The following is a 57,671-nucleotide window of genomic DNA, read 5'->3' on the forward strand; positions in this document are numbered from 1 at the left end:
ATAACTCAAGTACACGACCAAAAAGAGATAAATGAAAAATGAAGAAATAAAAACTGTAAATGAGGTTAATCAGCTCTATGTTCCTGGGGGGCATGGACCGTGTAAAGAAGATCAAGCCTCTTGATCTTTTTCAACCTATTATAAATCAAAGTCCATACACAATCGTTCTCTCTGTTGACTTCACACATTCCGTCAATAGCTCCTCCACAGGGTCCATTTAGAAGTCCTTTCGGGCACCGTGATTTAGGGCAGATTCCTCCAAATTCACCGATTGTGCATTTTCCACACATTATGCACTGCTCTGAGAGCAGCTTGCCCTCGCTCGAGCCTCCCAAAGAAAGCGTATCATTTGAGCCAAGTACGGGCACATCCGTTACATTGGCAACCGTTGAGACTCCGCTACCGCAGCCCATAACCAGAATGCAGCGAGCTTCATTTATTTTTTCATTTTTCTGGACCAGGGAGTCAAAAGATCGGATGCTACAAGCTGCAGTGGGGAGAGCCCACCCTACTACATGCTTTCCGCTTTTCTCGAGCTGTCTGATCATCTCAAGCACTTCGGGTTCTCCACCAGTTTTAAGTTTTGCAGCACAAACATTGCATCCAATAATGAAAATATCATCTTCATCCTTTAACAGGGTCAGGATTTCCTCAAGGGGTTTCGCTGAAGTTATAATCATGACTACCTCAAATATCGATATTCCAGATCGCTACGCTTTGCAATACATTCGCGGATCATTTCGGCAATAAGTGGAAGGGAGCGCGCTTGGCCTTCAAGTTTCCTAGCAAGACGCCCAAGTTGAAGTAGAGTTCCCATCACAAGCACATCAGTCATTTCAGTTTCATGGGAAACCGCATTCCTTGTCAGGGCTGCATCCCCTCCCCGAGCAAGTATTTCCTGTTTTATTATCAAAGCCTCTGTGGTTGTAAGATTACGAATTTTCAGCATAAGGTGGATGCTTTTACCCTGCATTACCTTTGAGCCTGTAGTGGTAACCCCAAGCTCCCGCATTGCAATAGCTGCATCCTGTGGTGTCTTTACCTCAACCACAGAGACCTCATACCTACCTTCTTTTACTATACTTGGTCTACTCCTGATAGCTCCTGAAAGCTTTACAACATCAGCGGTCTCAGGTACATCATGCGTACGGACTATATGGGCACCTTTGTAAACTGCAATAGCTGCTGCAGCCAGACTGCCATAGAGCCTTTCAGTTGCAGGTTTTCCAAGTACATCTCCTATGAAAGATTTTCTAGAGACAGCTGCTAACAAAGGTTTTTCAAAAATTTTAAGGCGTTCAAAATCGTCAAGAGTCTCAAAGTCATAGATGGAAAGTTTTTCTTCGATCCACCTGCCGGATGCAGGGTCAAGTATGAGCTTTTCCGGATTTATGCCACCTGCCTCAGCAGCCTGTATGATGGAGTCAAGGGATTCGATAATGGCATCCATCCCAAGGGGATCACCTGGGATTTTATTTGAGGCCATGACAACAGCAGGGCATCCATAATCTGCCACTACTTCAATCATCCTGGGGTCTGCAGTAAAACCGGAGACGTCATTTATAATTTCAGCTCCTCTTTTGAGAGCTTCTTCCGCAATTTCAGGAAACATCGTGTCTACAGAAATTATCGCATCCACATTGCCCTCCAGCGCTTCAAGCACTGGCAGAATACGTTCAAGTTCCTGTTTCCTGCTAATGGGCTCAGCATGTATCCAGGTAGAACGGGCTCCGAGATCCAAGAAGGTTGCTCCTTCTTCAACCATTTTCAGAGCTATTTCGAGTGCTGAATCCGGTTTTATGACCGAATTTCCATAAAAAGACTCAGGGCTAAAGTTAATAATACCCATTACATGTGCAGGATATTGATCTCCTATCTTTATACCGCAGATTTCAGTATCAACAACCATTTTTGACAACCAGACTATGTAAGTTTTAATTTAAATAATGCCAGTCGGAGCTTGAGGGACATTGGTAAACAGGTATTGATGGAAACAAGCTTCAAAGGGCTTCCTCATCATCGGAAATTTCAACGATATGCCTTTAGATGGCGAAAACATACTATATTATCGCTTCTTATCGCATTTCGTAAAAATCTGTTTATTTTACCGCAGAGGCTTCCATACAGGGGAGTTTTACTTGATATATTTGATATATTATCAGGATTAGATAAATAATCACTGTAATCATATATTAATTAATATATATAAAGACCTGGTTTATCAGGTATATTTGATTAAGGCATATTTAAGATGCATTAAATCAAGTATTAAGCCAAGATATAAGCTTCATTTTGCCGACCAAACATTATATAATAATAAAATTTATAGATTTAAATTAATAATCAACTCAAATATTATTGACAGTAAACCTTATTGTAATAATATAAGCTTCAATAATACATAAAAATATTGATGTGTAGGATTAATATCGTACAATTAGGAAAGCAATGTTGTACGCTAATTAATAGATTGTCTATAAAAACAACTATTAGAATTATAAACTTGCAATATAGAAAGACTAAGGTTGATTTTCCGGATCTGGCACAATTGGGAAAAACAACTTTTCTTGCTTTAGTATAAAATAAGTAAAAAATAAAAAGTGTAGACCTTAAACTGAAAGTCCAATGCCTTAACTCAGTAATTCATAATCGGAGCTTTAGATCAAGAATTCAATGCCTTGACTTGATTTTCAGTACTATAACATTCGAATTCCAAGGTTACTATAATCATACAGATATCATACTGATTTTTTCAGAGAGATACTGATTTTATTAAATCTGGCTGTCTTAAAAATTGAACCATTGAAGGTTTTGGTAACTTTCACATTTCCAGGAAAATAAAAATGGCATCAAAAATAAAACTCAAAAATGAAAATTAAAAGGCCTGTTAAAAGACCTCAGTAACGAAGTTTAAAAATTTGTTTCTGCGCATCTAAGTACATGCTTTATAAGCATGGCAACTGTCAGAGGTCCCACGCCGCCAGGAACAGGGGTGATTAGGGATGCCTTCTTGATCACATTTTCGAAGTCTACGTCTCCGTATACGCCATCTTTTTCCTGGGTAATGCCTACGTCAAAAATTACTGCACCTTCCTTTACCATATCGGCTTTGATAAGGTGTTTGACTCCAGTCGCTACCACCAGGATGTCTGCCTCAAGAGTGTATCTCTTAAGGTCATCTGTGAACACGTGACAGATCGAAACGGTTGCATTGCGGTTAAGGAACATTGCTGCCATTGGTTTTCCAACAACGTTGCTGTGCCCGACAATAACCACATTTTTGCCCTTAATAGGCACATCATACTCTTCAAGCGCCCGGATAATCCCATGTGGAGTACAGGGAACAAGTCCTTCATCCCCTATCATTAGCTTTCCCATATTGTAGGGGTGAAAGCCATCCGCATCTTTCTCAGGGGCTATGGCTTCCATTGCTTCCTGAGGGAAAAGATGATTCGGGAGCGGGAGCTGAAGCAGAATTCCATGCACATTCTTATCTTTGTTAAGGGTATCGATCAGGGAGAGAAGTTCCTCCTGAGTGGTTTCTGTCGGAAGAAAGTGGTCTTCTGCCCGAATGCCTACACGTTCGCAGGCTTTGTGTTTAAGACGGACGTACATTTTGGAAGCAGGGTCGTCGCCAACAAGGATGGTAGCAAGTCCCGGTGTAACTCCCCGGCCACTTTCCAGAGCCTCAACTCCAGCCTCTACTTCATCTTCAATCTGCTTTGCAAGAACTTTCCCATCTATAATTCGTGATTCGTACCCTTCATATGACATTGATAAAACATCCACTTCTTTGATTAACAATAAACTGGGAATCTTGAACAAAGTTCCCTGACCTTGCCACTTGTTTCCGACAGGAGCCTATCGTTTTCTGAGTTCGTAATTGCAATCTCTATATAGTCGGCAATTAATTCCATTTCCGTTTCCTTCATACCTCTCGTGGTACAGGCAGGGGTTCCGAGCCTTACACCGCTTGTGATAAAGGGACTGCGGGTCTCGAAGGGCACGGTATTTTTATTTGCAATAATCCCGGCTTTGCTCATAGCAGCTTCTGCATCCTTGCCTGTTATGTTCATATTATTGAGGTTGACAAGCATAAGATGATTGTCCGTGCCGCCAGAGACGATATCAAAGCCCTTTTCTTTCAGGCATTTACAGAGAGTTTTTGCATTCCTTACAGTCTGAATCTGATCCTGTTTGAACTTCTCACTCATGGCCTCTTTAAAAGCGACTGCCTTTCCAGCTATGATGTGCATGAGAGGTCCGCCCTGAAGGCCGGGGAAAACCGCTTTGTTAATTCCTGTCGCAAGTTCTTCTGTTTTGGAAATAATCATTCCGCCCCTTGGGCCCCGGAGGGTTTTGTGGGTTGTGCTGGTAACGAAATCCGCGTAAGGCACAGGACTAGGGTGCACACCTGCAACTACAAGCCCTGCAATGTGAGCAATATCCGCAAGCAAATAGGCTCCGACCTCGTCAGCAATTTCTCGGAACTGCTTGAAATCGATTTCACGAGGATAAGCTGAAGCCCCGCAAACAATCATTTGCGGCTTGCATTCCTTTGCTTTTCCCATAAGTTCGGAATAGTCCAGCGTCTCAGTCTTTTTACTTACCCCGTAAGGCACAATATTAAAGAGCTTTCCGGAAAAACTCACAGGGCTGCCGTGAGAAAGATGCCCGCCGTGCGAGAGATCCATGGACATGATGGTATCTCCGGGATGCAAAACCGAGAAATAGACAGCCATATTCGCTCCAGAACCCGAGTGAGGCTGGACGTTTACGTAATTTGCGTTAAAGATTTTCTTTGCCCTGGCAATCGCAAGATCCTCGGCAACATCCACGAAATCGCAGCCACCATAGTATCGCTTGCCTGAATATCCTTCGGCATATTTATTGGTCAGAATCGATCCCTGAGCTTCCATAACGGCTTTGCTCGCATAATTCTCAGATGCGATGAGGTTTAATTTATATTCCTGGCGCTCGGCTTCTTTCTTGATAGCCTCGGCCAATTCCGGATCAATTTTTTCAATATAAGACATTACTGTCACCTGTAACCTGTTCATTTAAAATTGTTCAAAATCAAAAATTTTTATGGCTTGGGTTGATTAATGATAACATGCGAATATATCCAGGAGCTAGCTGACAGACTGGAAAGTTACTCAAGAGGTTGGCGTTCAGCGATAGAACCGCCGGATAAGCGTGAGTGTAATTAAACAGGCTTTAACCTTCCTGATTGGGGATTTTTCATTCTGAAGTTTCAAAACTTCCGGCAAAGAGCTCCTGAATCTCTTGAAGATAGGAAATTTGGAAATTTAAAAAGCCCTTATGGCTTAGAGATTTCGTGGAATACCTATAAGGTTGGAATATTTATAACTATCAGGGATTAATGAAGTTATTAATTGGTAAAATCTATTCCGGTTTCATGTGATCTAAGCATTTGCTCAAATCCCGGTTACTACATTTCTATCCTCAATTTTAAGTTTACCCTCGGTAAAAAGCCTGACTGCTTCAGGGTAGATAATGTGTTCCTGCTCCAGAATTCTGGCAGTAAGGGCTTCTTCCGTATCCCCACTAAGCACAGGCACACATTTCTGGAGGATTATTGGCCCTGAATCTAACCCTTCATCAACAAAATGCACTGTGCAGCCTGCAACTTTTACCCCGTATTCGAAAGCCTGCTTCTGTGCGTGAAGTCCTTTGAAGGCCGGAAGAAGAGAAGGATGAATGTTCATAATTCTATTCCTGTAGACCTTAATTATTTCATTTCCTAAAATCCGGAAGTAGCCTGCAAGCAAAAGAAGATCAGTATCATATTGGCTCAGAACGTTCAGGATTGCCCGATCATATTCATCCCGGCCATACTCACTCGGATCAAGAAATACCGCATTTATTCCATGATTCCTTGCACGTTCGAGCGCATACGCGTCTGCCTTATTGGAAATAACCACATTAATTGCCGCATTCTTTATGTAACCCTTTTCAATGCTGTCCATAATCGCCTGGAGATTCGAACCCCTTCCAGAAACCAGCACTGCAATCTTTACAGTCATCAAAGCTTTTAGATTGAAACAGTGCTATATTAGGGTTTTGGAACAACCGTTGCGCCGGTTGATCACGCCGATAGGGTTCGGGGATAAGGTTATAAAATTCAAATGCTGAACCTTTTCGGGAAGCCTTTTTTGAAAAAGGTCTTGGAACAATCGTTGCGCCGGTTTATCATGCCGTTGCTCGGGGTTTTCGCTCAAGCCTTTTGAAAAAAGGCTTGTTTTTCAAAAGGCTTGTTTTTCAAAAGGCTTGTTTTTCAAAAGGTTTGTTTAACTCGGGCGGCGGAAACTCAGCTTTTAATTCTCATCGTGGGTTTCTCTACGTTCCTCTATGAAATTAAGAAGCTCCTGGGAATCAGAAATCTTGTCAAGTTCTTTTTTCTCTATAAGAACTGTGTTTTCTACGGATTTTATTTTTGAGCGCCCGTTGATAATAAATACGGATTGTGTCTCCGTGACGCAGGAAATACTGCTCATCAAATGAGCTCTTTTGACCACGGTCGTATTGAACTCACTCACTCCTGTGAGGATAACTGAGGATTTGTCCCGTGAAATGGCCTTGAAAGGAGCCTGTGCAGTAGGAAGGACATCATAGCCAAGCATAGAAATGGTATTCAGGATCAAATCTTCCGGCAAAAGCGTGCAGGGCTTTTCCTGAGCTTCAGTTCTGGATTCTGCCTTTTTCCTGGGCTTCCTGCTCCCACAGGATTTCAGGATATTTATAGGCCTTGCAAGTTCAACCCCAAAGATATCCTCCAGCTGGAGCACGACGTCTATCGATGCATCCATGCCTTCTTCTTCGTACTTGCTGATAGTTCTCCTTGAAACCCCTACCATGGCAGCAAGAGTCCCAAGAGACATTGACTGATTCATCCTGGCTTTTTTAAGGATATCTCCTTCTATGGAGACATATAGACCGCCCGGAGCTGCTGAAACCAGAGGAGGAACATTCTCAATAAAGTAGTCATAGAGAGTCTGCACATTCAGGGCGAGGATATCATAGCGCATATACACAACGCTATCTTCTAGCATCTGGTCTCTAGTCTTTGCCCCCACTACAATAGCAGAACCTCCAAGGTATTCGGCCAGGTACTTCATCTCCCTGGCAGTTTCTTCATTTAGGCCGTCAATATTAAATAAAACCTTGCAAAGTAATAGTGTTTCATCCTTCCGCGCGGCAACATCAAAGCTCCTCGGGCGAATATTGCAGCGATCAGAGAGTGCAAAACCTGCATGTGCTAATACATCAATAATTTGATGTATGAGAACTTCTTTTGTCATTCCAGTATCAATCTCTGTTTGAACATCTATATATATTTTTCTTTACTTTTGACAATACCTACAGTGGGAAAAAACGTCGGAGAGTAACGAAAACAGTAATTATCCGAAACGTATATGGGAAACAAAAAGGCAAAAACTGGAACAGAAAAAAATGATTATCGGAATTGATGATACTGACTCAAACGAAGGAATGTGCACAACATATCTGGGAGCTCTGCTGCTGGACGAACTTCAGGCCTACGGAACTGTGGAAACTCTTCCGCTTCTTATACGCCTGAACCCGACTATCCCTTACAAAACGAGAGGAAACGCTGCAGTAGCACTGAAACTCAATACTGACTGCCCGGAAAAGGTAATTGCCCACGTTGTGTCCAGAATAGAAGAACTTGCACGCATGGAATGCGAAAAAACTAATCCGGGAACAGTTTTTGTCCTGGAAAAAGATTACGATAGGCTCAAGCCTATCCTCAGGAGATTTCTGGAGAAAGCTGTAAGGGATGTTATCGAGATTGAGGAGGCAAAAAGCCTGGTCTCAGAATCCGGAATTCCTTCAAAGGGCTTCAAAAACGGAAGAGGGCTAATAGGCGCCCTTGCAGCCTGCGGAGCTATGCTGAACCTCGAAGAATGGGACCACACTTTCGAGTACTTGGCATATAGGCAAAATGAAAAATGGGGAACCCCCCGAGAAATTGAAAAGGAAAGTTTCTTTGAAGCCGACAGGAAGACCTATCCTGAAACCTGGGACACTGTGGATCTTAAAAACAGACTTGTTGTCTGTGTACCTCATTCTGGCGATCCAGTGCTTTTCGGAATCAGAGGAGAAAATCCGGCCATAGTTACTGAGGCTGCCTCCCTTATCAGGGCTGAACCCGTCGAGCGTTTTGCCGTATACAGAACAAACCAGGGTACTGATATGCACCTGCTTTCCGTAGAAAAGCTCACTGAAATTCAGGACATGCACTCTTACAGGCTCAAAGGCACGGTTTCGTCAGTTCCGAAAACAATTCACGGCGGACACGTTATTTTTACTATCCGGGATGAGAAAGAAAACGAAATTGACTGCGCAGCCTTTGAACCCACAAAAAACTTCCGGTTACTTATAAGGAAGCTAAGGCCAGGAGACAGGGTTGCAATGTCCGGAAGTGTCAGTTCTGGAACACTCAACATCGAAAAAATAGAGATAAAAAATCTCGCCTCTCTTTATAGAGAAGAAAACCCAATATGTCTGACCTGCGGAAAACACATGAAATCGTCAGGTCAGTCCCAAGGGTTCCGCTGCAAAAAATGCGGGACTCAGGCCACCTCAAAAATCATGTGTGAAGTAAAAAGGGACCTTACAGCAGGATTATACGAAGTCCCACCCTGCGCCCGCCGACACCTTGCAAAGCCCCTTGTCAGGGAACACAGATCCGATATAGATATTAATCCTGCCCGCTAAAAAATATGCGGGCAAAAAAGCTCGCTCAGGAAGTTCGAGTCACAGAAATCAGGCCTTTTAAAAAAAAGGTATCGTCCTCCCGAGGTAACTCAGGAAACTTAATTGGAGGGCACAGGAGGAGTATTTCTTTTATGCTCGCTTCTCTCTATACGTTTCATGACCGAGTTCAACTGCTCTGCGGAAATCTCGAGTGCATTCAGAATGGTTTCAGGAGTTTCATTCATCTCAAGCTTTTTGAGCACCTCATCCACTTTTATGTAGGAAATCCCTAGATCGGCTTCGTCGGTCTGGCCTGCCCAGAGCCCAGCTGAAGGTTTTTTCGTGATAAGAGGGTCAGGGATTCCCAGCCTGCGAGAGAGCTCCCAGACCTCGGTTTTATAAAGTCCGCCTATGGGTTCGAGATCAACGCCTCCATCTCCGTATTTCGTGAAATAACCAAGAAGAATCTCGGTTTTATTTCCAGTTCCCATGACCATACGGTTCATGTGGTTTGCATGGAAGTAAAGGAGGGACATTCTGGTTCTTGCTTTCAGGTTGCCCTTACATAGTCGGTCTGCAGATTCACTATCAGGGACTACAGCCATGAAGGCTGAAATAATTCCGGAAATATCAACAGTTTTAAACTCGATTCCCAGCCAGTCTGCAAGGATTTTTGCATCTCTGCTGTCTTCAGCAGGGGTAAGGCCGAATTCAGGCATGTGGATTCCTAGCACTTTATCTTTTCCCAGAGCTTTTACGGTAAGCGTTGCGGCAAGGGCTGAGTCTATTCCGCCACTGATGCCTATAACAGCTCCGTCTACACCTGCTTTACGGGTTTCATTCCGGATAAAATCAATAATCTTGTTCTGCGCGATTTCAAGGTTCATGCTGTCAATTCCTGGGTGTTCGTCAGGAGTATAGTTAAAAATGACATTAAAATCCTGAGAATTCAAGATCCTGATGGTTCAAGATCCTGATGGTAGTACGCTCTAAAGAAGCCAGATTTAAACGGCTATTCAAGTTTAAATGATTAATTTAAAATTAAATGACTACTTTGAGTGTTAAACAATTTTATACACAGAAGTTCCAGGCATATAAAACCTCAGAAAAAAAAGAGATAGGGTAAACTTATTTAATAAATGGAATACATAGGGAGCATTATATCCCGGGTATACTATAAATAACTGATTATCAAATGTACCTCTAACAGACAAATACAAATTATTATCCGGACAGGGTACAGACTAAAGGGGGTTTTTGCGGATAGGAGGACTAAACCGAAAACTCAAGGTATAGTATGTTCCATTATAAACCCTCCGGGATAAAAAATCTCTCAGATCAAAGGCATTGAAATAAAAAGACATCCAATATAGGAAACAGGTAGTTCCATAATGTACAGCCGGAAAAAGATTAAAATTCCGGTATCAGTTTCATTTTACGCGATTATTAAATAAAAGTTACAATCAAAAAGACAACTATTTTCGGGATGATCTATGGAAGAAATACAGTTGAAGGTTGAAAAGGCATATCCTATCGACCTTGGAAGAGGAATTATCCGACTTGATCCTACAACTTTGCTGAAACTTCAGCTCTCGCCAGGCGACATCGTGGAAATAAGGGGTAAGAAAAAGACCACGGCAAAGGTTTGGAGGGCGGACAGGCAGGACTGGGACCAGGGGCTCGTGAGAATTGACAACTTCATCCGGCAAAATGCAGGCGTTTCCATAGGAGAAAAGGTAACGATCAAAAAGGTTGAAGCCCCTGAAGCAAAAAAGCTTATCCTGGCGCTTCCGGAAAGCATGACACAGGGGGGACCTGAACTTCAGTTTGGGGAACACGCAAATGAAATCATAAAGCGGCACATTCTCAAAAGGCCGGTTTTCAGGGGGGACATCATTCCGATAATAAATTCGATGTCTCAGCCAATGACAGAATCCCTTACTACAAGCCAGGTAATTCCCCTGGTTGCTGTTGAGACTGATCCTTCAAACACAATTGTCCTTATTACGGAAGCAACGCTTATCGAACTTCGCAAAAAGCCGGTACAGGGATACGAAAAAGCAACCCGGGGCGTAACCACCTATGAAGACATAGGAGGCCTCGGGGATGAGATTATGCGTGTCCGGGAAATGATAGAGCTGCCAATGAAGCATCCCGAACTTTTCGGTCACCTGAATATTGAGCCTCCTAAAGGAGTCATTCTCTATGGTCCACCCGGAACCGGAAAAACCCTAATTGCAAAAGCCGTAGCCAATGAATCCGGAGCAAGTTTCCATTACATTGCCGGCCCTGAGATCGTAGGTAAATTCTATGGAGAAAGTGAAGAAAGGCTCAGGAAGATCTTCGAAGAAGCAACTCAGGACGCGCCATCGGTCATTTTCATTGACGAAATAGATTCCATTGCTCCAAAAAGGGAAAACGTAACTGGGGAAGTGGAAAGGCGTGTGGTCGCCCAGCTCTTGACCCTGCTCGATGGGATGGTAGAGAGAGGACAGGTTGTGGTTATAGGAGCCACAAACCGTGTTGATGCAATCGACCCCGCACTCCGGAGACCAGGCCGCTTTGACAGAGAAATCCATATCGGCGTGCCTGATACTAAGGATAGGTACGAGATCCTGCAGATTCATACAAGAGGCATGCCTATAGAAAGAAATGGAGAAAACGAGGAGAGCGGAAAAGTCGAAACCGAACTTGATGAAGCTGCCCTTGAGAGGGAAAGGAAAGAAAAGACAGATAAATACTTGATGTATCTAGCTGAAAGGACGCAGGGTTTTGTAGGTGCTGATCTGCTGGCTCTTGTGCAGGAAGCTGCCATGCGCTGCCTTAGGGAAAATCTGCCTGACCTTGACCTGGAAAATGAAGCAATTCCGCCTGAAAGGCTGGAAAAAATCGTAGTAACCAAGAAAAACTTTGAAGACGCCCTGATGGAGGCTGAGCCCTCGGCTCTTAGAGAAATTTATGTGGAAATGCCCACAGTTGGCTGGGATGATGTTGGAGGGCTCGAGGAAGCAAAGCAGTCCATTATTGAGGCTGTGGAATGGCCCATTAAAAATCCGGAAAAGTTCGCTCGGATGGGCATAAAGGCTCCAAGAGGAATCCTGCTTTACGGCCCGCCAGGAACTGGAAAGACTCTGATAGCCCAGGCCGTTTCCAAGGAGTCAAATGCGAACTTCATTAGTGTCAAAGGGCCTGAGATGTTCTCGAAGTGGCTTGGAGAATCGGAAAAAGCTATCCGCGAAACCTTCAGAAAAGCCCGTCAGGTCGCACCCTGTGTGATTTTCTTTGACGAGATCGACTCGGTTGCTTCTATGCCAGGGATGGAGTCCACGGACAGCCGCACTTCAGAGAGAGTGCTTAACCAGCTCCTGACCGAGATGGATGGGCTTGAGTCCCTTAGAGATGTGGTGGTCATTGCCGCAACCAATCGACCTAACCTGCTGGACCCAGCAATCCTGCGCCCGGGCCGTTTTGACAGGTTGGTCTACATAGGCTCTCCTGACCGGAAAGGCAGGCTCAAAATCTTCAGGATCCATACAAAGGATACGCCCCTTGCTGAAGATGTGGACCTTGAAAACCTTGCCGATGTAACTGAGGGTTACGTTGGTGCCGATATCGAGTCTGTGTGCAGGGAAGCCGTAATGATTGCTCTAAGGGAGAACTTCGATACAGAATATGTAGAAATGAGACACTTCAGGGAAGCTCTGAAGAAGGTAAAACCCACAATTACGGAGAATATCGCTCAGTTCTACGAAAAGATCGAGGCACAGTTCAAAGGAGGTCAAAGACTCACAGAAACAGCTGGCTATATCGGTTACAGGTAAAGATTACAGGCAATTACATGCAAGGGTTACTGGTAAAAATAACAGGTAAGAATTTAAGCCAGTAACTCTTTAGGTGAGTAGTTTTAAAAGGAAAAAGTTTTAAAGAACCTGGTTTCAAATGAAATAAAATATTCAAAGTTAAAAGCCAGCTTTACCCAAACCGATAATACACTGCGAACGGAGATATGATAAAAATGTCGAAGGAATTTGCAAGGAACCTCTTTAATAAGCAGGTAATGGCTACCGACGGAACAGAGATCGGAACGTTGAGCAACGTTGTAGTCGAGATTAAAGGGGGAAATATTATTGACATGGTGGTCGCCCCGAATGTCAATTTAGATACTTCCAGGTACAGGAGAGCGGATAACTTTATCCTCATTCCTTTCGATTCCGTAAGTGCCATTAAAGACTATATAATAATAGACAAAATGAAAGCAAAGCTAAACTAAATAGCCCGAGTCGGTTTCTCGGTTCCGTTTCGCCCGAATCCCTTCTTGGGAGGACGGCCCCTCTTTAAGAGTTGAGTTGTGGCTCCCGAGTTCCGTTTCGGGAGGACGGGGCCTTTTTCGCTCACTTCATTCGCTCAAGAGGGCTGGATTAGGGGCAAAATTGCTTTTTTAACTCTCTCAAGCGGACAATTTTAAGTTTTATTTTTCCTCTTGAACCGCTCATGGCGAGAACCAAATAGTCTTTTCTAATTTAACTAAAACGAAGGATGCCCAAGGTAATTTTTGGGGTTGAAGAAGATTATCTGGTAAAGCATTTTGCTTCACTTGTTAAAAAAGATGGAAGCTGAGGGTGGAAATTACTTTAATCTGGAAGGCTCAGACATGAAATTTTTTCGGAATTTATGAAAAACAAAAGGAACCATATCAGCAGTAAAGAGCAAATACTGAGCATATTGACGGCTTTTTTTACGAAGGGGTAAACAGCAGCCAGATGGCTTTCTGAACCTGTTATTCGGGCAGGTTTCGGAGAAACATACTCATGAATTTGATGAGTACATGGTTTGTGTTAGTGGCCAGGGACGACCCAATTTGATAAAATACCCGATAGTATCCAACTCTGCCGGTATGTAACAGTTCTGGTTCATATGAGTTCTTTTTTATTTCCGTTACTATCTGGAAACGGATCTGTAAGCTTTTTGATCGCAGATTTAGATGTTCTTTTCGTTCGGCAGGATCTTAACAAAAAGAGAAAGATGATAAAAGAGCTTATTGATCAATTTGATCAAGGAGGGGTTATAAGAAAGAGAAAAAAAGAGTATAATGGAGATTGGCATTCAATTTCGCTCCAGCAGTTTAAATTCTTCTCTTTTTCTTAATTCATCTGCTTACCATTTCCCAATATGTTACATCAAGCCGTCTTTGCCGTAAATTAGCAAAGATACCTGCGAGAGTTACGTATTATCAACAATACAATTAAAACAAATCCGGCTGTAAGCACAATGGCTATAACACGATGCTGAGAAAAATGGTTAAAGAGGGATGTGAGTGCAAGTCCAATAAGAGTAACTGCAATTACATAGTAATTTTTTTGCCTTGAGATATCGAGATATAATCTCAAATTATTATTTACCAATTCATCAGATTCTCTATATACTACCGTATTACCCCTTCTTACTAGCTTTCTGTGATGAAATATTGCCAGCACATTAATTATTGAGATCAAAAAAGCCATAAATAAACACAAAAAAGAAAAAAAGACATGATAAGAACGGAGAGCTTCACTGATGTTAGGGGTCAATCTGCCTAAAAAAAAAGTAAGAGCCGTAATAATGAAACCAAATGTTGTAATTATCAGGGTTATCAGTGAATAATATCTATCCAGAATTTTGGATTGTTCATAGAATAAATCTTTTTCGACATTTCTTTGCATAGTTTGGACTTCATCCTCTACCTTTTTATCCCCTAAAGTTTCATCCTCTAACATATCGTTACCCCACTCTCAATTTTTGGATCTCCTTTAGCTTGATTCGGTTAATGCATCCTGAAAAGAGAATCCTGAAAGAGCGTTTATCAAACAATTTGCCCTTCAATACTGTTTATTTTTGTTTGGTAAATCCTTTTGAAATGATATTTTGATTATTTATATATTTATACAAATAAAAGAATAGTTCCCTGTAAGATTTAAATTTATATCGAAGAATTATTGAAGTAGCTATTGATAGGTAGATTAGATGCACACTGAAAGTAATAATATTCAGGATTACCTCAAGAAAAGCGACGTCATAGACTACGATCATAAGCTAATCGTTGATAAATGCCTTGAATTAAAAGAAGGCACCAATGATGAAATCAGCTTAATTAAGAAAATTTACGAGTTTGTTAGGGACGATGTTCATCATTCAGGGGATATAGGTACACAGGAGGTTACCTGCAAGGCATCAGAGGTTCTGGAAGCCGGGCACGGGATCTGCTGTGCCAAAGCTCATCTGTTTGCAGCCATTCTGAGATATTTCGGGGTGCCAGCTGGATTCTGTTATCAAAAACTTTCCTCAAGTCGTGATGTTAACATAAAATTCTTGCATGGTCTAAATGCAGTATATTTAAAAGATCTGGATAAATGGATACGGTTAGATGCAAGAGGTAACAAGCCAGGCCGTGACGCTCAGTTTTCCATATACGAAGAAAAGCTTTCCAAGCCCGTTAGTAAAGAGCTTGGGGAAGAAGACCATCCCGGAATCTTCACAGAGCCCAATCCGACTGTTATTGAATTATTAAAGAAAAGTAATAACATGAAAGAATTATGGATTCAGTGGGATCTAGGGCTGAAAGAGTTGTTTAAAATATAAAAATTGATATAGAGGGCTTCAGAGGGGATCCTCAGAGAGCTTCAGGGGAAGTAGAAATAGCGACGCTTTTTAAATCCAGCCTTTCGATTCGAGAAATTCAAGAGCTTCTACGGTCCCGTCCCCAAATGAAGCTTCTGTCACATAATCCGCAGCTTCCTTTATAATTTCGTCCCCGTTTCCGACGGCAATCCCAAAACCTGAGACTTCAAACATCTCCACGTCGTTTTCTGAATCTCCTATGGCTACGAAATCTTCGGATTTCAACCCCATTATGCTTGCAAGTTTCATGAGGCCGACCCCTTTATTGATTTTCGTGCTCTTGATATGGATGGCATATTTAGTATCAACCATTTCGACGTCCAGATTCTGGGTTTTGAGAAGAGTTCTGGCTTTTTCGAGATCAAAATCTCTCCGGAGGGCAATCTCGGTTTTTCGGTATAAAGGATCAAGTTTGGTTAGCTTGAAATATTCAGAAAGAAAAGAATAGGCCTTCTCGCATTCCTCAAGGCTTTCCTCAAAAGTGCCCTGCAAATCGAAGCGAATAGTAATAGCCCCTCCGTTTTCTGCAATTACTGCACCATCGAGGCCAATAAGCCTTGAGGCTGTCCTTGCATAACACAGAGTATTTCCTGTGGCAAGCACGACCGGGACTTTAAGAGAACGGATTTTTTTCATGGCCCCCAGATGAAGTTCCCTTTTCTCGCAGGTGATTGTACCGTCAATATCGGCAACAATGGCTTTGAATCTCATAAAAAAGATTGGGTAAGGATAGATAAAATGTTTCCTTACCCGGCTTGATTCTTACTTTCACTGGTCTGTGAGTCCGGCTGTAGTAACTGCGATAACCGCTTCTCCTTCGGGCAGGTTAGGAGAATCCACAAGACGTATAATCCTTTTATCTCCTTTGGATTTCCGCAGGTAAAGCCTGAAGGTTGCTGTGTGTCCGACTACGTGTCCTCCGACAGGCCTTGTGGGATCACCGAAAAAGGCATCGGGTTTTGCCATGACCTGATTTGTTACAACCACGCAGGCATTAAATAAGTCCCCGAAGCGGAGAAGGCCGTGCATGTGCTTATTAAGTTTCTGCTGCCGGTCGGCAAGGGTTCCCCTTCCTACATATTCAGCCCTGAAATGAGCCATAAGAGAGTCAACAATCAGCAAGCGAACGGGTTTTCCCATATCCCGGAGCTCGTTTGCCAGATCTGTTGCAGAATCCACAAGAAGGATCTGGTGATTGGAATTGTATGCTCTTGCGACATGGATATTCTGGAGGAACTCTTCTGGGTCAAGCTCCATGCCGTATTTCTCGGAAAGCCCTTTTACCATCTGGGCAATTCTTTCAGGTCTGAAAGTATTTTCAGTGTCTATGATAATAACCGAACCGTTAAGCCCTCCGTGCTCCCTGTCCATCTGGACATTAACTGCAAGCTGGTGGGCCAGCTGGGTTTTCCCGGAACCGAACTCTCCGTACAGTTCGGTAATTGCCTGGGTTTCTATGCCCCCGCCCATCATTTCATCAAATTCCGTACAACCGGTCGTCAGCTTGCCTACCATTTTCCGCCTTTCAAGCACGACGTCTCCGGTCTCAAAACCTCCAATATCAGCAGCTTGTCTTGCAGCATTGATGATTTTTGCAGCCGTAGATTCTCCGATTTCAGCTGTAGTTGCAAGTTCAGAAGGAGAGGCTACAGCCACCGCTTCAACAGTATTAAATCCGGCTTCTTTGAGTTTTTCTGCTGTTGCAGGGCCAACTCCGGGCAGCTCTTCGAGTGCTATTTCGCTCATTACAATTCTCCTAAGATGCACATGTTTGTATAAGGTGCATAACAGTTGCTCCACAATAGTTTTGCATGTATAAATAACTAGAGTAAGCGGGGTGAAAGTGTTTTAAAGCGCCTCTAAATCACGGTTATATTGTTGGGGAACCTGACAAATAGAGGAAAAATAAGAGAGCTTTTTCTGGCACTCACATTTAAAAGCCCAGAAAAAATAAGGAAGAGAGAAAAGAGAGGGAAAAGAGAAGAATAAGAGGAAAAAGAGAGAAAATAAGTGAAAATATCTAAAAAACCGGAAAAAACCAAAAATTCTTTTTACTTAGTAGATTATCACCCATCATGCCAAAGGTCGCAGTCGGCGGTACGTTTCAATATTTTCATGACGGCCACGCCAAACTGATTAAAAAAGCATTTGAGATAGCAAAGGATGGAAAAGTCCACATAGGGCTTACCTCGGACGAGATGCTAAGTAAAAGCCACAGCGTTGATAATTATGAAAAAAGGAGAAACTGGCTGCTGCAATACATAAGAGAAATGGGAATTCCAGATGACAAATATGAGATTACAAAGCTGAATGACCCCTACGGCCCTGCTCTCGAAGAGAATTTCGATTATATAATTGTCTCTCCTGAGACGTATCCAGTCGCCCTTAAAATGAATAGAATCAGGGAAGAAAAAGGAAAGAAGCCCCTTGAAATCGTATACGTTGAATATGTAATGGCTGAAGACGGAATCCCAATTTCCTCGACAAGGATTGCAAAAGGTGAAATTGACAGGCACGGCAGACTGAAAGAGAACATTAAGCATTGAGCACTTCACAGTCTAACTAGAAATAAACAGTTTAACTAACACTAAGAGTTAGACTCAATTACATTTATATTAAAATAGATATAAATTAGGATAGAAACATAAAGTGATAGTATGCCCAGAGAGTTTACACAGAAGGATATTGAGATTTTTAACAAGCTTGCTCCTGAAGCCGGAGGAAGATTGACCTCCAGGGAGGCAGGTCACCAGTTTCCTTTTATCCTGCGTCCGGTTTCACACAAATTTGCCGAATCACCTGAAGACTTCAGGAAAAGGCTAGAGAGGCTGAACCCTGAGGAACTTGATTACCTTGTAGGGCTTGCCCTGGAAGGAAAGGAGGATGTCCAATCTCTGGTAGAGGAAGACCTTGAAGAGCTGGTTGCAGTAATTGACGAAAAGCTGTCTCCTGAGAAGGCAAAGCAGCTAAAGGATTTCGTGGGAATTTTCTGAAAGGATACTTAAAAATGCCCTCAAAACACCTGCTTTTCGGAACCGGAGGAATCCCGAGAAGTACAAAAGGAACAAGCAGTGTTTCAGGAATCAAACGGATAAGAGAACTTGGTCTTGACTGTATGGAGCTTGAGTTTGTCCAGGGAGTGCGCATGAGTGAAAAAGGGGCGAAAAACGTCCTGGAAACTGCAAAGAAAGAAGAAGTAGCCCTAAGTGTCCATGCCCCGTATTATATCAACCTAAATTCTTATGAAGAAGATAAATTAAAAGCGAGCATAGAAAGAATTTACCAGGCCGCAAGAATAGGCAGCCTCTGCGGAGCCGAATCAGTCGTACTTCATGCAGGATTTTATCAGAAAAGCAGCAAAAAACATACTTTTGAGAATGTGTCAAAAGCTCTTTCAGAGCTTGCTGGGCAACTCCGAAACGAAGGAATCCCTGCAATCCTGCGCCCTGAAACTATGGGCAAACGTACGCAGTTTGGAACGCTTGAAGAAGTGCTTGCGCTAAGCGCGGAAATCGAAAGAGTCCTGCCCTGCCTTGATTTTTGCCATCTGCATGCAAGAGAAGGGAAGGAAAATTCTTATTCTGAGTTTACAGAAATTCTCTCCATGGTCGAGGAAAGCCTTGGAAAGGAAGGTCTTTTGAATATGCACATGCATATCGCAGGAGTAGAATACGGCATGAATGGGGAAAAGCGGCATCTTAACCTGAAAGAATCAGATCTCAATTACCCCGAACTTATGAAAGCCTTAAAAGAATTTAAAATCAGAGGAAGAGTGATACTTGAAAGCCCTGTCCTAGAAGAAGACGCACTCATGTTAAGGGAAATTTACGGTTCTGTAGAAGTCCTCTGAAATAAAGAATTTTCATTAATTTGAACTGAATAGCTTAACCTGTTTTTACTTCCTTGTTTTCAGCCTATTGTAGCTGATTTAGATAGGTTTTCTACAGAGCCAAATTTACTATGAGATATAACAAGAATTCAGTTACGCAATCCGTTTAGGACATACTTACTCTCATAACATAGCTTTGAGAGAAATCAATTTCCAAAGGCTTACCTCCCTTTTCTTTTTTCTAGTTACTATACACAGCTATAAAAAAGTAAAGTTTTTACAGTTCTCTTAAAATAGAGATTTTTCCCATTTGAGTAAAATAGCTTTAGACTTCTCGGTACGATTTCTGGCACGCCAACAGATTGTTTATGAGACCACACCTAGCCTTTTCAGTAAGTTTTCCAATATCTTGGAGATTCCATAAGCGATCTCCAAAATTATGTCGGTAAGCTCATCTATAAAACTTCCTACAGTTTTGGTGAACTCATCTGTAAGGCCTCCTGTAATTTTGGTGAGTTCATCCGTAAGGGCTTTGATGAGCTTATCTGTAAGGGTCTTGGTGAGCTCATCTACAAAGCCTTCGGCACTTTTTGTGAGCTTATCTATAAGACCCCCTGTATTTTTGGTAAGCTCGCCTACAAGGGTATTGGTGATGACTCCTCCTAGGCCACCTCCAGTCCCAGTAGTCTCTTCTGTTAGATTGCTTACGGCTCCCTGTAAATTACTAGCGAGACCGCCTACAGCCTCCTCAAGAGCTTCTCCAATATCTCCGAGACCTTTTGAGCGAGCTGATGGTGTTTTCGCAATACCCCTTACATGATGTTCTGGAAGACTTGCGATACCCTTCATGGTCCATCCTCCTGGATCTTCACGATACTTCTTACTGCATACCAAGCCTTTCCTGTAGTCTTTCTGGCTTTACCTTTTATTTTGCGAGACCTGCTTTCCACCTGGCTCTGAGTGCTCATGTTATCCCCCTTTTCTAAAGTTTCCTTTTCAACCTTGGAAAATGATCACAGCTATGCGCCCTTTCAATAAATATAATTGAAAAAATTTAAAGATCGTTGGAACTAATAGCCGTGATACCCCACTTGAAGACTAATTATAATACAATAATATTATTATAATGAATTGCTTTTTCTTAAAACATTTCTCTAACAATATTTTTTAGAAAGAAAACCTACCCAGCAGATAGCTCTGATATTACAAGCTAGTTTTAGACCCAGTTAAGATTAGACTCCGAATATACTTTAATATGGGAGCCAGAGCTTTATTTTGCTAAACTTAATTTAAAAAACTTACAGGTAAAAGAGATTAAAAAGAGATTAATATGTACTTGGTGTTGCAAGCACATATTATTTAGATAACATTTTAAGACACATTTTAAGACACATTCTAAGCAAATCCGATTGAAAAGGCAATTTCCATATTATTGAATCCCGCTCCAACTGTATTGCTTACCGCTATATTTGCGCTCGCCCTTTGGCTGCCCCCCATGCTTAACTAAACATTGTGCCTTGTATTTCATTATCATGCAGACTCCAGCCAGGCCCACAAGAGTGTAGATTAGCCGCGAGACAAAAGATTTCTTTCCAAATATAGCCGCTACAAGGTCAAAGTTAAGGAGCCCTACAAGACCCCAGTTAAGAGCGCCTATTATAATTAGCAGCTTGGATGGAATGTACAAATTATCTATAGATAGTTTATTCATTTTATGCATACTATCAAACCTCCCCGTTCAAATAGAGCATTCACAAGGGACAGATCATTTTTTTCGGACTGGAAAACTCCAGGCTTTCGAATGATCCGATTATTTGCTCTTGTAAATAGTGTTGGAGCTAAGATATTATGAATCTATTCCTTAACCTGACTATCCGGTGTAAAAAGAAATGAACTTTAAAATGAATTTTTAGATTATCCATCAATTACAATATATTTAAGTGGTTATAGTGAAATTAGTGAAATTATTGAAACCTAGAAAATCCAGAAAGAGGAGAGAAGAGAAGAAGGAGGAGAAATTACATCTTTAGCATTTCAGTGCTGCCCTCGGTCTCCTCGAGCCACGCACAGCCTTCTTCCCTGTTAACCACTCCAACAGTAAATTCTATACCGCTTGTTTCCACATATTCCTTTATTCTTTTGGAGGCATGATCAACCATACCGCCAGCCGTAAGGATAAGACAGCGTTTTCCACAAAGCGCCATCAAGATAGATTTGTCTATTACCCCTGAGGAAACATCCAGCCTGATTCCATCCTTCTCGGCTAGGGTTTTACTTTTCTTGCCCATTGCTCCAACAAAGGCGATTTCTCCTTCCTTAAGAATTTGTTTTATTTCTGATAGGGAATAATTATCAGTATCGTAAATCAGGACTCCGCCAGCTTTGATCCCTTTGCGCTTTAACTCAACAATAGCCCTACCATTAGGATGGATATGCAAAACTGTAGCGTTAATAGCCTCATAAGGGGATTGGGTCGCATATTCTCCATACATAACTCCAATGTTCAGGCTGTCTCCTTCCCGGACTCTTGGAGGAACATCAACCCACATAAGGTCCAGAGGTTTTAAGGTATTGACAAGTTCAGGTATGGTTTTAGGGGAGTTCCTACCATATGCAAGCCCTCTCCTTTCGATCTCGTGATAGATCTCAAGGGTAGTGGGCTGGCGGAGCCCGGCCTTTTTGAGGAGTTCGGGCTCTTTGAAAACATCTGACGGTGTGCCCTGCCCTATGATTTTGCTGTTTGATAGGAGGAATACATAATCTGACCAGCGATATGCCAGGTCCACATCATGCGTTGAAATAATAATAGTGCTTCCGAAGTGATTAAATTCGTTAAGTAATTCTATAATTTCATCCGCGCCTACAGGATCAAGATTAGAGAGAGGTTCGTCAAGGATGATCACTTCTGGTTCCATTGCCATAATCCCGGCAATTGCAACGCGTTTCTTCTGCCCTCCACTTAGGTGATGAGGCGGCTTATCTTTTAAACGAGAGAGACCCACATACTCAAGCGCCTGCTGAACGCAGGCATCAACCTTTTCTTTTGAGTAGCCCAGATTTGCCGGCCCGAAGGCTACATCCTGGTATACAGTGGGAGCAAAAATCTGGTCATCGGAATTCTGAAAAACTATTCCTATGGATTTCCTGATATCCCTTAGCGACTTTGAATCATACTTGAATGGAACGCCGTGGAAAAGAACTTCGCCCTCGGCTGGTTTAAGTGTTCCGTTTAGAAGCAGGAAAAGTGTAGATTTACCTGAGCCGTTCTGCCCTACAAAAGAAATCTTTTTTCCTTTTTTAATTTCAAGATTCAGATCCTGAACAGCCACTGTTCCGTCAGGGTAAGCATATTTAAGGCCCCTGGCCTCAAGGATAATCATAATCTTCTACCTCAGACAATAGATGCGTTTTTTGTTAGATAAAGAAGTGCAAGAGTCAGGAAAAAATAGGCTGAAGTAAGAAGTAATTCAGGAGTTCCTACAGGCCTGTGCACTTCGAAAAGCGTCATTTTTCCATCATAACATCTTGAATTCATAGCAAGGAAGAGCTTGTCTCCCTGTTCCCAGGAACGGATAAAAAGCGTACTTCCAAGCATGCCCAGAGAATGGAGAGACCGACTGAAACTTGAATACCCTAGCCTTACAGTCTGAGCATACCTGATGGAGAGAGCCATGTCAAGAAAGACGAAGATATATCGATAAATCAACATGGAGAGTTCTATAAAAGATTCAGGAAGCCTGGAAGCTTTAAGCAATGCAAAAAGTTCGATCATTGGTGTTGTCAGCGCCAGGAAGTAAAGGCAGCACATCCCGCTTATTGATCTTGCAAGTACTAGCAGGGCAAGCTCAAGCCCGTCTTTCCTTACTGATAGAGGATACCCTAGAAATTTAAAGGAGAGCAATTCCTGCCCCGAACCTGAGAAGAAGGCAATTATAAGGATACCTACGACTGCAAAACCTACCGGTGCGAGCAAAAGTTTCAGGTATAATTTTAAGGGAGCCTTCCCGAGAGCAATTGTTGTAAAGCTCATACAGAGAGCTATGAAAAGAGAAGGGACTGGGGATGTGGAAGAGATTCCGACAAGCAGCCCGAAAAGAACTATTGCCAGTTTCAACCAGTTATTTTGTTGCCTGAGAGGGCTCATAAGGGCATAATCATCAAGAATGTTGGTCATAGGGAACCCCAAGGATGGTGGATAAGACTAAAAATGAATGTTAAAAATAAAAGGCAAAAGATAAAAACTTTCCTCCCTTTAAAGGAGGAAACAAACATGGCGGAAGAAGAAATTATAAAGAGTGCCTGTCACCCTCGGATTTACCATTTTCTTTGTACCCAAGCTTGTTTTCATAGTTTTTCTTGGCCCTGTAATAGCCAAAGAAGTATCCGAGAACTCCTGCCCCAATGGCTGCTTGAAGGCCGAAAAGCAAGCTTTCAATTTCTCCGCTTGGTGGTTCCCAGAAAGGTTTTGCAGCTGGTTCGTAGGTCCCGCCAGTAATATCATTTATTACTTTTTCAGCTTCTCCGTCAGCTCCTCCGTACTCAGCGTCAGTAGTTGAAGACATGTAGATGAACTGAGCTGCAAAGATCAGGAGAATTGCAAGTACAATAAGTTCCAGTTTCCTGCTCATGCGGAAATCCCCTTCAGCTTTTTCACAACTTTGTCTTCAATGACTTTCATTTCCACAAGAATATCGCTCTTGACGTTTACGACGTATTTAAAGAGCAGGGCACTGACAGCACCTTCCATGATTGCAAGGGGCACCTGAGTCACTGCAAAGATTGCAGCAAATTTGCCGAATGAACTCATAAAACCTGCAAGGGTAAGCACATCTCCAGCAGGGTATGCAAGAGCAAGTTGTACAGAGGTAGTTACATAGGTTGCCCAATCCCCAAAGGCTGTAGCAAGGAAAACCACGGCGTAGAAGTTAAGATTCGCTTTCATTCCCGCCTTGTATATCAGATATGCAACCACAGGCCCTGCTATTCCCATTGAGAAAACATTTGCTCCAAGAGGCATAAGTCCCCCATGCGCAAGGAAAAGTGCCTGGTAGATAAGAACAATTATCCCAAGCACTGCAGAGATTGCCGGCCCGAACATGATTGCTGCAATCCCGGTTCCTGTGGGGTGCGAGCAGCTTCCGTTTATAGAAGGTAATTTCAGGGAGGACAGCACGAAAATAAACGCACCTGCAACAGCCAGTAGAGGTAAAATCTCACGTTTTTCATTTACCAGTCTATTCAACTTATGAATTCCGAACAGTATCACTGGAATGGATACTGCAAACCAGATCTGCCACCAGGGTGTGGGTAAAAAGCCTTCCATTATATGCATGGGATCACCATCGGGATATCAGGTAAAGATGAAGGAGTTACTCAGGCAAAATGATGAGCTACTCAAGTAAACTAATGAACCACGCAAGCAAACTAGCAAGCTACTCAAGTAAACGTTACTGAGTTTAAGACAAGTTAGATTGCGTTATTCCTTACATAAAGGTTACGGTGATGGAGAAGCAGGTGCGTAAGAGCTTACAAAATTAATTTTTATGTAAGAATGTTTCAAAGGTGATAGAAATATAGAGAAGAACAAGATAAGTTGAATTAATAGATACATAGACTTGGAAAATGGCTCTACTTCTTTCGATTTATCCGGTCAAGCTCTGTTGAGTGCAGACTAACGCACATGAAGTACAAAATAAAGTACATCAACTACTGTAATTTAAAATTACATTTCCAATAGTTAAACGAATAGTAGTCGATTTTAATTAACTCTTGTAATTACCTAAGCTGAAAAGTGGTTTTTTGGCTGTCCTTGGATAGCAAATTTAAGCAGATTTTAGCAAACAAAGCAGGTTTTTTATCAAAGTGAGCAAACCACCAGAGCGAAAGTTAGCATGTGTAAATAAAAAGATAAATTTAGGAAGACATGCCTAAGGTTAATCGTTAAGTGTTGAGAAAGGTGATTAATTGGGTACTGAAAGTCTTCGGACTTATAATAAAATTGAACCATCTTCATTTTCTACAAAAGATAGAATAATCCAAATTATCGGGTTCTCTGCACTACTACTATGGCTAGTAGTATACACGGCCCAAGCAATCAATTTTAACCAATACGAAGACGGTTATTTACTTAACGACGGTTCATTAATAAAAGCACTATTATTTCTAGCCACATTTTCCTTTACGATGTCTATCCTTCTAGGAATGTGGACATACTATAAAATAAAACGCGTTTATGCCAATGATCCATCAAATTGGGCAATTAAATTAGTTAAGTGGTTTACATTCGGACTTTTTGTTTTCATGCTGTCAATTCTATATATATTAGTCCCAGAATCCAACAGATTCTTTACGACATACTTAATTGCATTGACGTATGCAGGAAAATACGTAAGAGAAGAAATGTTAAAAAATGGTAATTGAACACGAAATAACATAAATGTAAAAAAAGGAAAAAACCATCTAAGATTTCAAAATATCCGTGAATGAATCCTGGCTTAACTTGAGAGTAAATGACGGCTGATTCTAAGCCCCTGTATTTGATTATAAGAAGCTCGCCTATATTTCCCCTACCCAGTTCAGAAAAGTTTCAGTAAAAATTTGTTTGAAAATAGAAAGATAAATTTAGGAAGACGTGCCTAAGGTTAATCGTTAATTTTTGAGAAAGGTGATTAATTGGGTACTGAAAGTCTTCGGACTTATAATAAAATTGAACCATCTTCATTTTCTACAAAAGATAGAATAATCCAAATTATCGGGTTCTCTGCATTACTACTATGGCTAGTAGTATACGCGATCCAAACGATCAATTTTAACCAATACGAAGACGATTCAATAAAATTAATATTATATTTAGCCACGTTTTCCTTTATGGTATCTATTCTTCTAGGAATATGGGCGTATTATAAAATAAATTCTTATTCTAATGACCAGTCAAAATGGATAATTAATTCAGTTAAATGGGTTGCATTAGGAATATTTTTTCTTATGATGCCAATTCCACTTATATTTTTTCCAGAATCCGACCGGTTCTTTGGTATATACTTAATTGCATTGACGTATTTAGGAAAATACGTAATGGAAAAGATCTCAAAAAAGCTGTGAGTAAATCCTGGCTTAACTTGAGAGTAAAAGACGGCTGATTCTAAGCCCTGTATTTAATAATAAGAAGCTCCCCCATAATTCCATCCAGTTCAGAAACGCTTCGCTTTTGTGCTTATTTTCTCGTTTTAGACATTTAACTGGGTGGTAATTGGTGAAAAATTACATATTCCTCTTATCTATGGAATTATCGAGTTCAGAAGAGCTTCAGTAAAAATTTGTTTAAAAATAGAAAGATAAATTTAGGAAGACGTGCTAAGGTTAATCGTTAAGTTTTGAGAAAGGTGATTGATTGAGTACTGGAAGTCTTCGGACTTATAATAAAATCGAACCATCTATATATTCTATAAAAGGCAGAATAATCCAAATTATCGGGTTCTCTGCATTATTAATCTGGATTGTAATATATGAAATCAAAGCAATCGATTTTAACGAATATGCCGACGGTTCATTACTTGATGTCGGTTCATTAATAAAAGCACTGTTATTTCTAGCCGCATTTTCCTTTATGATTTCTATTCTTCTAGGAACATGGATACACTACAAAACAAAAAACACATATTCTGATAATCTTTCAAACTGGATAATCAAACTAGTTAAGTGGTTTACATTAGGATTACTTGTTCTCATGATGCCAATTCCACTTATATTATTCCCAGAATCCAACCGACTCTTTGACATATGCTCAATTGTGTTGCTGTTTGCAGTAAAATACATAAGAGATAAACTGTTAATAAAAATGGAAACCGAACACGAAAGGACATGCATGTAAAAAGGAAAAAGCCGTCCAAGATTTCAAAACATCCATGAGTAAAAAATGATCGAGTACAGAAAAGCTTCAGTAAAAAATTATTTGAAAATAGAAAGATAAATTTAGGAAGACGTGCCTAAGGTTAATCGTTAAGTTTTGAGAAAGGTGATTGATTGGGTACTGAAAGTCTTCGGACTTATAATAAAATCGAACCATCTATATATTCTACAAAAGATAGAATAATCCAAATTATCGGGTTCTCTGCATTACTACTATGGCTCTTAGTATATGCGATCGAAACAATCAATTTTAATGAATATGAAAATGATACATTATTTGACAACGGTTCATTAATAAAAGCAATATTATTTCTAGCCGCATTTTCCTTTATGGTATCTATTCTTCTAGGAACGTGGACATGCTATAAAATAACACGCGCTTATTCTAATGATTCATCAAACTGGATAACTAAAGTAATTATGTGGTTTGCATTAGGACTTATTGTTCTCACGATATCATTTCCACTTATATCATTCCCAGGACCAGACCACCGATTCTTTATGACATGCTTAATTATATTGCTGTATGCAGGAAAATGTGTAGCAAGAGAACTGCTAAAAAAAGTGTAAACCGAACATAAAAGAACATACATGTAAAAAAGGAAAAAACCGTCTAAGATTTCAAAACATCCATGAGTATATCCTGGCTTAACTTGAGAGTAAAAGACGGCTGATTCTAAGCCCCTGTATTTGGTTATAAGAAGCTCACCCATATTTTCCCAGTTTAGAAACGCTTCGCTTTTGTGCTTATTTTCTCGTTTTAGACATTTAACTGGGTGGTAATCGGCCATAAGTGTTGTATCTTATATGTTGCAGAATAACTGAGTCTAGAAAAGCATACAAGCAACAAAATTGAAAAAATTAAACGGTTTTCATTTTTCATTTTATTTTGACTATGTAAGTTTCCTTCATCTACTTTATCTGTCCGCTGATAAAAATCAATATACATAAATAAAAAAATGTTATATGTAAGTTTATGGTAGAAGAGAATAAAAAAGATGACTTAATTGGTTTAAAACCGCCCATTAGTTTTGTTCCTCATTTGTGGGGACAAATTTGGAAGTTTAAGCTTTTTCATAGCTCAACATATTCATTTAGCCAAGACGTGGAGTCAGCTATTTCTGGTACATATGAGCATTTTGATCGGTATATTACTTTAATGAATCTTTCTAAAAGATTAGTCCATGGCTTGGATAAAGATTATGAAGAGTTGATTAAAAAAGGATACTCCACTGCTATTTGTTATAAAGAATTAGCAGCTATTGTTGATAGTATGTTTTGTGAACTTTATTCTTCGGTGGATTGTACTCGGACTGTTATTGCAGCTGTATATGGGAATTATCGATGTGTACCCTCGGACTCAACTTCAAGACTGTTTAAATATGCCGCTGTCGGAAAACTTAGTGGGAACCAAGTTAAAAAGTTAGTCCATATGGATGAAAGAGTGCCAATTGAAATAAGAAAAGCATTAGCAGATGGACACAATGATTGGTCCCCAAAATTGAAAAACATCAGAGATGCAATAAATCATTCGAGTATTGGATATTGCAGTGACCTTGAAAGAAGAAAAAAAGGAGAGCTTGAACCAAAAATATCTTATTTCCATCGTAGTCTTGCAGATAAAGAAGGGAATATACTTGTAGCTGAGGATATATTTAAAACGCTTTCTGATTACGAAGTAAAAGTAAATCTGTTTCTTGGGTCTGTTTATTATGCATTAAACCAAACCTTGAAAGATGAAGAAACCACACAAGTATGTGGAATTTTTAACGGTCGTGCTTATCTGAGACTTGTGTCACCATATGAAGCAATAGATTTTAACAGTGGAAGATGTCTATCTAGAGAATGGTTCGAAAAAGAAGATCAACCGACATGTCCGTATGTAAATATATGTGGGGCTTATGTAAAAAATGAAAATGTGGATTGCTTAAACTAATCCATTAGTTATCCTATGTTTTCCAAAATTTCCATTGTGGTTTTTTCTCAGTTGTCTCAGGCAAAATCTTTGTATTTAACTTTCCGTTTTCTTGAATAAGCTCTGATATAAACAGCCTGTTTCTATGTAACTTCATTAAGCTATGTGATCTGGTCATCATGTGTAGCTGCACAGGAGTTATATTACTTAGTATACAGTTGTTTTCATAAAATCATGTATTTTTTCTCGAATAGAGTTATAATTGAAGGCTATTTATTGAGACAAAAGGAAAAATGCAGTAATCTTAGGCAAAAACCACTGCATTTAAACGATATACGCCCAATATAATAATATTTAAAATCATTGAACTGCTGTAATTAATACTAATCAGACACTTATACTGAATAAAAAGTAAAAAGGAATTAATCATGGATTTTATAATTCGCAATGAAAAAGTAGAGGACTTTAATCAAGTAGAAAACTTAACAAGAGAAGCATTTTGGAATCTCTATGTACCTGGCTGTAACGAACATTATTTAGTACATATTATGAGAAATTATCCTGATTTTATTAAGAAACTTGATTTTGTTGCAGAATATAATGGCGAAATAATTGGTAACATTATGTACACCAAAGCCTGGTTGTATTCGGAAGATGGAATTAAGATAGAAATTGCTAGTTTTGGCCCCATAAGTGTATTACCAAAATATCAGCGGAAAGGCGTAGGCAGTGCGTTAATTCGCCACACAATTGATATTGCTAAAAACGATGGAATAAATGTAATTGTTATATTCGGTGACCCCTGTAACTATTGCAAGCACGGTTTTAAAAGCAGCAAAGATTTCAATATTAGCGATATGAATGGTGAATACCCTTACAGCATGCTTGCTTTAGAATTAAAAGAAGGAGTTGTTAAAGGGCACAACTGGAAGTATAAATATAGTCCAGTATTAGAAATTAATGAAAATGATGCAGAAGAGTATGACAAAAAATTTGAACATAAAGAAAAAGGATACAACCCTTCCCAGGAGATATTCTCAATTGCAGTAAGATCATACCTAAAGTAACTTCATCTAACAATCGCTCCCCAGTCAAACGCAAAAGATAAAAGACTTTTAAGGTTACTACTTTGAAATCAGAGTATTTTTTATCTCTTCAAATTCCTCTTTTGTAATTTCACCTTTAGCATATCTTTCTTTTGCTGTATCCAGTGCAGACTTTCCTTCACACACGTGTGTCTTGCTTCGGTTAATGAGATATTTAATTGACAGAAAAGCTAGTACAATTATAGGAATCCAAAGTATGATTACTCCAAAGATCATTATAATTTCACTTGAGCCTATCATTGATTGACCTCATTTGATATATTTAGCTAATGTAATAAATAAATTATGTTTCTAATGTGATAAACTGTAATAAGATATGAAACGAGATAATGATTATCTAACTTGAAAACGGCAAGTTTCCAGGCAGCCAGATAATTCAATAGTTTTACAGGAAAAATATTGTGTTTCAGAAAATATCGTGGAGTCTATACCGAGCACGTTTTTATAAGAAATCGTATCTTAAAGGACTTTATTATAAGAAATCGTATAAGAAGTAATTTTAAATGACTTTAGTGCTGCAAAATTAGTAGTATCACATACTTATTAGTAATATCACATACTTTATACTGCGTTAAGTTTAAAAAAATTTAAAAATGGTGTACAAATGTTGTACAATACAATATGCTGTATATTATTGCCATTAGTTGTAACCTAATGGTTGTAGTAAGTGGAACAGAGCCTAATCCCATTGGTTTTACGTAATTACATGTCCATGTTGAGCCTGTCCAGGTCCAACCTGAAGAAGTCTGATTAGTTTTAGGATCTCTAAAATCGGAATTAGAAAAACTTGTTTGATATACATCCCCCTTTTCATTATTGTAAAAACAATTGTTAGCTACAGAAAGGTTTGCTCCTACAAGATCAGCAATCGCATACCCTGTTCCCGTCTGAGAAATTGCAGTATGTTGAGCTGTATTTGTAAAAACATTATCTTTTATTATTGTACCTTGTCCTCCGGCTTGATTTCTAAAAGCATTATTTTTCACCCCATCAAAAATATTGTTATAAATCTGAGTGCCCTGGAATCCATCATTAACTATGCCTCCTGTAGATGGAATATTATAACTCTGCCCTGTTTCATAGAACAAATTGTGGTGAATCTGAACCTTCTGAATGTTTGAGACTCCGGCATCATAGGCAGTTAACCAAATACCTTTTCCCCACGTTCTATTAAGGACATTATTATAGATCTCCACATTACTTACAGTACCTTTTGAATCTTCTATCTGGATGCCAGGATCACCACCACCGGCATCCAATTGCGCATCTATAACATTGTCATGGAATCTGACATTTGCAGAGTTCCAGATCCTGAGGCCACTGTTTGTTCTTGTAGTTATTCGATTACTGAAGCATTCAATATATTGACTATCAATACCATAGAAGCCTTCATGCCCGAGTCTGTAAACAAGATTATTATAAAATTTAATGTTTTCACATCTTTTGGTTCTCAGGCCATCTCCCAAACTATCGTGAAAAGTGCAGTTATAAACCTGTATATTATCGCAATCGATCATATAGATGCAGTTATAAAATCCTGCACCATGAGGAGTTTCTGAATTGCCGTTGCTGTTTGCATTAATTTCTAAATTTCGAATTGTGACGTTTTGAACACGATTTCCTGAAATTAATGGTTTCCATGCAGGCCACCCAGCGTGATCTGGAATTGTGATTACAGTTCCAGGTTCACCTTCTAGAATGGTGTTAGATTGAAGAATTATTGAGTCTGTCAAAATATAAGTTCCAGCAGGAAGGTGAATTCTACCTCCCTGCTGAAGCTCTTGGTTAATATCATTTTGGTTTGCTGCTCCAGCTATTTCAGGTAACAGTAAAATAAATAGAATAATAGCGGAAGATATTTTCATTTTTTTAGATCCCTTAAAGATATGTTGTGAGATGAGTAGACAAACCAACAAAGTAATCCAACAACGAATTATAGCAGCTACAAATTCTTATAGTAATTATTTAAATAATTCCATTATGTTGATTGACAAATTAAGTATGATGTTGATTAACAAATTAAATATGATATTTCCGGTCGTGGTGCAAAAAATCTGGCTTTTTCACAAAATCATTAAAAACTATCACAATTCGGAAAGTTAAACATTTTCATTCAAGCGAAAACGACACATAAAGATAAGAATTATAATAATATCAAACTGAGGAAATATTATTTTTGCAACAGAACCGATTTAAATGCTCATTCAGAAGTTTTTGCAACGGAACCTTTTATATAAATATTTATGAACGACCATATAACATATTAAACATATTTAGATATTGAATATATATTTACAAAATGTTATATATTTATATGTTATAATGTACTGCAAAAACGGGGATAAGAATAAAACGTGCTTTCTTCTGTATTCGGTGAAAACAGAATACATCGATTTTCCAATATATAAAATGTAAATAATGTGGTTATTTTTGTAGTGATTTATGTAAACCCAAACTTTGGAAATCGATGTTTCCTGTTGATTTGAATAGCCATTTTAGGTTAACAAATTACTTAACTGAATTACAAATAAAGCAAATTTATGTTTATCACAAAAACTTCATAAGAATAAAAATTACAACATATAATATTTAGGGGTATAATATGAATAAAAATTCGCCAATATTGGTTTTACTAACAGGTTTCGTTCTCTTGTTAGTATCAGTTCTTCCGGTTATGGCATCTACAGATACTGCAAGTGATTCTGCGGCATTATTATCTAGTGAACTTGCTAGTAATCAGCACGAAGATCAAGGTGTGAAGTTTTCATCGGATCCAATATTCTTCTCTGACATTGCTACAATTGATTTTGAAAATTTATCAGAGTGGACGGTCATTTCCGATCAGTACATAGACCTAGGTGTGATTTTTTCAGGGGATCCACAAATTTTAACAGCTGGTCAGAGTTTAAACGTTGGAGGATATCCACCACGATCAGGAATAAATGTTGCAGGTAGTTTTACTGATGGTAGAATTCAGGCCAATTTTACCAATCCGGTTTCTGACGTTGAAGTTTATTACTGGTCAAAAGACAACTTATATCTTGATGCATATGACGCAAATGGTATATTAATAGAGACTAAAACCGGCATCCCAGACACTGATGGTTATAACCACGGCCCAATAATGTATAATCTTAATATAAGCAATAAGTCAGGAATCTCAAGTATAGTCATTAATGGTGCTGCCAATTACTATGTCATTGATGACTTTAGTTTTACCACTTCAACCTCCCCGGTTGCTGAATTTTCTGCATCTCCAACTTCAGGAAAAGCCCCATTGACAGTCAAGTTTACTGACAAGAGCACAGGATCGCCAACTTCATGGAAATGGAGTTTTGGAGACGGGACATCTTCAACCCAGCAGAATCCAACGCATAAGTATTCCAAAGTAGGGAGTTATACTGTTAAACTTACAGCAACAAATGGTAAAGGCAGTAACACGGTAACAAAAGCAGATTATATAAAAGCAGTAACAAAACCAGTTGCTTCATTTTCTGCGAAACCTACCTCAGGAAAAGCACCATTAATGGTTGCCTTTACTGACAAAAGCACAGGAATACCGACTTCATGGAAATGGAGTTTTGGAGACGGAGCATCTTCATCAGAACAGAGTCCAAAACATCAGTATTTACAGGAAGGAAACTATAAGGTTACACTTACAGTGACCAATGTGGCAGGTAGCAATACTGTAACGAAGACAAATTTCATAAAAGTGACAACAAATACAAGACCGGGGTTATTCTCTGAAAAAAATAAACCCTTAAATTGAAAAATTGAAGTTTAAATCTAAAAAGAGTGGGGGATTTATTCTTCAAAAATAAAAATAATTATTCAGAGTAGATAAAACAGCATCAATAGCAATCTTTATAAAAATTTAATAGATAAATATATACGAATCGATTTTCTTTGAGTGTTAATGATTGACTACTTTTTTTCTATAAGTTAGTAATCAGACTTACCGACAGTAGACCAATTTTCTACAAATTCAAAGTTGAATTTCTGGATACGATCTCACAATTTGGTATAGTAACTTTTCGAGATTTATGATTTTTCAGAACTTTCGCTACACTACCCAATCAATTGAGATAAAGGGCAAAATAAAGTATTTTGAGGAAATTATTGCATTTTTTACTTGAAAATAGCCTGAAGGTTCCGGCAATTTCACCGGAACCTGAAGAAGAAATTAAGACAAGTTTTTAGAAAGATGAGATTCTTACAGTAAAAAGCCAACTAAAACTACAATTTTTTTAAGATTTCATTGGGAATAAGCCTTTAAAACATGTTTTTGTATTCCATGCAGTACTTCCCGATTCTCAGGCTCACAGTGACAGCATTCCCCTGAAGCTGTAAGAGGATCCACATGGATAGTGGTGCCGGAAAGGTAAGAAAAGTTTTCAAGAAGTTTCTCTCTTATTGCATTGGCGATTTCATGCCCCTCCCCAACCGAAAGAGAAGGAGCAACGGAAGCATTAATCTCCGCATGGAGCCGATGTCCTATCCAGCGGACTCTAAGGTCCGTGACTTCACAGACTCCTTCTACACTTTCAGTAATATTTTTTACTTTATCGATGACTTCGGGCTCAACGCCGTCAAGAAGACGGGTAAATACTAGCTTGCTTGAATCAAAGACGATTTTGAGGATGCTTATCGTGATTAACATTCCAATGACAGGGTCAATGATCGGATATCCCAACCAGATTCCGATGGCTCCTATGAGGACTGCAAGGCTGGTAAAGCCGTCCACTCGGGCATGGTATCCGTCTGCAATAAGGGCTGCACTCCCTATCTCCTTTCCGATTTTCATCCTGAACTGGGCCACAACCTCGTTTCCAATACAGCCTATAATTGCGGCAGCAACTACAGCCTGCAAATGTTCAACAGGCTGAGGGTTTAAGAAGCGGTTCACAGACTCATAACCCGCAACCGCGGCACTGAAAAGGATAAGGAGAACAATGATTATACCTGCAAGATCCTCTACTCTGCCATATCCGTAGGAAAAGCGTTTGCTTGGTTTTCTTCTGGCCAGGGAAAAAGCTATTGCAAGAGGAATTGCAGTTGATGCATCCCCGAAGTTATGGATGGTATCGGCAAGAAGGGCAACACTTCCCGAGATAGAAACAATGAAAATTTGCAGAACTGCTGTGATCATCAGCCCGATAAACGACCATTTTACTGCCCAGAGCCCTTTGTTAGTAGCAAGTATGGAAGGGTCTACAGTCCCATGAGTGTGACTGTGCACGTGGGAATGAGTATAGGAGTGATCATGAGAATGGGCGTGAAAACGAGAGAGGAAAGTGAAAAGTCTGTTTTTTCGAATATTCTCATGGAGCTGTTCGGAACTGCCCTCCTTTTCCTGAGGATGAGAATTAGAATGCTTTTCGGACATACTGACACCTTATATTAGTATTCTATTTCGAGCCGATCCCAAACCCCATCTCGCTCCTGATAATCAAAGATTTTCGGGATTGATAAGGATGATCTTTCACGATAAGAAGCTCGATCAGTCACCCAGAGACTAAATTCAAAGAGCAAATTTTGATTTACGGGATAAGCTCATCAAGCAAACTTGGCGGCGCTTTTATAAATAAGTAGTTATCTTTAGAAAATAATTATTTATGCAGGGATTCATACGTTTTTTTGGAGAAATGCCATAGGAAGGGACTTTTTCTCTCAGGCGGTTTATATTCAGTTTTCCTGTAAGAAACAAAAAACTGGAGATTTATTACTAAAAATCAGTGTTGAAACTGTTTCCAGGAGTGACACCCGACTTTGATGTTGATTTCTTTAAGGAAGGACGAATTCATAAATACTCAGTTTTCAGTTATAGGATTAAATTGGAATATTTAATAAGTTCTTAAATTTTATTATTACAAAACCTTATAACATAATATAAAATTATGAGGAATTTAGAAAAATAGTCCTGAAAATGAAAATAAAAAAGGATGGATCTATCCTAGCATATGAGTAAATGTGAAAAACAGCTGCAGGAAAAGAGGAAAAAATGAAGGGCAAATTGAGGACAGAACTTAAGTTCAGAACAAGTTATATTTATACTTCAGTTTTCACAAAACTTAGCTTTTTCCTCTCCAGAACAGGAAGCTTTATATCCTATCCATTTCTGCCAAAATCAGCACAGCTTTTCTTTAATACGTTTGACCTGTAAAGGATATTCCCTATTTCTAAATTCACATTACCTATGAAGCTAAGGTCCGTTACCCAAATCCATATCCTTACTTAGTTTTCGAGTTTAGTAAGATTGGGTAGAAACTCAATCCTCTATCCAAGAGCAAACAGACATACAATAAGATGACGTTCATCCCGGGATATTCAATCTCGGGAAACGTGCACCTATATAGAAAAAGAGCAAATTTTTAAATGAGATAGAATTCGGAGGAATTAGACGATTCAAACAAGATCAATAACAAGAAAACCTGAGATTATATGGAGTCTTGATATCAATGAGGATGGAAAATCTTATCAGGAAAATTACATGCTCCTGTTTCCCAGATATGTCAGTTCAATAGATGAAGAATAAAATATAAATAAAATATAAATAAAATATAACAATTAGAAATAAAATTTAATAATTATAATCCGGTTTTCGAATATATCAAATATCGCTCGATGGAGATACTCTCGAGCAAACTTCCAGATATCCCGCAGAAAGGAAAAAAATAAACTTAAGCCAATGGAAATCTTAATCACTTACCTTTTTTGATTCGGAATAATTTTTGGTTCAGAACATACCCCATAAGCCGTTTTACTCTGCAGTCATCAGAGTTTCAGAGTATTATCATGATAAAACCCCATTGATTATCTGAAAACTGATTAAAAGAAGCAAATTGTGGGTTACGTGATAAGTCCTGTACAATAATATATAAATCCAGTACAATGCCGAAAGACAAAGGTAAGGAAATTTATTGAAGTAATTCGTGTTTTGTGAAATGTCAAGTTAAATTGAGTACAAAATGAGAAAAGAGAAAGGAAAAAGAAAAGATCAAAAAATAAAAAATGGAGGTTATAGTTAGACATCGAGTCCGTTTTTAAAGACCTGGAAGACAGGCAATAAAAATAAATTAAAGCAATAAAATCAATTAAATTTGCTTTAACAATTAAACATAGTATTTCGTATTACATAAATGTATCTGTTTGCTCCGTATAAAGAAGAATTTTTGGAGTATATGCCTGGAAATAGGAAGATAGATGGAATTAAAATATACGAAGAAGTTTACTTAAATGAATGAGGTTCAGGAAAAAGATTACTTAAATAAATGAGACTCAAGAAAGAATTAATAAATATATCTCGAAATCGTAAATCATTTGCTAAAAAAGACTGTCAAATAAGCGATTGCAAAATAACGCCCGAATTTCCCAAGGAAGACAAGGATAGAGAAGTATCGGAAAGGAAGCTGCATAATCCCGGCAACCATAGTAATCGCGTCTCCAATACCTGGCACCCAAGTGAAAAGAAGGGTGTAAATGCCATATTTTTTAAAGAGCCTTTCACTTTTCTCAAGCTTCTCAGGAGAAGGAGAAAGGTATTTCTCAAGTACCAGACGCCCTTTTAGCCCGAGATAGTACGTTGTGCATGATCCGAGATAATTACCTGAAGTCGCTACTAGAACAACAGCAAAAGGATTAAATCCCTGATAAATGAGAGCTACCACCAGCGCTTCCGATCCTAATGGCAAAATTGTGGAAGCCAGAAAGCTCAGGACAAAGAGGTTCAGGTAACCGTAATCGGCAATAAAGGAGCTCAAAGCTTCAAACATTCTATTCAACAATCATAATTCAGTATTTGAAGCTATCGTTTCAGGCATCAAATTAACCATTATTTTATAACGAACTAGCCGTCGTTTTGTAATAAATAGTAAGTGTTCAGTTACTTTTATTCCTAACTTATTTTTCTACTATACTGAATGCAGATTGTTTTCATATCGATCTTGGATGCAGCAAGTATTTTTCCTCAAGCGGGTGGATACCCGAGGTTCGGGGAAGTTTACTAAATTCGCGGCGCTTGCTTTGTTTTTCCTTATTATAATCACAAAAAGGTAAGATAGTAATGGAACTAGATCTTGAGACTAGAAGGAAAATTTACGAACAAATAAACAAATCTCCTGGAGTCCACTTTAGAGAACTCGAGCGAAGGCTGAAATTGGTAGTGGGCAGCTTGCAGTATCACCTTCATTATCTAGAAAAGAAAAAACTGATAGTAGCTTCAAATGACGATGATTACCTTCGCTATTTTGTAATAGATAAGAACTTAAACGAAAAAGAGATAAAAATACTGTCTTTGTTAAGGAGATCCAGCTGCAGGCACATTCTCATCCAACTACTCAATAATCCTGACCTTAATAATAAAGATCTCTCTCTAGCTGTTGGTCTCTCACCCTCAACCATTTCCTGGAATCTGAACAAACTTGTTGAAGCTGGAGTAATTGAAAGAAAAAAAACCGGAAGGATAAGTAACTTTACAATCATTGATCCTACCGCAGTTGTTGAACTCCTTATATGCTATAAAGAAAGTTTTCTCGATACTCTGGTTGATAGTTTTATAGAAACGTGGGAATTCAAGAACTTTAAGTAATTAGTCATCCATCGCTTGGTTGATATTATTCCAATATGATCGAAATATAGCTTTCCTATTTTTTTCCGGTAAACTTAACACTCCTTTAAAAGACCTTCAGTATGGCATTTAAACCGAACCACAAGCGATGTTGTAGGTAACGTAAGGGAAACATCAATCAGGTACTGCTAAATGATCAAAGTTATGGGTTAGTCTCGTTCCCTAAGTCCTACTTCATTAAAATTCAACCGGATAAAAATGGACGAAAATTGTTATGCTTACTGAACAAAAGTTTAAATTATTTATTGTGGCGGGAAACATGGAAGAAACTTGGAAAAACCCGCCACATCCTCATATGACGAAGGCCTAAGATATTTTGCGGTGTTGATCCCGATTAATCACCGCAATAACCTTCATTTTTTATTCCTCACTAAATATAATAATTATTCTGGTACATTATTCGAAAATTAGTACAATTGTCGAATATTAGTACAATATTCGAATAATTAAGGTTCTGTATAGTTGACGGTATAATATACAGATTACGTCGATAATTATCGAAAATTCACCACGCTCCCTTAGACTACATAAATTAACGACCAAAAAAGATATATAAGACACTATTTTATAAAAATCTGTGAACCAATTTTCGGGATGGGGAGAAGTGAATCCATCTTCGTCAATTGACGTGAGATAAAATTTGGTTGATGAAGAATGGTGAAATCCCTTCATTATTGATTCTGATAATTCTTCTTACAAATAATAGATCTAACAAATATGGGGGAAACAATAAAATGAAGAGATTTGCAGCAAGTGCACTGGCAGCTCTCATGCTTCTGACTGTGTTTGCATCCGCCGCAATGGCTGAGAATAATACAACCTCAGTAGTGAGTACAGTTGATATCCGCGGCCCTGTGTACAATGGCACAAGTTTAACCGACATCCTTACAAATACCGCATATGGTAACGGTACAACTATTACAATGGATGCTAACAAATTTGCAGCATTCTATTACGACATTGACGACAATGTGACAACCGAGTCTCTTTCCATTAAAAACGTTGCTGGTACTTCTGGCAGGACTATAGGAGAGGACGGTTTAATATATACGACAACAATCGGACAGAGCGAATACAAGAATAAAGATGTCGGCTGGGGCAATTACAGCGTGATTGGCTTCTTTGCAGACAAGTATATTCCGCTGAAACCAAACGACGCCAGCAAGCTTGCCAAGCTCGTTCTTGACAGTGACGACAAGTACACTATGAGAACCGGCGAAACCCTTGACCTCGGCAGTGGGTACAGTCTCCAGGCTAAGCAGGTAGATGTTGACGGTAAGAAGGTCTGGCTAGAATTCGATAAGGACGGACAGTATGTAGATGACCAGATCGTTTCAACTGACACTGGAAATCGTACCTGGACCTGCGAAGTTGACAACGTGCAGGGTGAAGACAATGTTCCTGTCTTGAAGGTCCATGTCAACCAGGTCTTCCAGGGCACAGTAGACAGCATTGCACAGATTGATGCTCTCTGGCTCATTGACTACGCAAACGCCATAAAGATCAATACTAGCGATAAATTCGGCAAACTCGATGATGTAGCCATCAACGGGCCCACCATTACCATCAAAAACAAAAATACATTCAGTCTGACTAGAGACTCTGATCAGGAAATAGGACAGGGAATGTACTTCAGGGTTGCTGACTCCGATGCGCTTAGGTTCTATGCCTTTAAGCAGCAAACAACTCCTGGAACCTATGATATAAGAGGAACCGTTGTTTCTGGCACACAGCCTTACACCTGGACTTCAGACAACTTTGCTGGCTTCTTCTACGATCTGAATAAGAACGTTGGAACCGAAACTTTGAGCGTTTCTGGCATTAGCGGAAGAACTATTCCTGAAAATGGCCTCAACTACAGCACCACCATAAAGAGTGTTGATTATGAGGCCAGTGATGCATTCAATGGAACGTACCCAGTTCTCGGCTTCTTTGCGCAGAAGTATGTCCCGCTGAAACCCAACGACGCCAGTAAGATTGCCAAGCTCGTTCTTGACAGTGATACCAAATATACCCTCGGAACCGGCGAAACCCTTGACCTCGGTAGTGGGTACAGTCTCCAGGCTAAGCAGGTAGATGTTGATGGTAAGAAGGTCTGGCTTGAATTCGATAAGGACGGACAGTATGTGGATGACCAGATCGTCTCAACTGATACTGGAAATCATACTTGGACTTGCGAAGTTGACAACGTGCAGGGCGAAGACAATGTTCCTGTCTTGAAGGTCCATGTCAACCAGGTCTTCCAGGGCACAGTCGACAGCATTGCACAGATTAAAGGTCTCTGGCTCATTGACTACGCAAACGCCATGAAGATCAATACTAGTGATAAATTCGGCAAACTTGATGATGTAGCCATCAACGGCCCTACCATTACCATCGATAACAAAAATACATTCAGTCTGACTAGAGACTCTGATCAGGAAATAGGACAGGGAATGTACTTCAAGGTCGCCGACTCCGATGAGCTCAGATACTATCCATACGTTCAGCAGATCATCGGTAACGAAACAACCATTCCGAGTAACGCAACAAGCACCAATAACACAAGTGTTACTCCAGCTCCGGTTGCGAACATTACTGAAACTCCAAGTGTAAACGCGAGCACTCCTACGGAGACCTCAGTTACAAAAACTCCGGCTGCTGCAAACACCACTGCAACAGAGAAAAAAACTCCTGGCTTTGAGATTGCCACAGCAATCTTCGGACTGCTGTTAGTCGCCTACATTATCAGGAAGAACAGATAAATTCTCAAGAATGAGGGATTTTCTTAATCCTTCTTTCTTTTAATTTAGCATTTTTATGTTCCCGAATAGGGTCTTAATAAAGCATTGTAAAATCAACCATTATTCTGTAGCGTTTCTGCTTCCAACTAAGGGTTTCTCATCAAAGCAAAAGGAAGTCCAAATAGGACAAAACTAGAACAAAAATCGAGAAAAGAAGTGAAAATAAAAAGCAGAAGGCCGGAAATCCTGAATCTTATTCCCAGCTTCTGCCGAAGCGCAGGCATTAAAACTATATTAAAGCCATATTCACTTTTAGAATAAAACCCATACAGCTTTAATACAAGCCAGACGCGTTAATTAGTTTCTTCTCTTCCGCAGGATAACAAAGGCTGTGGCGAGTATTCCAAGTGTAGCCATCCCACTGAAGAAAGGAGCTTTTTTTGTCACCTCATAACTTTCGCTCAGGCCTCCTACTTCAACGGTATATGTCCCTGGCTCGTTTTCAGTGTGCGAGAATTCGAGTGCTTTGCTCTCACCCGGACTGAGAGTTATGTTCTCGGAATCAACTGATTTGTTATTAACCAGCAATTCCACTGTGGATTCTCCTGTAACGCTCCCGTTGTTCATGGCATCTACCCTGATGTTTACCGCATTTCCAGCTTCAACTGAAGCAGGCTGTATCGTGAGGTTTGAAAATGTGAACTGTGCGACTTTCTCAGTCACCTCAATCTGGGTTTCTCCTTCTTCATAACCGGCCTTTGTAGAATTTACCACATACGTACCCGGCGCAGTAACCCAGTAAGATGTGATACCGTTTGCGTCTGTCTGTGCGTCAATTTTTTGTCCGCCGAAAAAGACATCTGCTCCGGCAACAGGCTTGTTTTCTACAGAGTCCGTGACCTTTATGCTAATCTGGTCTCCTTCCCGGACAGTTTCGGGAGAAACTGAAACCAAAAGTTTCAGGACGCCCTGTGCGAGAACGTCTATATCCTTAGTTCCGGGAACATAACCTTCCCGGCTCGCAGTTACAGTGAATCTACCTTCCCTACTTGGAGTAAAAGTGAGATTCCCGCCGTCTCCGGTAGTGCCTATGCTTTCGTTTCCAATAGAGAGTTCAACCCCGCCGACTGAAACATTTCTCGCCGTTACCAGGATTTTGATTGGCTTTCCGACTACAAGCGCATCAGGCATTTCGATATCCAGCTGCTCTCCTGCCTCGGTCTTGACTTCGACAAAGGGATAAAAGCGCAGGATTGAAGAATCGGCAACTCTGAACTTGACATTGCCCATCAGGTCAATGACATCACCCTTTGAAAGGGAGATTGAGTCCTTGTTTTTCATTGTGATGCCTGAGTCGGAAATTGAACTTATTTTCATTTCCCTGAAAGAATCTCCTTCCGAAATTTCCAGGTAATCATCCGAGATCTGGAAGACTCCCTCTACAAATACGGCATCTGTTTCGGTGGAACGGAAGACCGTACTTACATGGACTGCGATCATCGGGACATCTTCAGCCCCACCTATATCGGCTTCGTAAACATAGTCCCCGTTCTGGGGAACTATTCCCGAGTCAAGGAGCTGTCCATCCCTATAAAGCTCGAGGAGTACGCTTTTTCCATTAACATCGACCTCGGCTGCCTTAAGGGAATAGCCATTTTCCAGAGCCAAAGAGGAGCCGGTAAACAGAGATTTTTTGTCATTATCGTCAATAAGAACTTTTGAAAGGACATTGTCTGAAAGTACACTTACACCCTTTGACTTTCCAAGAGTGTTTTCAGGATATCCTGCAAAGTACTTCTCTGCCATGAAGCCGACAACCTCATAACTTCCCCAGCCCTCATGTTCAAATTCAACATTTGCAGGCTTTGTGGAATAGACCAGGTTTTCATCCCCAATTGTCCTGCCATCGAGCTTTTCAATGACAAGGCTTTCAGTGGAGACATTTTCGTCAATATTATAGTAGAAACCTTCAAAGTTAAAAGGCGTCCAGACCATAGTATCAAACTTATCATCGTGTACGGTTCCCCTTAAATCATAAGTTCCTGGCTCGGAGGTTTCAACTATCGGGGCAAAACGAAGATTGTCGGCATCAGCCACAACAAAACTCAGTTTACCCATGATATCAATAGTGTCGCCCTTGCTAAGCGAGATCGAGTCGCTGTTTCTCATTTTTACGCCTGAACTTGAGGTGGAACTGACTTCCATTTCCCCGAACTCATCTCCATTCTGGATCTGTAAGTATTGGTCCGAGATCTGGAAAATTCCTTCCACGAAAACCGCATTAGTTTCTCTGCCGCTGAAGATCTGAGCAAAATGGACTGCAATTATAGGCACATCTTTGGTATCCCCGAGATCGGCTGTATATACATAGTTGCTATCGGAGGACAGGAAAGCTTCGTCGATTATCTTGCCGTCCTTTTCAAGCTGTACCCTGACAGTATTTCCGTTAATATCAACCTCAACCATATTCAGAGAATACCCTTCTTCAAGAACTAGAGAAGAACCTGTATACAGGGACTTCCTATCATCGGTATCTATCAGGACTTTTGAAAGTTGCCCGTCAGAGATAACACTAATCTCATCTTTTGCAAAGCTTGAGTTTGTGGTGTACCCTGAAAAGTAGCGCTCGGCCATAAACCCTATGACCTCATAAGAGCCCCAATTTCCATACTCAAAATCGGTCTGTATGGGAACTGTTTCGTACTGCAGGTTTTTCTCTCCAATTGTCCGGCTGCCCTTAGTGAGCTGGACTGTTAGATTCTCAGAACCCTCTCCGGTATCTAGATCATAATAAAAGCCCGAATAGGTCTGAGGCGTCCATGTGTAGGTAAGGCTCTCATTTGCATTTTCATCCCAGATGCGATTACCTGTCGAATCTGAAGCCTGTGCAGCCGCATTTATGCACAGCAACCCGAGTGCCAGAAATAAACATAAAATCTTTATATTGCTCTTAATCCCCAAATTAAGCCTCCTCTGTACTTTATTAACCGGGAGCATAACTTTCAGGAATCCGAAAGGAAAAATAGGAAAAACAGTTTCCTGAACATCCGGAATACACCCTGAACAGGATACCCCCGCTTACATGAGTTATATCAAAGGTATTCAACTATATATGTTTTCTATTATCTCATGCATCAAATAAAAAATTTTTGGGCATAAGATAAAATATTTTTAAGAAACTAAGGATTAAGAAAATTAAATATTGGAAAGGAAGGAATTTCAGACTTTGAAACGTAAAGCTGTTTTCAACCATCTTTTTAATGCCAGAATAAATGCATAGCATACTCTGTCAGATGAAAGTCCAGTAATTTAGAAATATCTATATCGCAGCCAGTTTTTATTTAGAACCATATTCATTCAGAAGCGGCTTATGTTCAGGTTTAATATAAAGTTTTGAAAACAAATCCGAAAACTCCCTTTTCCTTGAGAGTTAATGTGATATCCACAAATTATAAGTTTGAAGAGACGATTTCTGACATTTATAAGCAGAAACGATAATAAGATTCATAAAAATTCACTCTGCCGAGCAAAAATATGGAGCCGTCACCTTCATGGAAACGTATACAGGTATTCCCGAAGAATTAAAGCTTACAGTGCTTAAGAGAATAAAACCCACTGAAAATGAAAGAGAAAAACTCCTTGCAATCCAGGAAGAACTAACCTCACAGGTTAAAGCAGCAGCAGAAAAGCTCGGCATTCCTGATGTTCTCGTAAAAATGGTAGGTTCCGCTGCTAGAGGCACCTGGCTTTCAGGCACTCACGATATTGATGTTTTTATAAGCTTTCCTGAAGAAACCCCCAGGAAGGAACTTGAAACCCTGGGCATGGCAATTGCAAGAGAAGTGGCAAAACACGCCGAGCATGCCGAAGATCGCCATGCCGAACACCCTTACCTGAATATTATATACAAAGGCTTTGATGTTGATCTTGTCCCCTGCTTTAGGGTCGCCTCGGCTTCCCAGATCAAGTCTGCAGTTGACAGGACACCTTTTCATAACGATTTTGTCAAACCCCGCATAAAAGGGCACGAAGATGAAGTTCTGCTTTTGAAGCAGTTTATGAGGGGGGGCGGTGTCTATGGCTCGGAACTGAAAACCCAGGGCTTTTCAGGCTACCTGACCGAACTTCTGGTGATTCACTACGGTTCTTTTGAAAATACCATCTGCGCTGCCTGTTCCTGGAAGCCAGGCGAGAAAATTGATATAATGCATCACTCGGAAATCGAGCACGAAGAACCTCTCGTAGTGGTCGATCCTACCGACCCCAAGCGGAACGTGGCAGCAGCCCTTTCACTTGACAAATTCTGCATGTTCATAGACCACTGCCGGGAATTTCTGAAAAGTCCAGAGCTTAGATTCTTCTTCCCAGCCCCTCTCCTGCCCCTAGAAGACAGTGAAATCCTGGAAAGGCTTGAAAGCCGAAAAAGCACCCAGCTTGCAATCGTCTTCAAAACTCCAGATGTGGTAGAGGACGTACTCTACCCGCAACTTTATAAAATGGAACAGGCAGTAGCTGCCCTTCTGAAAGAATATGATTTTACAGTGATAAAAACCGGCGTCTGGTCAGGCAAAACCGAAACCGTAGTTCTGCTGGAACTTATCTCAGGCACCCTCCCCAACGTGAAAAAGCACGTCGGCCCTCCGGTCTGGGTAAAAGTACACGCCGAGAAGTTCAAGGAAAAATATCAGGCGGCAGACGGCGTTTTCGGAGGCTATATCGAAAACGGAAAATATGTATTTGAGATCCAGCGCAAATACCCAATAGCAAAAGGGCTTCTCGAAGACCGGCTTATTAACTGCTCCCTTGGGAAACAGGTGCATCAGAGCGTGAATGAGGGATTTGAGATTATTAAGGACGCAGGGATTTGCAGATTAAAAGATCCCGATTTCAGGGTTTTTTTGAGGAAATGGATGTAAACATTTTGCTATGGGAAAAAAGGTGGATTTAATTAGTCAGTTGATTAAACAAAACGGAACTTTTCCGCAAAAATTCTTTTTTAGCGGATATTAATCGTTAGTTCCAAAACTAAAAAGAAACTATTTTAAGCGTTGGCTTGTATAGGAATTTATGGTGTTAGGCAGTTGAGAGATCAAGAAGATATTCACAATCAATGTCTTAGCGAAGATCCGAAAGAACGTATTGAGGCATTGAATAAATTAAGAGATAATTTCCCATCACTGCCTGATAAACAACAGGCATGGAATGATTTACGTAGACTGACCAGCGATGAAGACAGTGATGTGAGGATTGAGGCTGCCTCTGCTACTGGTTCTGTATTTTCTGATGTACTAGATAAAAAACAGGCGTGGGATGACTTACATAAATTGACCAAAGATAAATACAGTTATGTGAGGTATAGTGCCGCCTGTGCTCTTCGTTCTGCGTTTTCTTACTTGCCAGATAAACTGCAGGCATGGAATGACTTACATAGACTAACTAATGATCAAGACAGTTCTGTGAGGTCTGAGGCTGCCTCTGCTATTGGTTCTGTATTTTCTGATGTGCCAGATCAAGAACAGGCATGGAATGACTTACATAAATTGACAAGTGATGAAGATTTTGACGTGAGGGTTAAAGCTGCCCTTGCTCTTTGTTCTGCCTTTTTTCAAGTGCCATATAAACAGCTAGTTTGGGACGACTTACGTAGACTGACAAATGATGAAAACAGTGATGTGAGGATTGAGGCTGCTTCTGTTATTGGTTATGTATTTTTTGACGTGCCAGATAAACAACAGGCGTGGAATGACTTAATTAAATTGACCAATGATGAAGACAGGTGGGTGAGGGGTAAAGCTGCCTCTGTTCTTGGTTCTGCGTTTCCCCACGTGCTAGATAAACAACAGGCATGGAATGACTTACATCGACTTACCAATGATGAAGATAGGGGTGTGAGGTCTGAGGCTGTCTCTGCTCTTAGTTCTGTGTTTTTTGATGTGCCAGATAAAAAACAGGCGTGGAATGACTTGCATAAATTAGCTAATGATAAAAATTGGAACGTGAGATATCAGGCTGCCTCTACTATTCGTTCTGTGTTTTTTGATGTGCCAGATAAAAAACAGGCGTGGAATGACTTACATAAACTGACCAACGATGAAGACATGTGGGTAAGGGGTAAAGCTACCTCTGCTATTGGTTTTATATTTTCTGACGTGCTAGATAAACAACAGGCATGGAGTGATTTACATAAACTAACCACTGATGAAGACAGGTGGGTGAGGGGTAAAGCTACCTCTGCTATTGGTTCTGTATTTTCTGATGTACCAAATAAACAACAGGCATGGAATGACTTAATTAAATTGACCAGTGATGAAGACCGTGATGTGAGAATTGAGGCTGCCTCTGCCCTCTATGATGTATTTTCTTATGTGCCAGATAAAAAACAGGCGTGGGATGACTTACAGAAACTAACCAATGATGAAGACCGTAATGTGAAGTATAAGGCCGTCTCTGCTCTTGGTTATGTATTTTTTGACATGCCGAATAAACAACAGGCATGGAATGATTTAATTAAATTGACCATTGATGTAGACAGTTCAGTGAAGTCTAATGTCTTCTTTGCCCTTGGTGATGTATTTTCTGATGTTCCAGATAAACAGCAGGCGTGGAATGACTTAATTAAATTGACCAGCGATGAAGACAGTGATGTGAGGATTGAGGCTACCTTTGCTATTGGTTCTGCATTTTCTTACGTGCCAGATAAAAAACAGGCGTGGAATGACTTACATAAATTGACCAATGATGGAGATTATTCTGTTAGGCGTAAAGCCGCCTCTGCTCTTCGTTCTGTATTCTCTGATGTGCCAGATAAACAACAAGCTTGGAATGACTTACATAAACTAACCAATGATGAAGACCGTAATGTGAAGTCTAATGCCATCTTTGCTCTTGGTTCTGTATTTTTTGACGTGCCAGAGAAACAACAGGCATGGAACGACTTAATTAAATTGACCAATGATGAAAACAGTGATGTGAAGTCTAGGGCCGTCTCTATTCTTCGTTCTGTATTTTTTGATGTGCCAGATAAAAAACAGGCGTGGAATGACTTACAGAAACTAACCAATGATGAAGACAGGTGGGTGAGGGGTAAAGCTGCCTCTGTTCTTGGTTCTGCGTTTCCCCACGTGCTAGATAAACAACAGGCATGGAATGACTTACATAGATTGGCCAATGATCAAGACAGTGGGGTTAGGTCTGAAGCTGCCTCTGCTCTTGGTTTTGTATATTCTTATGTGCCAGATAAAAAACAGGCGTGGAATGACTTACAGAAACTAACCAATGATGAAGACTGTAATGTGAAGTTTAGGGCTGCCTCTGCTCTTGGTTCTATTTTTTCATTACTACCAGATAAAAAACAGGCGTGGAATGACTTACATAAATTGATCAATGATAACGAAAATTTGGTGAGACGTGGAGCCGCCTCTGCTATTGGCGCTGCATTTTCCTATATACCAGACCAAGAACAGGCTTGGGAAGACTTACATAAATTGACCGGTGATCAACATCGTGATGTGAAGCATAGGGTCTCCTCTACTATTGGTTCTATTTTTTCGTTACTACCAGATAAGCAACAAGCATGGAATGACTTAATTAAATTGACCCGTGATGAAGACCGTGATGTTAGGTCTGAAGCTACCTTTGCTCTTGGTGATGTATTTTCTGACGTGCTAGATAAACAACATGCATGGAATGACTTACATCGACTTACCAATGATGAAGACAGTGATGTGAGGATTGAGGCTACCTTTGCTCTCGGTTCAGTATTTTCTGACGTGCCAGATAAAAAACAGGCACGGAATGACTTACATAAATTGATCACTGATGAAGACAGTGATGTGAGAGCCTATGCAAATCACTCTCTTGGAAAAGTTTCCATATTCAAGGCTTCCCAGTCAGAGAAAGAAGAAGAGTATAAAAAGGAATTGGAAACAGCAATTGCTTTTTTTGAAAAAGCAGCACAGGAATCAAGAGGGTATAATCCAGCTCAGTTTTGTCTTCCTTTTTATCGCTCATTCCATTTAATAATTTTCAAAAGTCAAGAAGCAAAAGGAGAGATAGACAAATATCTGGTAGAAGCCAAAGCTGCGATTGAAGATTCTAAGAGCAAAGAAAAGCTTTTAGGAGCTGTCATAAATCTTGCAAACGCATTACAAGAAGTCCAGAATCTAGAAAATCTGGATTTAGAGACAAAAAAAGATGAGCTTAACTTTTATAGAAAATACTGTGATCGTGCAGCAGAACTGATGAGAAAAACCGAAGAAACAGCACCTTTTGCGACAATAGCTATGAGGAAAGGACTGCCTATCCTTGATAGAAACCTAAAAGAGCTTCTCGAAGAAATTCAAAAGAAAGCAAAGGTCGCGTGCAAGGAATCGAAAGGGACTGCTACAGAAGAAATTGCATGCACTATTAATAGAGAAATCCAAAGATGGGAAATCGGCAGTCAGGAAGAAATGGCTTTTAATCTCGAAAACCTGGTTTTCACTTTAGAAGCTAATACTCCACATAATCCTCAAAGTAATTTTCTTCTCGACAGAATTAAACAAATTCCTGAGCAAAAAGATGTTGCAAAGCAGTGTGGCATGTTAAATTCCATAATCACACTTATTATCAATTCTTCATTGGAACAAAAATTACAAGAGATTGGAGAAAAAGTTGATCAGATAAGCGACAAACTTGAAGAAATAACAATCTCCCTTAAACCTGGAATTAGTGAAGAACTCATAATACATATTGGCCCCATTACTCAATGGGGTGGAATTGAATACACTATGAGCATACCTTTACAGGACATTTCTTATCCTGAGATAAAGGAGGATCTTCAAAAGATAGTTGGGAAAAAAATAGACAAATTATCCAAGATGCCTGTGGGCTTAGCTAATAAAGTCAGGGACTACTTAATCCAGAAAAAAATGTGGAGTATTCTTGATAAGCTGACCTAAACTCTATCCTTCTAATTCTACATTAAATCCTAAAACCCGTCACTAAAATACAACTCAATAAAGACTTACAAACCCTTCCATCCTTTTCTGATAATACAGATACTCCTGAGCATACCCGCAGTACTTTCCGAAATATTCCCGTCCCCAGTCTCCCATACAGCTCATATTTTTGCAGGTTTCAAAGTAACTGTCATCTATGTGGTAATGCTGGATGATCTGCCTGATATGGGTATCTACGGGAAAAGCTTCCATTTTCTCGAAAGCGAAAAGAAGCACGCAGTCGGCAACTTTTTCCCCTATGCCGCGAAGCCTCATAAGGCGTTCCCGCGCATACCTGTATTCCAGGCGGAAAAGTACGTCAAGATCCAGCTCGCCAGAAGCAACTTCCTCGGCTGCGGCTTTTATGTTCTGGGTCCTGAAGCCCAGCTTGCATTTGTCAAGCACGGCTGGATCCGCGTTTGCAAGGGCTTCAGGGTCAGGAAAACTGAAATAACCTGGTTCGAGCTCCTGCCCAAAAAATTGGCTGAGCAGGTAGATTCGTTTCTGGATTGTAGGAATGCTTGAGGCTGTTGCGAGCATATAAGAAATAAGGCACTCCCAGGGGTCCTGTCGGATCAGCCGCAGGCCGCGGTATTTTCGGATTGACCTGTCGATCAATAAGTCCCGGTTTATGCTTTCATAGATTGAAGGCAGGTTGTCGTCAAAACGGAAATAACGAGAAAGAAAACTAGGCGGAAGTTTTGAATCAACAATTAGTTGTTCATTATCCTGCAAAAGCCGTATAACCTGGTTCCCAACAACGCCTGTCCACCAGTCTCCTTCCCGCCCCCAGCGAAAAACCTGCCCGCAGTCAAGCGTATAATTAAGGTCAAAAAGTTCCGGTTTAAGCCTGTACATCTAGCTCAAGCCCCCTTAGGAAAGTCCCTGCAGTTAACGTATCTCCCAGCCCGACTGTGGTTACAGGAGACCCGGAAAGCAGTGTGGGCAGCATGCAGATGATATAGCCTTCCATGAAAGTATAAGCCCCATGCCCGAAAGTTTTCCCATTAAAAGCTTTAAGGAAAACTTCAACTTGTTTCCTTCCAAATGGGCTTTCCTGAAGCTTCGAAGACTCTTCTTTCACGAATTTCCGCCCTTCAAGCCTGCCTGAAGCTGCATACACGCCTGCACACCGGACTCCGAACTCAAGGGCTTCAAGCTTTTCTCCAACTGTCCTCTGCACTTCGGATTCAGTTTCTAGTTCAGTTTCTGGTTGAGGTCCAGTTTCTGGTTCAGGATTCGGTTTAGGATCAAATTTAAAATCAGTTTTAAAGACAGCCAGTACAAATTCCCTGGTGTGAATCAGGAGCTTCTTGAGCCCGCGCCTTGATGCCAGCCTGAAAGCTGCATTGGATATAGCATCAGCCTTCATATGCAGAAGTCCTTCCCTCGGAACTCCATGTAGATTATAAAACATTGCAAGCTCGTCCTCGTTCATCCCAAGGCTATCGGAAAATTTTGCAAACTCCACAAAGACCGAATTCGCAATTTCTTTACTTGCAAAATGCCCGAATTCCAGATGAATCTGAAGCTTATTGTTTCTGGTTTTCCAGCTTTTTAGCTGGGAGAGAATATTATCAAGAATCGTATTATAAGTGAGGCCGTTGGGATAGTTCTCAAGCAGGAGATGAAAACCCGATATAAGTACGCCATCGATCTCGCAGGCATGTTGGAGGGCATACTTCTCAAACGCAGGATTGACAAAGAGCCTAAGATTTAAATTGTCACAGGTCGCTATAAAGCGGTTTTCCCTCGGAACCCTTACCTCTGTCCCGTACAGGGAAAATGTTTCCCCCTCGGAAAAATCAAATACGAAATGTATAGGTTCCTGGCTGCTGGAAAAAGCACCTTTATTTTCATCAAGCTCTTCCCTTGCGTTTTCCGTTATCTGTGAGGAGGCTTCCGGAAAATATATCGCTTTTTTTGAGAAAAGAGAGAGCTGAGTTTTTGAAGGTACTGCAACGTTCGGAATTACTCTGGAAGCGCCTAGCTGGGAAAGAGCATTTGCCATTATTCCGGCATTTCCACCCATTCTTACGAGGGATTTTCCAAAATAGCGGTTTTTAAGGAACTCAAAAACTGACTGCTCAAAAACAAGCCACTCGGCTCCGCACCCGTTTTTCATACAATAAGCAAGCCCTGCCACAAAATCCGATTCCAAAAAGATTTCTCCGGGTGGGTTCTCGATTTTATCAAGAATTTCAGCCGCTTCGAAAGAATCCAGCAGTTCAGAAACTTCGGCCCCGCTCATCCGGTATACCGAATCGATATTGACATTATATCCGCAAAGTATGTTCATCTAACCAGTTCCTGTATCCATGAAATAGGGGGCGATGGGAGGCTTCAGATTAAATGAAATAAAATTTATTTTCCCGCCTGCCTCTGCTTTATTCTTGCAAGCATGGCTGCAAAAGCTCCTGCCGAGATTGCATCGCCTATCCCGACAGTTGCTTTGGGCTTGTCTACCACCTTGGAAGGGATTAAAACCGCATCATGGTCAGGCCCGTAGAGATATCCGTACTCGAACTCTTCAGAAGTACAGAGTTTCTTCCCTACACAGTAAAGCTTGAAGTTCTCAAGATCTTCAAGGCCTTTACTTGAAACCGGAACTTCCAGCCCTGCTTCTGCGTCCTCAAGGTTCTCAATTTTTCCTTTAAGGGCTTTGGCTCCGGCCAGGGTTGAAGAAAAGAGCAGGGCATCCCTGTGTTCTTTAAGCGTAAGAGGATGGCCTTTGGCAAGGATACATATGTAAAAACCAAGAGAATGCACGTGGACTCTTTCAAGAGATAGATCCTTTAAAAGCTGGACAGCTCCCTGGTAAAGTGAAGTTATCCCGGTTTCTTCTTTTCTTATCACGGAATAAGAGAGTTCTTCATGCCCCAGGACGTTGAGAGCATTTGCCACTTCCACAGTATCAAGGCCAAGGGAATGAACACGTTTGGCAACAATTTCTGTCAGGATAGCTTTTCTTATTACTCGGTTCTGAATTGATGTTAGCTCTACATGGATGCGGAGTTCAGGATTTAAAGCCTTGAGTTTCTCAATAGCTTTCACGGAATGAGAAACATAGTCCTTATAAGTAGACCCATCCTCGTACTGCTCTTTTATCATCTGGTAACCTGAAAGCATTGCTCCATCAATCGGAAAAATTGAGTCCAGATGCTCATAGATTTCCCTGTCCATATCCAAGCGTATCCATTTCGGGCGGGAGGAGATTATAAGGCGGTTATCTCTTGGCACCTGGAAGTTGCTTCCACCGCAGTTTATTTCCAGGCCTTTGGAATACTCAAAGATCCAGTTAACTTTGGACTCGGTTCCGGGTTTAAAGGCTTCTCGCGGGGGCTTAAGCACGACCTTTCCGTCTTCTACCTTAGGATGTAGAAGATTGTCATAATCCACGAAATACTCTGCCTGTTCTTCGGAAAGCCAGGGAATATACGCCACCACTTTTTTTATCCCTAGGCGAGCAAGAAGATTAGAAATTATTCCTGCCTGGCCGCCCATGCGTGCATAATCAAACCCCAGGTGCTCTTTCAGCCATTCATGAATATCTGAGGTATGGGTAGGAATTTCAGCGGCTTTTCCCTCTCGCATGGAAATCATCAGGCGAGCCATGAAATCCAGAGGATCTTTAATTTCTCTTGGATATGTCTCAATTCTTTCCTGAATCTCAGCCTCATTAAAAAGCCCTATAAGCCTAGATAGTTCTTTATCTGTAAGGTGTTTGATGGCGTCTATATTACTGTTGTAAGCTACAAACATACCTTCCAGATAAGGAAGGGCCTTTTTGGAATTGTAAAAAGCATCTTTGTGGCGCTGTTCCCATTCTTGTATATCCACTCAATAAACCCCCTGAAAATATAGACCTGAACCTGAATTAATTTTCAGGAATTCAGGGAAACCAGGATTTTTTCCTTAAGTGATCTTGCTGATATTTTGAATTAATCTTGCTTACATTACTAGTTCCTTCTACCCGTTTTTTCAATTATGTCGTTTTTCAGTTATGTATTACAGTAAGTCATAGCATTAGGTCTGTATTCAATACCGCATTAAGCTATGTACTCAGTGTTAAGTCGTATATTCGGCATTAATCTTGACATAGTCGTAAGTCAGGTCGCAACCCCAGGCTGTTGCCTGCTCCTTTCCTATATTAAGATCAAGAGTAATGACAATTTCTTCATTTGCCATTATCTTTTTCAAAAGCTCGAGATCCGAAGAACTAGAAATCTCGCCGGATTTTACAAGTTCAACCTCTTCTCCTCCTCCTGAAAAAGAGAGGGAAAGCCTTTCTTGTTCAAGTTCTGCACCTGAGTACCCTGCAGCGGCTACAACCCTTCCCCAGTTGGGGTCCTTTCCAAAAATTGCGGATTTAACTAGAGGGGAGCGTACAATTGCCTTTGCAGCAAGTTTAGCATCTTCATGGGTTTTTGCGCCCACTACTCTGACTTCAATAAGTTTTGTAGCGCCTTCCCCGTCTTTTGCCATTATCTTTGCAAGCTTGGTGAAGACGTAAATTAGCCCATCCTCAAAATCATCCAGGCAGTCCATACAGGGCTTGACTCCAGACTTGCAAGTGGAGGTAAGGAGTACCATGTCGTTAGTGCTTGTATCCCCGTCAACTACGACCATATTGAAAGTTTTATCCACTGCTATTCTAAGAGCAGCATCCAGGACGTCGGCAGGCACTTTCGCATCGGTGTATGCAAAACAGAGCATAGTTCCCATGTTGGGCTCGATCATCCCTGAACCTTTGGCAATGGCACCTATCCTGATCCCGCAGTCCATCTCTATAGCTACTTCTTTTACGACCCTATCCGTGGTCATGATTGCCTTTGCAGCTTCCCGGCTGCACTCAGGAGAACTGCCCAGGCCTGCAGTGACTTCAGGAAGGCGTTCCCCGATTAAGGAGACATCAAGCCTTCTGCCAATTACTCCTGTTGAAGCAACTGCAACCGTGTCAGGCTTAAGGTCAAGTTTTTGGGCAAGCATTGTAGCCATTTCCATAGCATCCAGGAAGCCATCATCGCCTGTAAAGGCGTTAGCATTGCCGCTATTTGCAATTATGGCAGAAAGATGGTGCTCGGTTTCGATCACTCCTTTACTAAGAATAACAGGAGCTGCGGTCACCTTATTTTTTGTAAAGACTCCTGCTGCAGGGCCTTCTGCAAGAATGACAGTCAGTCCCATTTTTCCGACTTTAATCCCGTTTGCAGACACGCCCCTTACTGCACAGATTCCACCTTCAATTTCCTTCATGAAAACTCTCCTTTTCCCTCAGAGCTTTGCAAGACCTTTAATGATATCGCCGCGCGTAATAATCCCCACTACGCGGCCATCCTCAGTTACAGGAAGCCTATTGATCCTGTGCCTTATCATATGTTCGGAAGCTTCTTCTACGGATGCCTCGGAAGAGATTGTGTGCACATCCTTTGTCATGATCTCTTCTATCTTTGTGGAACCCACATCAGAAAGCATCTTCTTTGTTTCCTCCCAGCCAAAGAGTTCCCTTATAGGAACCTCTATAACCTCAAAGGGGCTTGGAAGCCAGAGTTCCCCCTTTTCAGGGAGTATCAGCAGTTTCAGTAGGTCCCCTTCACTTACTATTCCTACAAGCTCTTCACCTTCAAGGACAGGTGCTCCACTGATATTATTTTCCTTCAATACTCTTGCTGCTTCCCGGACTGTATCATCAGGCTTGCAGGAAACAACGTTCGAGTTCATAACATCTTTTACCTTCATCTGACTACCCCTTGAGATAAATTCTATTCTTTACTTTATCCATTACCAGTTATATTTTCTTGCTTTGGTTAGTTTACGGAGCCGCAGCAGGCAGCCAGAGCCCACTTGTCTCGTCCAGACCGAACATGAGGTTCATATTCTGGATAGCCTGTCCTGATGCGCCTTTGACCAGGTTATCAATTGCCGAGAGCACAACAACCCTGTTGTTTTCCTTATCCGCTTCAAAACTTATATCGCAGAAATTAGAACCTCTGACTGCGGTTAAGGAAGGAACTCCTGAAGGGAACCTTACAAACGACCTATCCCTGTAAAATTCCTCGTAAATTGTCTTTAAGTCGTCCGTGGAGAGAGCTTCCTTTGTAAAAAGGTGAGCAGTTGTAAAGATTCCCCTGATAGATGGAATTATATGAGGCGTGAAATTAATGTTCCTGAGATTTCCATCGAGCCTTGTCAACTCCTGAACGATTTCAGCCCTGTGCCTGTGGGCTGTAAGTTTGTATGGGATGATATTTTCCGCGAGGTTTGGATAATGTGAGTTTTGAGAGGGTGAGATGCCAGCTCCTGAGATTCCTGTTTTGGAATCAAAAACCGCAATATCGATAAGCTCTGCTGCTGCAAGAGGAGCTGCTGCAAGGGTTGCACCTGTAGGAAAACATCCAGGGTTTGCTACGAAATTCTCTTTTGCAACTTCGGGGTGGAGCTCTACAAGCCCATAAACGGCATTCCTCGGATCACTGTGCTTCATCCCATAGATTTTTTCAAATCTCGAAGTTTCAAGCCTATAGTCCGCGCTAAGGTCAACAACCTTTGTGTTGCCGTCAAGCAGTTCAGGTACATAGTTCATGGCAGATCCGTGAGGTACTGCAAGAAAAACTACGTCACAGCGCTCCCTGATATCTTCAGAATCAGGATTTTCGTACTTGAGGTCAATAAAACCTTCAAGATGCCTATGCGTGCTCGTTACGGGCTTCCCTGCAAGGCTTCGGGAAGTTGCCAGCTCCAGCTTGACATTGGGATGATTGACAAGCAAGCGCAGGAGTTCTCCTCCCGTATATCCTGAAGCTCCTATTATTCCAGCCTTGATCATAAGTGTCACTGCCTGTGTAATATTTATACAAGATAATTAAATTTGCTATTGGAAAAACTAAATGTAAAATCTGTTTCTGCGATTAATCGGCATCAAATGGCTCGCTCGAAAGATTGTTCCCAAAAAGCTGGTTCTAGCTGCAGAACTATGCCTTTTTCTTAAACACATTTTTCAAAGTAGATCATAGTAATGATCAATATCCTTAGATATCTTTTTATAATGAATTACAAAGGAAACTAGATATCCCTTGTTTACTATTCCCGACTCAGGACGTCTGGCTAGGTGACTAATCATTAAGAAATTCTTATAACGGGAACTATCCACATTTATAAGAGCGGGAATTATCTACACTCAATCAGAAATTAAA

Annotated in this window: 44 protein-coding genes and 1 pseudogene; 17 read left to right on the top strand and 28 right to left on the bottom strand. The window is 40.6% G+C overall.

Annotation, left to right across the window (positions count from 1 at the left end; translation table 11 throughout):
- Positions 1 to 65: 65 nt before the first annotated feature.
- The 6 genes from BP549_RS12605 to BP549_RS12630 form a co-directional block, all read right to left on the bottom strand.
- Entirely contained in the window at positions 66 to 680 is a 615-nt protein-coding gene (locus tag BP549_RS12605; protein ID WP_292381133.1) for a methylenetetrahydrofolate reductase C-terminal domain-containing protein, read from the bottom strand.
- Between the two features lie 2 nt (positions 681 to 682).
- Positions 683 to 1,909, bottom strand: a complete 1,227-nt coding sequence (gene folP / locus BP549_RS12610) for a dihydropteroate synthase (RefSeq protein WP_292381136.1) — start codon at positions 1,907 to 1,909, stop codon at positions 683 to 685.
- A 1,001-nt stretch (positions 1,910 to 2,910) separates the two neighbouring features.
- Positions 2,911 to 3,774 (bottom strand): bifunctional methylenetetrahydrofolate dehydrogenase/methenyltetrahydrofolate cyclohydrolase FolD, encoded by an 864-nt coding sequence (gene folD / locus BP549_RS12615; RefSeq protein ID WP_292381139.1) that lies wholly within the window; start codon positions 3,772 to 3,774, stop codon positions 2,911 to 2,913.
- A gap of 23 nt (positions 3,775 to 3,797) precedes the next feature.
- Positions 3,798 to 5,036 carry a bifunctional serine hydroxymethyltransferase/L-allo-threonine aldolase gene (gene glyA / locus BP549_RS12620; protein WP_292381245.1) on the bottom strand — a complete coding sequence of 413 codons (1,239 nt, stop codon included), beginning with the start codon at positions 5,034 to 5,036 and terminating at the stop codon, positions 3,798 to 3,800.
- A 402-nt stretch (positions 5,037 to 5,438) separates the two neighbouring features.
- Complete coding sequence (purN, locus tag BP549_RS12625) at positions 5,439 to 6,047, bottom strand: phosphoribosylglycinamide formyltransferase (RefSeq protein ID WP_292381140.1); 609 nt, start codon at positions 6,045 to 6,047, stop codon at positions 5,439 to 5,441.
- Positions 6,048 to 6,338: 291 nt separating this feature from the next.
- Positions 6,339 to 7,322: a transcriptional regulator gene (locus BP549_RS12630; RefSeq protein WP_292381141.1), complete on the bottom strand. Its 984-nt coding sequence runs from the start codon at positions 7,320 to 7,322 to the stop codon at positions 6,339 to 6,341.
- Between the two features lie 151 nt (positions 7,323 to 7,473).
- On the opposite strand from BP549_RS12630, the gene BP549_RS12635 reads away from it, so the two are divergent.
- Positions 7,474 to 8,760: a tRNA(Ile)(2)-agmatinylcytidine synthase gene (locus BP549_RS12635; protein ID WP_292381142.1), complete on the top strand. Its 1,287-nt coding sequence runs from the start codon at positions 7,474 to 7,476 to the stop codon at positions 8,758 to 8,760.
- A 98-nt stretch (positions 8,761 to 8,858) separates the two neighbouring features.
- On the opposite strand, the gene BP549_RS12640 is transcribed toward BP549_RS12635, so the two are convergent.
- Positions 8,859 to 9,626, bottom strand: coding sequence for an NAD+ synthase (locus tag BP549_RS12640; RefSeq protein WP_292381248.1), 768 nt, complete (start codon positions 9,624 to 9,626; stop codon positions 8,859 to 8,861).
- A 606-nt stretch (positions 9,627 to 10,232) separates the two neighbouring features.
- On the opposite strand from BP549_RS12640, the gene BP549_RS12645 reads away from it, so the two are divergent.
- Positions 10,233 to 12,560, top strand: coding sequence for a CDC48 family AAA ATPase (locus tag BP549_RS12645; protein WP_292375150.1), 2,328 nt, complete (start codon positions 10,233 to 10,235; stop codon positions 12,558 to 12,560).
- A 194-nt stretch (positions 12,561 to 12,754) separates the two neighbouring features.
- On the top strand, positions 12,755 to 13,009 hold the full coding sequence (locus BP549_RS12650; RefSeq protein ID WP_292375153.1) for a PRC-barrel domain-containing protein: 255 nt from the start codon (positions 12,755 to 12,757) through the stop codon (positions 13,007 to 13,009).
- 928 nt (positions 13,010 to 13,937) lie between these two features.
- Here the strand turns inward: BP549_RS12650 and BP549_RS12655 are convergent.
- On the bottom strand, positions 13,938 to 14,492 hold the full coding sequence (locus BP549_RS12655; RefSeq protein ID WP_292375156.1) for a hypothetical protein: 555 nt from the start codon (positions 14,490 to 14,492) through the stop codon (positions 13,938 to 13,940).
- A 247-nt stretch (positions 14,493 to 14,739) separates the two neighbouring features.
- On the opposite strand from BP549_RS12655, the gene BP549_RS12660 reads away from it, so the two are divergent.
- Positions 14,740 to 15,354 (top strand): transglutaminase-like domain-containing protein, encoded by a 615-nt coding sequence (locus tag BP549_RS12660; RefSeq protein WP_292381145.1) that lies wholly within the window; start codon positions 14,740 to 14,742, stop codon positions 15,352 to 15,354.
- Between the two features lie 69 nt (positions 15,355 to 15,423).
- On the opposite strand, the gene BP549_RS12665 is transcribed toward BP549_RS12660, so the two are convergent.
- Together BP549_RS12665 and radA are read right to left on the bottom strand one after the other, a co-directional pair.
- Complete coding sequence (locus BP549_RS12665; protein WP_292381146.1) at positions 15,424 to 16,104, bottom strand: phosphoglycolate phosphatase; 681 nt, start codon at positions 16,102 to 16,104, stop codon at positions 15,424 to 15,426.
- Positions 16,105 to 16,161: 57 nt separating this feature from the next.
- Positions 16,162 to 17,139 carry a DNA repair and recombination protein RadA gene (gene radA / locus BP549_RS12670; protein ID WP_292375165.1) on the bottom strand — a complete coding sequence of 326 codons (978 nt, stop codon included), beginning with the start codon at positions 17,137 to 17,139 and terminating at the stop codon, positions 16,162 to 16,164.
- A 329-nt stretch (positions 17,140 to 17,468) separates the two neighbouring features.
- Here radA and BP549_RS12675 point away from each other — a divergent pair, with 329 nt between their 5' ends.
- The 3 genes from BP549_RS12675 to BP549_RS12685 all read left to right on the top strand — a co-directional run bounded on the left by BP549_RS12675 (position 17,469) and on the right by BP549_RS12685 (position 19,243).
- Positions 17,469 to 17,939, top strand: coding sequence for a phosphopantetheine adenylyltransferase (locus tag BP549_RS12675; RefSeq protein ID WP_292375168.1), 471 nt, complete (start codon positions 17,469 to 17,471; stop codon positions 17,937 to 17,939).
- 111 nt (positions 17,940 to 18,050) lie between these two features.
- Positions 18,051 to 18,386 (top strand): hypothetical protein, encoded by a 336-nt coding sequence (locus BP549_RS12680; protein ID WP_292375171.1) that lies wholly within the window; start codon positions 18,051 to 18,053, stop codon positions 18,384 to 18,386.
- Between the two features lie 14 nt (positions 18,387 to 18,400).
- Complete coding sequence (locus BP549_RS12685) at positions 18,401 to 19,243, top strand: TIM barrel protein (RefSeq protein WP_292381149.1); 843 nt, start codon at positions 18,401 to 18,403, stop codon at positions 19,241 to 19,243.
- 345 nt (positions 19,244 to 19,588) lie between these two features.
- Here the strand turns inward: BP549_RS12685 and BP549_RS12690 are convergent, their stop codons facing one another.
- From BP549_RS12690 to BP549_RS12720, 7 genes are all read right to left on the bottom strand, one after another.
- Positions 19,589 to 20,071 carry a collagen-like triple helix repeat-containing protein gene (locus tag BP549_RS12690; protein ID WP_292375177.1) on the bottom strand — a complete coding sequence of 161 codons (483 nt, stop codon included), beginning with the start codon at positions 20,069 to 20,071 and terminating at the stop codon, positions 19,589 to 19,591.
- The gene (locus BP549_RS12695; RefSeq protein WP_292375180.1) at positions 20,068 to 20,190 is read right to left on the bottom strand and encodes a hypothetical protein; all 123 of its coding nucleotides are present in this window, start codon (positions 20,188 to 20,190) and stop codon (positions 20,068 to 20,070) included. Before BP549_RS12695 ends, BP549_RS12690 begins: the two co-directional genes overlap by 4 nt.
- A gap of 461 nt (positions 20,191 to 20,651) precedes the next feature.
- Positions 20,652 to 20,942: a DUF378 domain-containing protein gene (locus tag BP549_RS12700; protein ID WP_292381152.1), complete on the bottom strand. Its 291-nt coding sequence runs from the start codon at positions 20,940 to 20,942 to the stop codon at positions 20,652 to 20,654.
- A 298-nt stretch (positions 20,943 to 21,240) separates the two neighbouring features.
- Entirely contained in the window at positions 21,241 to 22,602 is a 1,362-nt protein-coding gene (locus tag BP549_RS12705) for an energy-coupling factor ABC transporter ATP-binding protein (protein ID WP_292381153.1), read from the bottom strand.
- A gap of 11 nt (positions 22,603 to 22,613) precedes the next feature.
- Positions 22,614 to 23,396 carry a cobalt ECF transporter T component CbiQ gene (gene cbiQ, locus BP549_RS12710; RefSeq protein ID WP_292375187.1) on the bottom strand — a complete coding sequence of 261 codons (783 nt, stop codon included), beginning with the start codon at positions 23,394 to 23,396 and terminating at the stop codon, positions 22,614 to 22,616.
- Positions 23,397 to 23,508: 112 nt separating this feature from the next.
- Positions 23,509 to 23,850: an energy-coupling factor ABC transporter substrate-binding protein gene (locus tag BP549_RS12715; RefSeq protein ID WP_292381156.1), complete on the bottom strand. Its 342-nt coding sequence runs from the start codon at positions 23,848 to 23,850 to the stop codon at positions 23,509 to 23,511.
- Positions 23,847 to 24,554 (bottom strand): energy-coupling factor ABC transporter permease, encoded by a 708-nt coding sequence (locus BP549_RS12720; protein WP_292381158.1) that lies wholly within the window; start codon positions 24,552 to 24,554, stop codon positions 23,847 to 23,849. Before BP549_RS12720 ends, BP549_RS12715 begins: the two co-directional genes overlap by 4 nt.
- A gap of 632 nt (positions 24,555 to 25,186) precedes the next feature.
- Here BP549_RS12720 and BP549_RS12725 point away from each other — a divergent pair.
- From BP549_RS12725 to BP549_RS12745, 5 genes are all read left to right on the top strand, one after another.
- Positions 25,187 to 25,642: a hypothetical protein gene (locus tag BP549_RS12725; RefSeq protein WP_292381161.1), complete on the top strand. Its 456-nt coding sequence runs from the start codon at positions 25,187 to 25,189 to the stop codon at positions 25,640 to 25,642.
- 970 nt (positions 25,643 to 26,612) lie between these two features.
- Complete coding sequence (locus tag BP549_RS12730) at positions 26,613 to 27,092, top strand: hypothetical protein (RefSeq protein WP_292381163.1); 480 nt, start codon at positions 26,613 to 26,615, stop codon at positions 27,090 to 27,092.
- Between the two features lie 152 nt (positions 27,093 to 27,244).
- The gene (locus BP549_RS12735; RefSeq protein WP_292381166.1) at positions 27,245 to 27,700 is read left to right on the top strand and encodes a hypothetical protein; all 456 of its coding nucleotides are present in this window, start codon (positions 27,245 to 27,247) and stop codon (positions 27,698 to 27,700) included.
- Between the two features lie 406 nt (positions 27,701 to 28,106).
- A complete protein-coding gene (locus BP549_RS12740) occupies positions 28,107 to 29,066 on the top strand; it encodes a hypothetical protein (RefSeq protein WP_292381168.1) in 960 nt (319 codons plus the stop codon).
- 407 nt (positions 29,067 to 29,473) lie between these two features.
- Positions 29,474 to 30,112 (top strand): GNAT family N-acetyltransferase, encoded by a 639-nt coding sequence (locus BP549_RS12745; protein WP_292381170.1) that lies wholly within the window; start codon positions 29,474 to 29,476, stop codon positions 30,110 to 30,112.
- A gap of 57 nt (positions 30,113 to 30,169) precedes the next feature.
- On the opposite strand, the gene BP549_RS12750 is transcribed toward BP549_RS12745, so the two are convergent.
- Both BP549_RS12750 and BP549_RS12755 read right to left on the bottom strand, forming a co-directional pair.
- Positions 30,170 to 30,391, bottom strand: coding sequence for an SHOCT domain-containing protein (locus tag BP549_RS12750; protein WP_292381173.1), 222 nt, complete (start codon positions 30,389 to 30,391; stop codon positions 30,170 to 30,172).
- A gap of 347 nt (positions 30,392 to 30,738) precedes the next feature.
- Positions 30,739 to 32,016 (bottom strand): right-handed parallel beta-helix repeat-containing protein, encoded by a 1,278-nt coding sequence (locus BP549_RS12755; RefSeq protein ID WP_292381174.1) that lies wholly within the window; start codon positions 32,014 to 32,016, stop codon positions 30,739 to 30,741.
- 1,361 nt (positions 32,017 to 33,377) lie between these two features.
- Between BP549_RS12755 and BP549_RS12760 the strand changes: the two are divergent.
- Positions 33,378 to 33,920 (top strand): annotated as a pseudogene (locus BP549_RS12760) (PKD domain-containing protein); the annotation flags it as partial.
- A gap of 486 nt (positions 33,921 to 34,406) precedes the next feature.
- On the opposite strand, the gene BP549_RS12765 reads toward BP549_RS12760, so the two are convergent.
- Entirely contained in the window at positions 34,407 to 35,537 is a 1,131-nt protein-coding gene (locus BP549_RS12765; protein WP_292381175.1) for a cation diffusion facilitator family transporter, read from the bottom strand.
- Between the two features lie 1,930 nt (positions 35,538 to 37,467).
- Positions 37,468 to 37,923 (bottom strand): YqaA family protein, encoded by a 456-nt coding sequence (locus BP549_RS12770; protein ID WP_292381177.1) that lies wholly within the window; start codon positions 37,921 to 37,923, stop codon positions 37,468 to 37,470.
- Between the two features lie 290 nt (positions 37,924 to 38,213).
- Between BP549_RS12770 and BP549_RS12775 the strand changes: the two genes are divergently transcribed.
- Together BP549_RS12775 and BP549_RS12780 are read left to right on the top strand one after the other, a co-directional pair.
- Complete coding sequence (locus BP549_RS12775) at positions 38,214 to 38,738, top strand: winged helix-turn-helix transcriptional regulator (RefSeq protein WP_292381179.1); 525 nt, start codon at positions 38,214 to 38,216, stop codon at positions 38,736 to 38,738.
- A 773-nt stretch (positions 38,739 to 39,511) separates the two neighbouring features.
- Positions 39,512 to 41,521, top strand: a complete 2,010-nt coding sequence (locus BP549_RS12780) for an S-layer protein domain-containing protein (RefSeq protein ID WP_292381181.1) — start codon at positions 39,512 to 39,514, stop codon at positions 41,519 to 41,521.
- A 336-nt stretch (positions 41,522 to 41,857) separates the two neighbouring features.
- Here BP549_RS12780 and BP549_RS12785 read toward each other — a convergent pair whose 3' ends face one another.
- Positions 41,858 to 44,461: an S-layer protein domain-containing protein gene (locus BP549_RS12785; protein WP_292381182.1), complete on the bottom strand. Its 2,604-nt coding sequence runs from the start codon at positions 44,459 to 44,461 to the stop codon at positions 41,858 to 41,860.
- Positions 44,462 to 45,051: 590 nt separating this feature from the next.
- Between BP549_RS12785 and cca the strand changes: the two genes are divergently transcribed.
- A complete protein-coding gene (cca, locus tag BP549_RS12790; RefSeq protein WP_292381184.1) occupies positions 45,052 to 46,416 on the top strand; it encodes a CCA tRNA nucleotidyltransferase in 1,365 nt (454 codons plus the stop codon).
- Positions 46,417 to 46,581: 165 nt separating this feature from the next.
- Positions 46,582 to 50,439: a HEAT repeat domain-containing protein gene (locus BP549_RS12795; protein ID WP_292381185.1), complete on the top strand. Its 3,858-nt coding sequence runs from the start codon at positions 46,582 to 46,584 to the stop codon at positions 50,437 to 50,439.
- Positions 50,440 to 50,493: 54 nt separating this feature from the next.
- On the opposite strand, the gene BP549_RS12800 is transcribed toward BP549_RS12795, so the two are convergent.
- From BP549_RS12800 to argC, 6 genes are all read right to left on the bottom strand, one after another.
- Positions 50,494 to 51,336, bottom strand: a complete 843-nt coding sequence (locus tag BP549_RS12800) for a DNA-3-methyladenine glycosylase family protein (protein WP_292381187.1) — start codon at positions 51,334 to 51,336, stop codon at positions 50,494 to 50,496.
- The gene (locus BP549_RS12805; protein WP_292381189.1) at positions 51,323 to 52,777 is read right to left on the bottom strand and encodes an ADP-dependent glucokinase/phosphofructokinase; all 1,455 of its coding nucleotides are present in this window, start codon (positions 52,775 to 52,777) and stop codon (positions 51,323 to 51,325) included. Before BP549_RS12805 ends, BP549_RS12800 begins: the two co-directional genes overlap by 14 nt.
- A 65-nt stretch (positions 52,778 to 52,842) precedes the next feature.
- A complete protein-coding gene (gene pfkC / locus BP549_RS12810; RefSeq protein ID WP_292381192.1) occupies positions 52,843 to 54,318 on the bottom strand; it encodes an ADP-specific phosphofructokinase in 1,476 nt (491 codons plus the stop codon).
- 228 nt (positions 54,319 to 54,546) lie between these two features.
- Complete coding sequence (argJ, locus tag BP549_RS12815) at positions 54,547 to 55,734, bottom strand: bifunctional ornithine acetyltransferase/N-acetylglutamate synthase (protein WP_292375234.1); 1,188 nt, start codon at positions 55,732 to 55,734, stop codon at positions 54,547 to 54,549.
- An 18-nt stretch (positions 55,735 to 55,752) separates the two neighbouring features.
- Positions 55,753 to 56,217 carry a CBS domain-containing protein gene (locus BP549_RS12820; protein ID WP_292381194.1) on the bottom strand — a complete coding sequence of 155 codons (465 nt, stop codon included), beginning with the start codon at positions 56,215 to 56,217 and terminating at the stop codon, positions 55,753 to 55,755.
- 73 nt (positions 56,218 to 56,290) lie between these two features.
- The gene (gene argC / locus BP549_RS12825) at positions 56,291 to 57,304 is read right to left on the bottom strand and encodes an N-acetyl-gamma-glutamyl-phosphate reductase (protein WP_292381250.1); all 1,014 of its coding nucleotides are present in this window, start codon (positions 57,302 to 57,304) and stop codon (positions 56,291 to 56,293) included.
- Positions 57,305 to 57,671: the final 367 nt, after the last annotated feature.

This window comes from Methanosarcina sp. UBA289, assembly GCA_002496565.1.
In the GTDB taxonomy this organism is placed as follows: domain Archaea; phylum Halobacteriota; class Methanosarcinia; order Methanosarcinales; family Methanosarcinaceae; genus Methanosarcina.

Coding starts and splice junctions, on each gene's coding strand:
- BP549_RS12605 (WP_292381133.1), bottom strand. CDS start 680: ATGATTATAACTTCAGCGAAACCCCTTGAGGAAATCCTGACCCTGTTA.
- folP (WP_292381136.1), bottom strand. CDS start 1,909: ATGGTTGTTGATACTGAAATCTGCGGTATAAAGATAGGAGATCAATAT.
- folD (WP_292381139.1), bottom strand. CDS start 3,774: ATGTCATATGAAGGGTACGAATCACGAATTATAGATGGGAAAGTTCTT.
- glyA (WP_292381245.1), bottom strand. CDS start 5,036: ATGTCTTATATTGAAAAAATTGATCCGGAATTGGCCGAGGCTATCAAG.
- purN (WP_292381140.1), bottom strand. CDS start 6,047: ATGACTGTAAAGATTGCAGTGCTGGTTTCTGGAAGGGGTTCGAATCTC.
- BP549_RS12630 (WP_292381141.1), bottom strand. CDS start 7,322: ATGACAAAAGAAGTTCTCATACATCAAATTATTGATGTATTAGCACAT.
- BP549_RS12635 (WP_292381142.1), top strand. CDS start 7,474: ATGATTATCGGAATTGATGATACTGACTCAAACGAAGGAATGTGCACA.
- BP549_RS12640 (WP_292381248.1), bottom strand. CDS start 9,626: ATGAACCTTGAAATCGCGCAGAACAAGATTATTGATTTTATCCGGAAT.
- BP549_RS12645 (WP_292375150.1), top strand. CDS start 10,233: ATGGAAGAAATACAGTTGAAGGTTGAAAAGGCATATCCTATCGACCTT.
- BP549_RS12650 (WP_292375153.1), top strand. CDS start 12,755: ATGTCGAAGGAATTTGCAAGGAACCTCTTTAATAAGCAGGTAATGGCT.
- BP549_RS12655 (WP_292375156.1), bottom strand. CDS start 14,492: ATGTTAGAGGATGAAACTTTAGGGGATAAAAAGGTAGAGGATGAAGTC.
- BP549_RS12660 (WP_292381145.1), top strand. CDS start 14,740: ATGCACACTGAAAGTAATAATATTCAGGATTACCTCAAGAAAAGCGAC.
- BP549_RS12665 (WP_292381146.1), bottom strand. CDS start 16,104: ATGAGATTCAAAGCCATTGTTGCCGATATTGACGGTACAATCACCTGC.
- radA (WP_292375165.1), bottom strand. CDS start 17,139: ATGAGCGAAATAGCACTCGAAGAGCTGCCCGGAGTTGGCCCTGCAACA.
- BP549_RS12675 (WP_292375168.1), top strand. CDS start 17,469: ATGCCAAAGGTCGCAGTCGGCGGTACGTTTCAATATTTTCATGACGGC.
- BP549_RS12680 (WP_292375171.1), top strand. CDS start 18,051: ATGCCCAGAGAGTTTACACAGAAGGATATTGAGATTTTTAACAAGCTT.
- BP549_RS12685 (WP_292381149.1), top strand. CDS start 18,401: ATGCCCTCAAAACACCTGCTTTTCGGAACCGGAGGAATCCCGAGAAGT.
- BP549_RS12690 (WP_292375177.1), bottom strand. CDS start 20,071: ATGAAGGGTATCGCAAGTCTTCCAGAACATCATGTAAGGGGTATTGCG.
- BP549_RS12695 (WP_292375180.1), bottom strand. CDS start 20,190: ATGAGCACTCAGAGCCAGGTGGAAAGCAGGTCTCGCAAAATAAAAGGT.
- BP549_RS12700 (WP_292381152.1), bottom strand. CDS start 20,942: ATGCATAAAATGAATAAACTATCTATAGATAATTTGTACATTCCATCC.
- BP549_RS12705 (WP_292381153.1), bottom strand. CDS start 22,602: ATGATTATCCTTGAGGCCAGGGGCCTTAAATATGCTTACCCTGACGGA.
- cbiQ (WP_292375187.1), bottom strand. CDS start 23,396: ATGACCAACATTCTTGATGATTATGCCCTTATGAGCCCTCTCAGGCAA.
- BP549_RS12715 (WP_292381156.1), bottom strand. CDS start 23,850: ATGAGCAGGAAACTGGAACTTATTGTACTTGCAATTCTCCTGATCTTT.
- BP549_RS12720 (WP_292381158.1), bottom strand. CDS start 24,554: ATGCATATAATGGAAGGCTTTTTACCCACACCCTGGTGGCAGATCTGG.
- BP549_RS12740 (WP_292381168.1), top strand. CDS start 28,107: ATGGTAGAAGAGAATAAAAAAGATGACTTAATTGGTTTAAAACCGCCC.
- BP549_RS12745 (WP_292381170.1), top strand. CDS start 29,474: ATGGATTTTATAATTCGCAATGAAAAAGTAGAGGACTTTAATCAAGTA.
- BP549_RS12750 (WP_292381173.1), bottom strand. CDS start 30,391: ATGATAGGCTCAAGTGAAATTATAATGATCTTTGGAGTAATCATACTT.
- BP549_RS12755 (WP_292381174.1), bottom strand. CDS start 32,016: ATGAAAATATCTTCCGCTATTATTCTATTTATTTTACTGTTACCTGAA.
- BP549_RS12765 (WP_292381175.1), bottom strand. CDS start 35,537: ATGTCCGAAAAGCATTCTAATTCTCATCCTCAGGAAAAGGAGGGCAGT.
- BP549_RS12770 (WP_292381177.1), bottom strand. CDS start 37,923: ATGTTTGAAGCTTTGAGCTCCTTTATTGCCGATTACGGTTACCTGAAC.
- BP549_RS12775 (WP_292381179.1), top strand. CDS start 38,214: ATGGAACTAGATCTTGAGACTAGAAGGAAAATTTACGAACAAATAAAC.
- BP549_RS12780 (WP_292381181.1), top strand. CDS start 39,512: ATGAAGAGATTTGCAGCAAGTGCACTGGCAGCTCTCATGCTTCTGACT.
- cca (WP_292381184.1), top strand. CDS start 45,052: ATGGAAACGTATACAGGTATTCCCGAAGAATTAAAGCTTACAGTGCTT.
- BP549_RS12800 (WP_292381187.1), bottom strand. CDS start 51,336: ATGTACAGGCTTAAACCGGAACTTTTTGACCTTAATTATACGCTTGAC.
- BP549_RS12805 (WP_292381189.1), bottom strand. CDS start 52,777: ATGAACATACTTTGCGGATATAATGTCAATATCGATTCGGTATACCGG.
- argJ (WP_292375234.1), bottom strand. CDS start 55,734: ATGAAGGAAATTGAAGGTGGAATCTGTGCAGTAAGGGGCGTGTCTGCA.
- BP549_RS12820 (WP_292381194.1), bottom strand. CDS start 56,217: ATGAAGGTAAAAGATGTTATGAACTCGAACGTTGTTTCCTGCAAGCCT.
- argC (WP_292381250.1), bottom strand. CDS start 57,304: ATGATCAAGGCTGGAATAATAGGAGCTTCAGGATATACGGGAGGAGAA.